The organism is Chromobacterium sp. IRSSSOUMB001 (assembly GCF_023507765.1).
Taxonomy (GTDB): Bacteria; Pseudomonadota; Gammaproteobacteria; order Burkholderiales; family Chromobacteriaceae; genus Chromobacterium; species Chromobacterium haemolyticum.
The window spans coordinates 115195-172027 of the sequence record NZ_JALCYU010000011.1 but is presented as its reverse complement, the minus strand read 5'-3'; the positions used below and the strand labels follow the sequence as shown (position 1 = coordinate 172027).

General features: G+C 64.1%; 54 protein-coding genes and 1 pseudogene (2 of these 55 running past the window's edge). 24 read left to right on the top strand and 31 right to left on the bottom strand.

Going from position 1 to position 56833, the window contains the following annotated elements; translation table 11 throughout:
• Positions 1–1179: the 3' portion of an efflux transporter outer membrane subunit gene (locus MOV80_RS15950; protein WP_249605301.1), read on the top strand. It extends 222 nt beyond the left edge of the window; the window shows 1179 of its 1401 coding nt (coding positions 223–1401); its start codon lies beyond the left edge, outside the window; it ends in the stop codon at positions 1177–1179.
• A 1-nt stretch (position 1180) separates the two neighbouring features.
• Here MOV80_RS15950 and MOV80_RS15945 read toward each other — a convergent pair whose 3' ends face one another.
• The 7 genes from MOV80_RS15945 to MOV80_RS15915 all read right to left on the bottom strand — a co-directional run bounded on the left by MOV80_RS15945 (position 1181) and on the right by MOV80_RS15915 (position 8043).
• Entirely contained in the window at positions 1181–2602 is a 1422-nt protein-coding gene (locus MOV80_RS15945) for an ATP-binding protein (protein WP_043592159.1), read from the bottom strand.
• Positions 2599–3249 (bottom strand): response regulator transcription factor, encoded by a 651-nt coding sequence (locus tag MOV80_RS15940; RefSeq protein ID WP_019103219.1) that lies wholly within the window; start codon positions 3247–3249, stop codon positions 2599–2601. The genes MOV80_RS15945 and MOV80_RS15940 overlap by 4 nt, the downstream gene beginning before the upstream one ends.
• A gap of 72 nt (positions 3250–3321) precedes the next feature.
• Positions 3322–3750, bottom strand: coding sequence for a MarR family transcriptional regulator (locus tag MOV80_RS15935; protein WP_039756027.1), 429 nt, complete (start codon positions 3748–3750; stop codon positions 3322–3324).
• Between the two features lie 19 nt (positions 3751–3769).
• Entirely contained in the window at positions 3770–4189 is a 420-nt protein-coding gene (locus tag MOV80_RS15930; RefSeq protein ID WP_052052093.1) for a DUF488 family protein, read from the bottom strand.
• A 137-nt stretch (positions 4190–4326) separates the two neighbouring features.
• Complete coding sequence (gene yiaY / locus MOV80_RS15925) at positions 4327–5457, bottom strand: L-threonine dehydrogenase (RefSeq protein WP_019103222.1); 1131 nt, start codon at positions 5455–5457, stop codon at positions 4327–4329.
• Positions 5458–5556: 99 nt separating this feature from the next.
• Complete coding sequence (locus MOV80_RS15920; RefSeq protein ID WP_019103223.1) at positions 5557–6258, bottom strand: MarC family protein; 702 nt, start codon at positions 6256–6258, stop codon at positions 5557–5559.
• 258 nt (positions 6259–6516) lie between these two features.
• Positions 6517–8043, bottom strand: coding sequence for an amino acid permease (locus tag MOV80_RS15915; RefSeq protein ID WP_249605300.1), 1527 nt, complete (start codon positions 8041–8043; stop codon positions 6517–6519).
• Positions 8044–8842: 799 nt separating this feature from the next.
• Between MOV80_RS15915 and MOV80_RS15910 the strand changes: the two genes are divergently transcribed.
• The 8 genes from MOV80_RS15910 (at position 8843) to blaCRH (ending at position 23408) form a co-directional block, all read left to right on the top strand.
• Complete coding sequence (locus MOV80_RS15910) at positions 8843–9823, top strand: isocyanide synthase family protein (RefSeq protein WP_052052092.1); 981 nt, start codon at positions 8843–8845, stop codon at positions 9821–9823.
• Between the two features lie 35 nt (positions 9824–9858).
• The gene (locus MOV80_RS15905) at positions 9859–11646 is read left to right on the top strand and encodes an L-tyrosine/L-tryptophan isonitrile synthase family protein (RefSeq protein WP_249605299.1); all 1788 of its coding nucleotides are present in this window, start codon (positions 9859–9861) and stop codon (positions 11644–11646) included.
• Positions 11647–11714: 68 nt separating this feature from the next.
• Positions 11715–12968, top strand: coding sequence for a nucleotide disphospho-sugar-binding domain-containing protein (locus MOV80_RS15900; RefSeq protein WP_118267205.1), 1254 nt, complete (start codon positions 11715–11717; stop codon positions 12966–12968).
• A gap of 115 nt (positions 12969–13083) precedes the next feature.
• A complete protein-coding gene (locus tag MOV80_RS15895) occupies positions 13084–14334 on the top strand; it encodes an MdtA/MuxA family multidrug efflux RND transporter periplasmic adaptor subunit (RefSeq protein ID WP_249605298.1) in 1251 nt (416 codons plus the stop codon).
• A 15-nt stretch (positions 14335–14349) separates the two neighbouring features.
• Positions 14350–17451 carry an MdtB/MuxB family multidrug efflux RND transporter permease subunit gene (locus tag MOV80_RS15890; RefSeq protein WP_249605297.1) on the top strand — a complete coding sequence of 1034 codons (3102 nt, stop codon included), beginning with the start codon at positions 14350–14352 and terminating at the stop codon, positions 17449–17451.
• Positions 17448–20546, top strand: coding sequence for a multidrug efflux RND transporter permease subunit (locus MOV80_RS15885; RefSeq protein WP_019099880.1), 3099 nt, complete (start codon positions 17448–17450; stop codon positions 20544–20546). Before MOV80_RS15890 ends, MOV80_RS15885 begins: the two co-directional genes overlap by 4 nt.
• Positions 20547–20551: 5 nt before the next feature.
• A complete protein-coding gene (locus tag MOV80_RS15880; protein WP_249605296.1) occupies positions 20552–22102 on the top strand; it encodes an efflux transporter outer membrane subunit in 1551 nt (516 codons plus the stop codon).
• Between the two features lie 433 nt (positions 22103–22535).
• The gene (blaCRH, locus tag MOV80_RS15875) at positions 22536–23408 is read left to right on the top strand and encodes a CRH family carbapenem-hydrolyzing class A beta-lactamase (RefSeq protein ID WP_249605295.1); all 873 of its coding nucleotides are present in this window, start codon (positions 22536–22538) and stop codon (positions 23406–23408) included.
• Positions 23409–23440: 32 nt separating this feature from the next.
• Here blaCRH and MOV80_RS15870 read toward each other — a convergent pair whose 3' ends face one another.
• Positions 23441–24301 carry a formyltransferase family protein gene (locus MOV80_RS15870; protein WP_043592264.1) on the bottom strand — a complete coding sequence of 287 codons (861 nt, stop codon included), beginning with the start codon at positions 24299–24301 and terminating at the stop codon, positions 23441–23443.
• Positions 24302–24613: 312 nt separating this feature from the next.
• Between MOV80_RS15870 and MOV80_RS15865 the strand changes: the two genes are divergently transcribed.
• The 5 genes from MOV80_RS15865 (at position 24614) to MOV80_RS15845 (ending at position 28020) form a co-directional block, all read left to right on the top strand.
• Positions 24614–25255: a hypothetical protein gene (locus MOV80_RS15865; protein ID WP_081574044.1), complete on the top strand. Its 642-nt coding sequence runs from the start codon at positions 24614–24616 to the stop codon at positions 25253–25255.
• A gap of 65 nt (positions 25256–25320) precedes the next feature.
• Positions 25321–25755 carry a hypothetical protein gene (locus tag MOV80_RS15860; RefSeq protein ID WP_161523601.1) on the top strand — a complete coding sequence of 145 codons (435 nt, stop codon included), beginning with the start codon at positions 25321–25323 and terminating at the stop codon, positions 25753–25755.
• Between the two features lie 145 nt (positions 25756–25900).
• Positions 25901–26731, top strand: a complete 831-nt coding sequence (gene dapF, locus MOV80_RS15855; protein ID WP_249605294.1) for a diaminopimelate epimerase — start codon at positions 25901–25903, stop codon at positions 26729–26731.
• A gap of 69 nt (positions 26732–26800) precedes the next feature.
• Positions 26801–27454, top strand: coding sequence for a DUF484 family protein (locus tag MOV80_RS15850; protein ID WP_019102582.1), 654 nt, complete (start codon positions 26801–26803; stop codon positions 27452–27454).
• Positions 27451–28020, top strand: a complete 570-nt coding sequence (locus tag MOV80_RS15845; RefSeq protein WP_043592257.1) for a hypothetical protein — start codon at positions 27451–27453, stop codon at positions 28018–28020. Before MOV80_RS15850 ends, MOV80_RS15845 begins: the two co-directional genes overlap by 4 nt.
• 90 nt (positions 28021–28110) lie before the next feature.
• On the opposite strand, the gene MOV80_RS15840 is transcribed toward MOV80_RS15845, so the two are convergent.
• The 7 genes from MOV80_RS15840 to MOV80_RS15810 form a co-directional block, all read right to left on the bottom strand.
• Positions 28111–28680 carry a YceI family protein gene (locus tag MOV80_RS15840; RefSeq protein ID WP_043592255.1) on the bottom strand — a complete coding sequence of 190 codons (570 nt, stop codon included), beginning with the start codon at positions 28678–28680 and terminating at the stop codon, positions 28111–28113.
• Positions 28681–28724: 44 nt separating this feature from the next.
• Entirely contained in the window at positions 28725–29282 is a 558-nt protein-coding gene (locus tag MOV80_RS15835) for a YceI family protein (RefSeq protein WP_249605293.1), read from the bottom strand.
• Entirely contained in the window at positions 29279–29842 is a 564-nt protein-coding gene (locus MOV80_RS15830) for a cytochrome b (RefSeq protein ID WP_019102586.1), read from the bottom strand. The genes MOV80_RS15835 and MOV80_RS15830 overlap by 4 nt, the downstream gene beginning before the upstream one ends.
• A gap of 260 nt (positions 29843–30102) precedes the next feature.
• Entirely contained in the window at positions 30103–31068 is a 966-nt protein-coding gene (locus MOV80_RS15825) for an ABC transporter permease (protein WP_019102587.1), read from the bottom strand.
• Positions 31068–32174 (bottom strand): ABC transporter permease, encoded by a 1107-nt coding sequence (locus MOV80_RS15820; protein ID WP_162897032.1) that lies wholly within the window; start codon positions 32172–32174, stop codon positions 31068–31070. The genes MOV80_RS15825 and MOV80_RS15820 overlap by 1 nt, the downstream gene beginning before the upstream one ends.
• Positions 32171–33700, bottom strand: a complete 1530-nt coding sequence (locus MOV80_RS15815; RefSeq protein WP_019102589.1) for an ABC transporter ATP-binding protein — start codon at positions 33698–33700, stop codon at positions 32171–32173. The genes MOV80_RS15820 and MOV80_RS15815 overlap by 4 nt, the downstream gene beginning before the upstream one ends.
• A 118-nt stretch (positions 33701–33818) precedes the next feature.
• Positions 33819–34802, bottom strand: coding sequence for a BMP family ABC transporter substrate-binding protein (locus MOV80_RS15810; RefSeq protein ID WP_019102590.1), 984 nt, complete (start codon positions 34800–34802; stop codon positions 33819–33821).
• Between the two features lie 480 nt (positions 34803–35282).
• On the opposite strand from MOV80_RS15810, the gene MOV80_RS15805 reads away from it, so the two are divergent.
• The 5 genes from MOV80_RS15805 to MOV80_RS15785 all read left to right on the top strand — a co-directional run bounded on the left by MOV80_RS15805 (position 35283) and on the right by MOV80_RS15785 (position 38384).
• A complete protein-coding gene (locus tag MOV80_RS15805) occupies positions 35283–36050 on the top strand; it encodes a tRNA pseudouridine(65) synthase TruC (protein ID WP_249605308.1) in 768 nt (255 codons plus the stop codon).
• 21 nt (positions 36051–36071) lie between these two features.
• Entirely contained in the window at positions 36072–36920 is an 849-nt protein-coding gene (gene rlmJ, locus MOV80_RS15800; RefSeq protein ID WP_249605292.1) for a 23S rRNA (adenine(2030)-N(6))-methyltransferase RlmJ, read from the top strand.
• 20 nt (positions 36921–36940) lie between these two features.
• Positions 36941–37495, top strand: a complete 555-nt coding sequence (locus MOV80_RS15795) for a thymidine kinase (protein ID WP_043592251.1) — start codon at positions 36941–36943, stop codon at positions 37493–37495.
• A gap of 137 nt (positions 37496–37632) precedes the next feature.
• Positions 37633–38211 carry a translesion error-prone DNA polymerase V autoproteolytic subunit gene (umuD, locus tag MOV80_RS15790; RefSeq protein WP_019102594.1) on the top strand — a complete coding sequence of 193 codons (579 nt, stop codon included), beginning with the start codon at positions 37633–37635 and terminating at the stop codon, positions 38209–38211.
• Between the two features lie 17 nt (positions 38212–38228).
• Positions 38229–38384 carry a hypothetical protein gene (locus tag MOV80_RS15785; RefSeq protein WP_019102595.1) on the top strand — a complete coding sequence of 52 codons (156 nt, stop codon included), beginning with the start codon at positions 38229–38231 and terminating at the stop codon, positions 38382–38384.
• A gap of 75 nt (positions 38385–38459) precedes the next feature.
• Here MOV80_RS15785 and nagZ read toward each other — a convergent pair whose 3' ends face one another.
• The 16 genes from nagZ to rpoE all read right to left on the bottom strand — a co-directional run bounded on the left by nagZ (position 38460) and on the right by rpoE (position 51197).
• The gene (nagZ, locus tag MOV80_RS15780; protein ID WP_043592249.1) at positions 38460–39548 is read right to left on the bottom strand and encodes a beta-N-acetylhexosaminidase; all 1089 of its coding nucleotides are present in this window, start codon (positions 39546–39548) and stop codon (positions 38460–38462) included.
• Positions 39549–39563: 15 nt separating this feature from the next.
• Positions 39564–39953, bottom strand: coding sequence for a holo-ACP synthase (gene acpS, locus MOV80_RS15775; RefSeq protein ID WP_191186588.1), 390 nt, complete (start codon positions 39951–39953; stop codon positions 39564–39566).
• Positions 39950–40513 (bottom strand): metal-dependent hydrolase, encoded by a 564-nt coding sequence (locus MOV80_RS15770; protein WP_249605291.1) that lies wholly within the window; start codon positions 40511–40513, stop codon positions 39950–39952. The genes acpS and MOV80_RS15770 overlap by 4 nt, the downstream gene beginning before the upstream one ends.
• Positions 40514–40518: 5 nt before the next feature.
• Positions 40519–41244 (bottom strand): pyridoxine 5'-phosphate synthase, encoded by a 726-nt coding sequence (gene pdxJ, locus MOV80_RS15765; protein ID WP_019103648.1) that lies wholly within the window; start codon positions 41242–41244, stop codon positions 40519–40521.
• Positions 41245–41267: 23 nt separating this feature from the next.
• Positions 41268–41996 carry a DNA repair protein RecO gene (recO, locus tag MOV80_RS15760; protein ID WP_039756221.1) on the bottom strand — a complete coding sequence of 243 codons (729 nt, stop codon included), beginning with the start codon at positions 41994–41996 and terminating at the stop codon, positions 41268–41270.
• Positions 41996–42316, bottom strand: coding sequence for a hypothetical protein (locus tag MOV80_RS15755; protein WP_019103646.1), 321 nt, complete (start codon positions 42314–42316; stop codon positions 41996–41998). Before MOV80_RS15755 ends, recO begins: the two co-directional genes overlap by 1 nt.
• Before the next feature lie 7 nt (positions 42317–42323).
• Positions 42324–43214, bottom strand: a complete 891-nt coding sequence (gene era / locus MOV80_RS15750; protein WP_019103645.1) for a GTPase Era — start codon at positions 43212–43214, stop codon at positions 42324–42326.
• Positions 43211–43891: a ribonuclease III gene (gene rnc / locus MOV80_RS15745; RefSeq protein WP_231138341.1), complete on the bottom strand. Its 681-nt coding sequence runs from the start codon at positions 43889–43891 to the stop codon at positions 43211–43213. Before rnc ends, era begins: the two co-directional genes overlap by 4 nt.
• A gap of 35 nt (positions 43892–43926) precedes the next feature.
• The gene (locus tag MOV80_RS15740) at positions 43927–44289 is read right to left on the bottom strand and encodes a DUF4845 domain-containing protein (protein WP_019103643.1); all 363 of its coding nucleotides are present in this window, start codon (positions 44287–44289) and stop codon (positions 43927–43929) included.
• A 31-nt stretch (positions 44290–44320) separates the two neighbouring features.
• Entirely contained in the window at positions 44321–45289 is a 969-nt protein-coding gene (lepB, locus tag MOV80_RS15735; protein WP_019103642.1) for a signal peptidase I, read from the bottom strand.
• Positions 45290–47083, bottom strand: a complete 1794-nt coding sequence (lepA, locus tag MOV80_RS15730; RefSeq protein WP_019103641.1) for a translation elongation factor 4 — start codon at positions 47081–47083, stop codon at positions 45290–45292. It lies immediately after the preceding gene.
• 173 nt (positions 47084–47256) lie between these two features.
• Positions 47257–47496, bottom strand: a complete 240-nt coding sequence (locus tag MOV80_RS15725) for a glutaredoxin family protein (protein WP_019103640.1) — start codon at positions 47494–47496, stop codon at positions 47257–47259.
• Positions 47493–48911 carry a DegQ family serine endoprotease gene (locus MOV80_RS15720; RefSeq protein WP_118267174.1) on the bottom strand — a complete coding sequence of 473 codons (1419 nt, stop codon included), beginning with the start codon at positions 48909–48911 and terminating at the stop codon, positions 47493–47495. Before MOV80_RS15720 ends, MOV80_RS15725 begins: the two co-directional genes overlap by 4 nt.
• Positions 48912–49146: 235 nt before the next feature.
• Complete coding sequence (locus MOV80_RS15715; protein ID WP_043592242.1) at positions 49147–50106, bottom strand: MucB/RseB C-terminal domain-containing protein; 960 nt, start codon at positions 50104–50106, stop codon at positions 49147–49149.
• Positions 50107–50595, bottom strand: coding sequence for an RseA family anti-sigma factor (locus MOV80_RS15710; protein ID WP_019103365.1), 489 nt, complete (start codon positions 50593–50595; stop codon positions 50107–50109).
• A gap of 2 nt (positions 50596–50597) precedes the next feature.
• On the bottom strand, positions 50598–51197 hold the full coding sequence (gene rpoE, locus MOV80_RS15705) for an RNA polymerase sigma factor RpoE (RefSeq protein WP_043592241.1): 600 nt from the start codon (positions 51195–51197) through the stop codon (positions 50598–50600).
• A 314-nt stretch (positions 51198–51511) separates the two neighbouring features.
• Here rpoE and prpB point away from each other — a divergent pair, with 314 nt between their 5' ends.
• The 5 genes and pseudogenes from prpB to MOV80_RS15680 all read left to right on the top strand — a co-directional run.
• Complete coding sequence (gene prpB / locus MOV80_RS15700; protein WP_081574041.1) at positions 51512–52399, top strand: methylisocitrate lyase; 888 nt, start codon at positions 51512–51514, stop codon at positions 52397–52399.
• A complete protein-coding gene (locus MOV80_RS15695) occupies positions 52389–52715 on the top strand; it encodes a cupin domain-containing protein (RefSeq protein WP_019101186.1) in 327 nt (108 codons plus the stop codon). Before prpB ends, MOV80_RS15695 begins: the two co-directional genes overlap by 11 nt.
• 32 nt (positions 52716–52747) lie before the next feature.
• Entirely contained in the window at positions 52748–53896 is a 1149-nt protein-coding gene (prpC, locus tag MOV80_RS15690; protein WP_249605290.1) for a 2-methylcitrate synthase, read from the top strand.
• 55 nt (positions 53897–53951) lie between these two features.
• Positions 53952–56558, top strand: a complete 2607-nt coding sequence (gene acnD / locus MOV80_RS15685) for a Fe/S-dependent 2-methylisocitrate dehydratase AcnD (protein ID WP_114153229.1) — start codon at positions 53952–53954, stop codon at positions 56556–56558.
• Positions 56559–56745: 187 nt separating this feature from the next.
• Positions 56746–56833: pseudogene (locus tag MOV80_RS15680) on the top strand (DUF559 domain-containing protein); it runs 252 nt beyond the window's last position.

Below are 56833 nucleotides of genomic sequence, written 5' to 3'. Positions count from 1 at the left end.
CTGGACGCCGCGCGCGCCGAACTGGGCGTGCTCAACGCAGACCGCTACCCCAAGCTGGACTTCGAGCAATCGGTAGAGCGGCGCAAGCTGTCCAAGTTCGATTTGGGCGAAGTCGGCGAAGACACCGCCAACCCCAGCACCCGCTACAGCTCGCGGCTGGCGCTGGGCTATGAGGTGGACTTGCGCGGCCGGGTCAGCGCCGCGGTCCGCGCCGGCCGCGCCGATCTCAAGGCCAGCGGCGGCGACCTCGACGCGCTGGGCCTGAGCCTGGCGCGGCAGACCACGGAACTGTGGCTGACGCGGGCGGAGCTGGCCGCCGACGTCGAACTGCTCAGGGAGGCCGCGCGGCTGCGCCAGCGCCTGCTGGCCGGGGTCGCCGCCAAACGCCGCGTCGGCCTGGCCAGTGGCAAGCAGTTGCTGGAGCCGGATAGCGAGGCCAGCGAAGCCGCCCGCCTGCTTGCCCAGCAAGGCGACGCGCTGAAGCGGGTGGAACGCAGCCTATGCCAGCTGGCCGCCCAAATGCCGAACGCCTGCGGCTTGCCGCCGGCGCGGCCGCTGCGCGAACTCAGGCTGCCGGAAGTGGGCGGCGAAGTGCCGGCCCGGCTGCTGCAACGCAGGCCGGACCTCAGCGCGGCCCAGGCCCGCTACGACGCCGCGCGCGCTCGCATCGACGAGGCGGAGGCGGCTCGCTGGCCGTCGCTGACGCTGAACGGCGGCCTGGGCATCAGCGCCGGCAGCTGGTCCGCATTGCGCGGCAGCAAGGTGCTGAACTGGTCGCTGTTGCCGCAGTTGGACATTCCGCTGTTCGACGCCGGCAAGCGCAAGGCCGAAGCCCAGCGCGCGCGTTCTGCCGCCGCAGAACAATACGCGGCCTGGCGCGGCGCGGTCACCCGCGCGGTGTACGAAGTGGAAGACGCGGCCGCCGCCGCTCACTTCGCCGGCACGGACCAGGAAGCCAAGCAGCGCCAATACGCGGACGCCAGCCGCCGCTTGCGCGCCGAGCGCGACGCTCGCGGCGTGGGCCTCAGCGACGGCCAGGCGGAATGGCGCGCACAGCTGGCGCAGCTTCAGGCGGAACAGGGCGTACAAGGCGCGCGCCGCCAGCAGCTGCTGGCGGCGGCCAATCTGATCGCCGCCTTGGGCGGCGGCTGGGAGGGCTCGGACAAGACCACGCCTTGAGCTATGCCGGCTGCGCCCCGCGCTCCGCGGCCGGGGCCTCCGGCGCGGCGCAGCGCGGCAGGCGGATTTCCACTCCCAGGCCGTTGCCGTGCAGGCCATCGGTCAACAGCAGGCTGCCGCCGTGCAGCTCCACCACCCGCTTGACAATGGCCAGCCCCAGGCCGCTGCCGGTGACGGTGTTGTCGGGCAGGCGCACAAAACGCTTCAACACCTGCTCGCGCCACTGCGGCTCGATGCCCGGACCGTCGTCCAGCACCGCCAGCCGCAGATTGGAGAACCCCTCGCTGACTTCCACATTGATGGACGCGCCGTCCGGGCAGTAACGGATGGCGTTGTCCAGCAAATTATCCAGCAAGCTGTCCATCGCGCTGGCGTCGCCGCAGCAAGCCGCCGTCTGCGCGCCGTCGTAAGCCAAGGTGATGTTGCGCTCCATCGCCCGCGGCACATGCCGCGCCAAGGCCGCGCGCGCTAACGCCCCCAGGTCGAAGGACACCGGCCGCACCCGCGCCGACTCCGCGTCCAGCCGCGACAGCGTCAGCAGCTTGCCCACCAGTTCGCCGCTGCGGCCTATGCTGGCGTCCAGCAAGGCCGCCAGCGCCGCCCTCTCCTGCTCGGACTCCGCCCGCGCCAGCAAATGCACTTGCGCGCCAATCGCCGCCAGCGGCGTGCGCAGTTCGTGCGCGGCGTCGGCGAAGAAGCGCTGCTCTCCTTCGCGAAAGGTGGCCAGCCGCGACAACAGCTCGTTGACGGAATTGAACACCGGCCGCAGTTCCTGGTATTCGGGATCGGCGCAGGCCAGCGGCGCCGTCGATTGCACATCGCGCGAGGTAATGGTGGTGGCCAGCGTCGCCAAGGGCTGCAAGGCGCGGCCGTAGCCGACGCGCAGCAGCAACATGATGATGGGCACAGCAGCGATCAGCGGCATCAGAAAGAAGACCAAGATCTCGGCCTGCACCCGCTGCACGAAGCTGCGCGCCACCGCCAGTTGCACCTGCACCGGCGCATCGGCGGCGTCGACCACCAGGATGCGCCAGCGTCCCTGGTTGGCCGGCGCGTCGGCGCTGACAGGCTGCGCCAGTTCCGGCCAGGTATTGGACACCGCCAGCAAATGCTGGCGCTTGTCGACGATGCGGTAGGCCAGCTCGCTGCGCAGCGGCGGCTTTTCGCTATAGCCATGGCCAAACTGGCCTATCAGTTGATCGACGATGCGCACGCGCTCCCCGGGCTTGACGTCGGCGCTGTAGACGGTAGCCAGCGTGCGCGCCAGTCCGCGCAGATCCCCGTCCAGGTAGCCGGACCCCACACGGGTCACTTCCCAGTAAAACCAGGCGAACAGGACCAGCCATACCGCCAGCAGGGAGCTCAGGCTGGTCCATAAGAGCCGCCGGTAGAGCGAACGCCGCGCCAGCGAGGGAATGATCATGCCGGCTTGGGCAACAGATAGCCGACGCCGCGAATGGTGCGGATCCAGTCCGAACCCAGCTTGCGCCGCAAATTGTGGACATGCACCTCCAGCGCGTTGTCGGATTCGCAGCACAGATGCTCCACCAGGTGCTCGCGGCTAACCACCTTGCCGGCCTTGCGCACCAGTTCGAACATCAGCGCGAATTCCGACGGCGACAAGGCTACCGCCGCGCCGTTCATCGACAGCTCGCGGGTGTCGGCGTTGATGCATAAATCGCCGATCTGCCAATTGGCCGACACGAAGCCGCTGCTGCGCCGGGTCACCGCCTGCAGCCGGGCCAGCAGTTCCGGAATGGCGAAAGGCTTGACCAGATAGTCGTCGGCGCCGTTGTGCAGGCCGGTCAGCCGGCTCTCCAGCGCGTCGCGCGCGGTCAGGATGATCACCGGCAGCGTCGATCCGTTGCCGCGCAACTCCTGCAGCAAATGCAGGCCCTCGCCGTCCGGCAGCCCCAGATCCAGCAGCAAGGCGTCCTGCGGCTCATCGGCCAGAAAAGTGCGCGCTTCTTTCAGCCTCCGCACCCAGACGGTGCGAAAACCGGCCTGGCGCAAGGCCTGCCCCAGCGCCTCGCCCAATGCCAGGTCGTCCTCAACCAACAATATGTTCACGGGATGTCTCCGCACGCCAAAGCAATGTCAAAATCATGCCAGAGCGCCATGGCAAAATCTACCGCGCCGGCGTCAATCCTGAGCTTGCAGCAGGTGGTCCAGGGACAGCACGTCGCCCAGCCGCCGCAGGGCCTGCAACTCCTCGCGGTGCTCGCGCGCCAGGCGTTCCGCCAGCGCCTCGCCCTTGGGCGTCAGCCGCACTTCCACGCAGCGGCGGTCGTCCCGCCCCGGGCTGCGCGCCACCAATTGTTGCTGCTCGCAGCGGCTGATCAGGCCCACCACGCTGTGATGGTGCGACTGCAGCCGCTCGGCCAGCTCGGCCACGGTGGCCCAGTCCCGTCCTGGAAAGCCCTTGATCTGCAACAACAGCAGGTATTGCAGCATGGTGATGCCATGGCGCTGGGCCGCCTCTTCGCTAAAACGCTGGAAACGGCGCAAGCGGTAGCGGAAATCCGCCAGACGTTCGAAATCCTGCTTGGAAAAATTCGGGGGGTCGGACACGCGGGTCACCTCGTTCGGCTCAACCGTCCAGCAAAGCGCGGTAGCACACCGGCGAAGCCAACTCCCCCGCCTCGATGCGTTCTATCTCGTCCAGCTTATCGCCCAGGAACTGCGCCAAGGCCTGCGCCGGCTGCCGCTCGCCGCCGCCTGCGTGCAACAGCACCAGGCCGCCGCCGCGGCTGGCCTTCCAAAGCGGCCACCAGCGCTGCGGATTCGCTGCCAAATCAGCCCAATACACTTCACAGAATGTGGGCCAATGGCGTTCGTCCTGACGCAGCCAGTTAAGCAGGCCGGGCGCCGGCGCCACGCTTTTCAGCCAGTGGGCGGCATCCAACGCCTGCCGAGGCAGACCCTTGGGCCAGGTTTCCTCAATCAGAAAAGCGTTCTCAAGGCCCTGCCGGTATTCGCTCACCGGCAACAGGCGGATTTTTGCGTCCATTGCGTCACTCCTTATTTCATCTGGCGGCGGAGGCGGTGCGGCGTCGTCAGAAATATCGCATTACGATATTTAATGGTCAAAAAAAGGCGGCTGGGCCGCCCGTTTGGCCGCGGTTGTTACACCGCGGCCATCCACTTCTACAGCGCGGCCTTGAAAATCGCGCAGATTTCTTCATGGCTGGCCTGGATCGGATTGGTGAGGCCGCAAGCGTCCTTCAAGGCGTTGGCGGCCAGCTCCGGAATATCCTCTTCCTTGACCCCCAACTGCGTCAATCCTGCCGGAATGCCTACGTCAGCCGCCAATTGGCGTATGGCGGCGATCGCCGCTTCCGCGTTGGCGGCCACGCCCAGCGCCGCGCCGACGTCGGCCAGACGCTGGCCGGCCGCCTTGGCATTAAAAGCCTGCACATGCGGCAGCAGCACCGCGTTGCACACTCCGTGCGGCAGATCGTAGAAGCCGCCCAACTGGTGCGCCATCGCGTGCACATAGCCCAGAGAGGCGTTGTTGAAGGCCATGCCGGCCAGGAACTGCGCGTAAGCCATTTGCTCCCGCGCTTCCATGTCCAGGCCGTGGCGCACCGCGCGGCGCAAGTGGCCGGCAATCAGCGTTACCGCCTTCAAGGCGCAAGCGTCCGTGATGGGCGTGGCGATGGTGGAAACGTAAGCCTCCACCGCGTGGGTCAGCGCGTCCATGCCGGTGGCCGCGGTCAGCGACGCCGGCATGCCGGCCATGGTTTCCGGATCGTTGACCGACAGCACCGGCGTGGTGTGCTTGTCCACGATGGCCATTTTGATGTGGCGGGATTCGTCGGTAATGATGCAGAAGCGGGTCATTTCCGAGGCGGTGCCGGCCGTGGTGTTGATCGCCACCAGCGGCAGTTGCGGCTTGGCGGACTTGTCCACACCCTCGTAATCCTGGATCTTGCCGCCGTTGGCCGCTACCAGGGCTATGCCCTTGGCGCAGTCGTGCGGCGAGCCGCCGCCCAGCGACACCACGGCGTCGCAGCCATGCTCGCGCAACAGCGCGAGGCCGGCGCCGACATTGGCGGTGGTGGGATTGGGGTGCACGCCGTCGAACAGCACGGTGGCGATGCCGACGCCGCCCAGCAATTCCGTGACGCGGCCGGCCAAGCCGGTTTTCACCAGGCCGGTATCCGTCACCATCAATACTTTGCGGTAGCCGTAACCGCGCATGGTCTCAACGGCTTGTTGCAAACAGCCCGCGCCCATCAGGTTGACGCAGGGAATGAAGAAAGCGCTGGTCGCCATGGCAAACTCCTGTTCTTAAGACATTTGTCATAAGCGCAGTATGCTTATTTTGGCCGATACGGTATTTGCCTCACATCAAAAGATGTCCAATCATCCCGCTCACTTGTGCGGCAACACATCCTGCACCAACAGGGCGACCAGGGCGCCGAAGCCGTCCCACATGATCTGCACCCCCAGGCACAGCAGGATGAAGGCGGACAGCCGCAGAAACACCACCGAGCCGGTCTGGCCCAGATAACGCAGTAATTTATCGGCGTGGCGGTAGCACAGATAGACCAGCACGCTGCACACCAGCACCGCGCAGCCGCCGGCCAGCGGCGAGATCGCGTATTTGACGATGCCCTTGCCGGTATCGGTCAGCGAAGCGCCCATGGTGATGGCCACCGAGATGGAGCCCGGCCCCACCGTCAGCGGAAAGGTCAACGGATAGAAGGCGCGTTGCTTCAGCGCGTCGTGGTTTTCCGCCTGAATGGGCTGATCGGTGGAAGTGGGATTGCTCTCCGGCGGCGCGTCGTTGAGCATGCGCCAGGCTGCGAAAGTAATCAGCAGGCCGCCGGACAACTGCACCACCGGCAAGGACACGCCGAAGAAAGACAGCACATAACCGCCGGTGAACATGCTGCCCAACAGCAGCAAGGCGCAATACATGGCGATGCGGCGCGCCAGGTAACGTCGCTGCTGCGGCGTATTGCGCGCCGTCATCGAGATGAAAATGGGCACCAGCCCCGGAGGATTCATGATCGGCAGCAAGGCCGCCATCACAAACAGAAACTTTGTTATGAATATTGTCAGCAACTGCATGGTGGGATGACTCCGAAACCATCGAATTCAGATCGAGAACGGCCGCGGGCGCGGCGCCAGCCGCCATATTACACAATTCATCAATATTGCAACCGGCTCTCGCTCGGACTCCGGCGCCCCTCGCCGGTTTCGGCGCATCGAGAGCGCGCCCCTCGCCGGCGCCAAATCCATAGCAATCAGTCTCTTACGTCAAACAGCCCGGCAATGCCGGGCTGTTTGACTCACTGCCGCCCCAAGGCCGGCAGAATTCACAACGGATCAGCGCGTGGCGGCGGCCAGCTTGCCGTTCTCGTTCTCTTGGCGCAAGGAACGAGCCTTGATCAGCGCCTCGCTGAAAGCAATCTCTTCCAGCGCCACCATCCGGGTTTTGTGCTTGAACTTGTAGCCCAGCCACAGAGCCAGGAACAACGGAATGCCCAGGTAGGTGGCGATCACGGCGCTCCAGTCGATATGTCCGCCGATGAAGGCCTCGTAGTTCTGGCCCAGCATGATCAGAAGGCACAAGGCGAAGGCGAACAGCGGCCCCAGCGGGAACCACTTGGCCTGGTAAGGCAGGTCGGCCAGATCATGGCCCTGCTTCACATAGGCGCGGCGGAAGCGGTAGTGGCTGATGGCCACGCCCAACCAGGCGATGAAGCCGGTCATGCCGGAGGAGTTCAGCAGCCACAGATAGACCGCGTTGGTTTCAAACAGCGAGGTCAAGAAGCACAGCGCGGCGATCACGCTGGTGGCGTACAAGGCATTGCGCGGCACTCCGTTGCTGGACAGCTCGGCAAAGCGCTTGGGCGCCATCTTGTTGCGCGCCATGGTGTACAGCATGCGGGTGGACGCGTACATGCCGGAGTTGCCGGCGGACAGGATGGCGGACAGGATCACCGCGTTCATCAGGCTGGCCGCCATGGCGAAGCCGGCGCGATTGAACACCAGAGTGAACGGGCTGGCGCCCACGTCCTTCATATCGTTCTTCAGCAGCAGCGGATCGTTGTACGGCAGGATCAGGCCGATGATCAGGATGGACAGCATGTAGAACATCAGGATGCGCCAGAAAATCTGCCGCACCGCGCGCGGGATGGTCTTGCCCGGATTGGCGGATTCTCCGGCGGCCACGCCGATCAACTCCGTGCCCTGGAAGGAAAAACCCACGATCATGGCCACGCCCACGAAAGCGGCCAGGCCGCCCACAAACGGGCCTTGTCCCTGCTGCATCACCGACAAACCCGGCGCGATGCGCTGCGGGTTGGGGTCGGTCATGATGCCGAAGATCATCAAAAAGCCAATGATGATGAAGGCGACGATGGTGGCCACCTTGAGCATCGAGCACCAGAACTCGGCCTCACCAAAGCCCTTCACCGAGAAATAGTTGAGCACGAAGATGATCAATAGGAAGCCGGCGCTCCAGACGATGCCGGGCACTGCCGGATACCAGTAATGCATGATGATGGCGGCCGCGGCCAACTCCACCGCCACGGTGATGGCCCAGTTGTACCAGTAGTTCCAACCCTGGGCGAAACCAAAGGCCGGATCGACGAAGCGCGAACCATAAACCTGGAAGGAGCCGGACTCCGGCATGAAGGCGGCCATTTCGCCCAAGCTGGTCATCAGGAAGTAGACCATCAGGCCGATCAGCGCGTAGGCGATCAAGGCGCCGCCGGCGCCGGCCGACGCCACGGTGGCGCCGGAGGCCAGGAACAGGCCGGTGCCAATGGAGCCGCCGATGGCGATCATCGACAGGTGGCGCGCCTGCAAGGTGCGCCTAAGCTCTTGGCTCTCTTGTTTTTTTTCCATCTCTTTGTCTCAAGTGCGCCTGCTCGGCGACATTGCTTTCGGCTCGCTGCGGCCAGCCGGCGGCCTGTTGTCGCAACGACAGGCAGTCGTAATCGAAACCCAAAAGAATGACAGCAACCACGACTGTTGACTAGTCAAACATGGCTTTGGAGCTTAAAAAACGAAAATGTCATGTTCGCAAAGGAATATCGCACCCGGTTGGACTGCGACCAAGAGCCTGTGACAAGGTCCCGCGAGCGCCGCGCGACGGATCTGTCGCATGAATCATACAGTTTTCACCCGTCTACCCCGCTCCAGCACGCGGCTTGAAGCGCGGCGCGACCGAGCCGTCGCACCGTGGTTTCATGGGAAAACTCACAGTCGACCGTCGTCTTGCCCCGTTTACAAACATGAATGAATCTCATTTGCAAAAATGACAAATAAAACCTTGTCATACAAAGAAAATTTTAAATTTAATCCAAATTAAAACAAATTAGGCATCACAAATCGTCACAACCGTATTTACAATTTTCACACTTCCACACTGAACAAAAACTACCCCAATTAAATAAAAAACCACTCGTACCTTATTCGTTCAACCCCTTCCGCATATCAATATAACGATTACTCATAACTCTATAGCGGCTAATTTTTTCGCCCGCTCTCAACATCTGCCATAAAATGGCCGCGCTTACTAAAAGCAAATCGTGTCCTTTCCATTATTTTGGTTACCACATAACGATAAGCAAAACGCTCGCGCATGAACGCGGGCAAGTGGCAATGCCATCGCTTTTGATTCCACAACCAATTGAGATAAACCATGAACGCCATTGTCGACCCTGTTTTTCACCCATTTGGAGTTTCCGCGGCGGATCTGGCCCGGCAAATACTGGGGCTGGTTTTCAAACTGCGCCGCATTCACCCGGAGGATCTAACCGCAACGGAAGATCTGGACGCGGAAATGGCCCCTCACCTTCCCAAGATTCAAGCCGCCGTAACCCGCCGCCAGCCGCTGCAAATGATTCTGCCGGCCTTCCCCGGCAAATCGCCCAATCGCAATAAAACCCTGGGCGCGATGCCCGATTTGGCCGAGCGCCACGCGATGGATAATCTGCATCAGCTTTGCAAAGACATTCAGAGCATCTACCCGCCGGGCGCTCAAGTCGCCATTTGTTCGGACGGATATTGTTTTTCCGACGTGGTGTATATCCCGGACGCGGAAGTCGCCGCCTATATGGACGACTTGATTCGCTATGCGCGGCAGCGCCATGGAGACAGCTTTCGCTTTTACGACTTGAAAGATCACTTCAGCTATATCGGCGACCTGGATTCGCAGCGCGAAGAATTGCTGATTCTTTACAGCGACTCCATCGAGCAGATCAAACGCCAATGCCAGGACGAACCTGCGATGCGCGCGATGTACCAGGGCATTACCCGCTTCCTGTTCGAGGACGCGCAAGGCATGGAGCGCTTTGCCGGCCACAGCAAGACCAGTTTGCAGAAAATGGCGCGCGCCAACGCCTATCGAGTGATTCAGCGCAGCAACGCCTGGAGCCGGCTGCTGGAACGCGCGTTTCCGGACAGCCTGCGCCTGTCCATCCATCCGCAATTTCGCGTGTCGTCCAAGATCGGCGTGCGGCTGGTGGACAGCGTCGATGCCTGGCTGACGCCCTGGCACGCGGCCGCGATCAAGCACGAGCACGGCGTGATGTTGAAAAAGCGCAGCGACATCGACGAAAACCAGTCCGCCTTGGTCTTTGTCGACGGCCGGCCAAGCCACTTCATCGCCACCGCCGCCTGAAGCCCCTCCCCTTATTGTTCATTTCGAGTATCGCCATGCAAAACGAACCCCTTGTCGCTTCCATCGTCTCCATTTTGCTCGACGCCTTCCAGGGCGATCCGGACCACCCGCAGCTTGAGTCCTACCGCCAGGCGCTGAGCGCTCAAGTGGAGCGCTTCGTGCGCCGGCAACAGCCGCTGCAACTGCTGCTGCCGGGCTTTCCGCTGAAATCCCCCAACACCCGCGACAAAACCGCGTCCGACCGCCCCGACTACGCCGAATACGCGGCGCTGGAACGGCTGGACCAACTGTGCCGCGCCGTCGGCCGCGTCTACCCGGCTGGTTGCGCGCTGGAACTGTTCAGCGACGGCCTGAGCTTCCACGACCTGCTGGACATCCCGCGCGACACGGCCAACGACTACCACCGCCGGCTGCGCGCTCTCTACGCCAGCCCGGTGCTGCGCTGGCATGACTACGCCAGCGTCCAGCCCGGCTTCGACCGCCAGCGCGACCGCGCGGAAAGCGTGCTGCGCCGCTACCTGCCCGCCGCGGCCGCGGACTTCTCCCAGCCGCTGCCGGAAAACCAGGCCGGACGCCAGCCGCAATGGCTGGACCTGCTGCGCGAAGACAATGCCGCGCGCGGCATCGCCGAGGCCGAGGACTGGCCGCGGCGCGCGCTGCGTCTGGCCTGGCGCGGCATCGCGCTGGACGCGATGCTGGCCGAACACTTCCCGGAAGCCATCCGGTTGACCATCCACCCATCCGGCTCGCCCGGCGGCAAATTCCCCATCCGCCTGTCTCCGGCCCAGGCCGAGGCGGCCTTGCCCTGGCACCGCGTCTACCTGCTGAACCTGGCCGGCCGCGGCGAGCTGGTCTCCAAGCGCCAGGCGCTGGACGCGCGCCGCGCCAAGGCGGTGAGCTTCGACGGCCAACCCTGGCTCTACCTGGAACAAGCCGGCGCGGAATGGGAAGGTTGCGAACTATCGGTCATGCTGGCCGGCCGCTTCGGCCTGTTGATCGAAAACCGCCGCCCCGGCGCCAACTGCCTGTCGCTGCCGCGCCCGGCCTTGACCCGCTTGGCTCAGCTCTTCGGCTTCGTCGCACTGCGCGGCTTCGCCGTGGAGAACGAGGACAATCTGATCGACTTCAGCGCCCAGTTCGGCACCCCTTACATCTGGCAGTTCGGCGCGGTGCACAAGGTCAAGCCGGAGGAAGACGCCGACGGCTTCGTCCACTCCTTCGAGGAACTGCCGCTGCACTGGGATTTGAGCATGCTGCCGGCCGACAATGAGTTCGTGCGCAAGAACCCGCGCTTCAGCGCCAGCCTGTTCGCGCTGTATTGCAAGACAGCGCCGCAACACGGCGAAGGCCAGACCACGCTGGTGGACGCGCGCAACATCCTGCGCCAAGTGCCGACGGCCACGCTGGCCGAATGGGAGCGGCTGCAAATCCGCTACCACACCAAGTTCACCTATTTCGGCGGCGACGCCCGCGTCTATCCGCTGGTGGAAACCCACCCGGACACCGGCGAAGCGGTGCTGCGTTTCCAGGAGAACAGCAACTCCGAACTGCAAAAGTTCTTTGTCGACGTGGAAGAACGCGCCGACGACTACCCCAACCTGGTCCAAGAATTGCTGGAACGGGCTTACGCGCCGGAAAACCTGATTGAGCACGACTGGCACGACGGCGATCTAGTGCTGATCGACAACTACAACAGCCTGCACGGCCGCCGCGCGATGACACGCGCCTCGCGCGGACGCGAGCTGTGGCGTGTCCAGGTCCACAAAGGCCAAGAACCGGTTCAAAGACTCGCGAGCAAGGGCGCGATCGTAAACACGTTCTAAGGCCCGCCCCGCGCCGTCCGGCCCCGCCGGACGGCCTTGCCTCCCTCTCCCATCTCCCAAGAACCGCCATGAACCCACGCAAGCAGAAAATCCTCTTCGTCGGCGAGGCCGTCACCCTGGCCCATGTCGCCCGCCCCTATACCCTGGCCGCCGCGCTGCCCGCCTCGGACTACGATATCCATCTGGCCGCCGCGCCGCGCTTCGATTACCTCTACCAACGCCAGGACATCCATTACCATCCGCTGCTCACCAAGAGCTGCGAAGATTTTCTTCACGCCGTGGACAACGGCAAGGCCTTGTACCGCCGCGAGGAAATCATCGCCTACGCCGAAGAAGAATTGCGTCTGATCGAACGCCTGGACCCGGACATCATCGTCGGGGACTTCCGCCACTCGCTGGGCATCAGCGCCGCGCTCTCCGGCAAACCGCTGATCAACCTGATCAACGCTTACTGGAGCCCCCACCGCCGGCCGGAGCCGCTGCCGGTGCCGGAGCTGGCCAAGATCAATCTGCACCGCCTGCCCGTGATGACGCCGCTGATGCGCTGGATCACCCCGCTGGCCACCCGCTTGCTGGCGCGCTCGCTCAACCGCGCCCGAGCCCACTACGGCCTGGCCCCCTTCGCCAATTGCTTCGAAGCCTGGAGCCACGGCGATCAAGTGCTGTACTACGATTCGCCGGAGCTGGTGCCGCTGGGCCCGCTGCCCGCCCACCACCACTATCTGGGCCCGGTCACCTGGTCGCCGGGCGGCCCGTTGCCGGACTGGTGGCCTCAACTGCAAGACCGCCCCACCGTCTACCTGTCGCTGGGTTCCTCCGGCAATCTGGCCCTGCTGCCCACCCTGATAGATCAACTGCTGGGCGAAGGGCTGCAAGTCATCGCCAGCACCGGCCGCCGCCAGCGGCTGCCGCAGCGCTCCGGCCTGTTCAGCGCCGACTTCCTGCCCGGCGAGGCCGCCGCCGCCCGCGCGGACCTGGTGATTTGCAATGGCGGCAGCCCCACCAGTTACCAGGCGCTGCAGCAAGGCCGCCCGGTGATCGGCATCCCGTCCAATATGGACCAGCTGCTGGCAATGCGGCATATCGAAGCCTACGGCGCCGGCGTCATGCTGCGCCGCCACCACATCGAAACCGGCCGGCTGCCGCCTCTGTTGCGGCGCATGCTGTCCAAGCCCTCCTATCGCCAGCGCGCGCAGCAACTGGCCTGGCATTTCGCCGCCACCCGCCCGCACCTTACATTTCGACAAGTCTTGCAACAATTCGACATACAATCGCCGACGCAAGCAAAGCCCGGTTCAAACAAGGAGCGCATAATGCCGTAAGCATCGACCCTCGGCCTGCTGCGGCGCCCCTCACCGCCCATCCATGCCGGCGGTCGCCTTTGAACGATCCGGAGCGGCCCTCGCCGCTCCAACGCCGCACTCCTGGAGCCCCGCCGTGATCCAATCCGCCGCGCCTCGCCGCCCGTTTTACCGCTCTCCGCTGTGCTGGGGCCTTATCGTCGCGCTCGCGTTGGGCGGCTGGTGGTGGCGGCAACACACGGCCGCGGACCCCGCGGGCCAACGCCGCGCCGCGCCGCCGGCGGCCGTGGGCGTGGCCGCCGCGCAGCGGCAGAACGTCCCCTTGCAGATCAGCGCGCTGGGCACCGTCAATTCCACTTACACCGTCACCGTGCGCAGCCGCGTGGACGGCCAGCTGGACAAATTGCATTTCGAAGAAGGCCAGCCGGTCAAACAAGGCCAGTTGCTGGCGGAATTGGACCCGAGGCCATTCCAGGCCGCGCTGGCCCAGGCCGAAGGCCAGTTGCTGCGCGACCAGGCGCTGCTGCAAAACGCCCAGTTGGATCTGAACCGCTACCGTCAACTGCTGGAACAGAACTCCATCGCCAAACAGCAAGTGGACACCCAGGCGGCGCTGGTGCGCCAGTACCAGGGCACGGTCAAGCTGGACCAGGGCGCGGTGGACAACGCCCGGCTGCAGCTCAGCTACAGCCGCGTCGCCGCGCCGGTGTCCGGCCGCGCCGGCCTGCGCCAGGTGGACCCGGGCAACATCGTCCACGCCAGCGACGCCAACGGCTTGGTGGTGATTACCCAAACTCAGCCCATCAATGTGCTGTTCTCCGTGCCGGAAGTCAGCCTGGGGCCGGTATTGCGGGCCAGCCGCGCCCAAGCCGGCCTCGCGGTGGAAGCCTGGGACCGCGACAACCGCAACAAGCTGGCCGACGGCAAATTGCTGGCCATAGACAACCAGCTCAACACCAGCACCGGCACCGTCAACCTCAAGGCCCGCTTCGCCAACGCCGACGAGGCCCTGTTCCCCAATCAATTCGTCAATGTGCGCCTGAGCCTGGGCGAACAGGAAAACGCCGTCACCGTGCCCGCCGCCGCAGTGCAGCTGGGCAAGGCGGGCAGCTACGTTTATACCGTCAACGCGGATAGCAGCGTGAGCCTGAACCAGGTGAGCGCCGGCGCGCGCGTCGGCGACATCGTCGTCATCGAACAAGGCCTGAAGCCCGGCCAGCGCGTGGTGGTGGACGGCCTGGACAAACTGCGCGACGGCGCCAAGGTCACGGTGGTGGACCGCGCCGCGCAAAACCTCCAGGCCGCCCAGGCCGCTGGCAAAAACGGACGCCACAAACGCGACGGCAGCGGCGCGGCCGGCAAACGCCGCGCCTCGGCGGCGCAATAAGCGCGGAGAAACGGCATGAATCCCTCGCGCCTGTTCATTTTGCGGCCGGTGGCCACCACCTTGCTGATGGTGGCCATTCTGCTTACCGGCCTCGCCGCCTGGCGCATGTTGGCGGTGTCCGCGCTGCCGGAAGTGGACTACCCCACCATCCAGGTGGTCACCCAATACCCGGGCGCCAGCCCGGAGGTGATCACCTCCTCCATCACCGCGCCCTTGGAGCGCCAGTTCGGCCAGATGCCCGGCCTGTCTCAGATGTCGTCCACCAGCTCCGGCGGCGCCTCGGTGATTACCCTGCAATTCAGCCTGGAATTGAGCCTGGACGTGGCCGAGCAGGAAGTGCAGGCGGCCATCAACGCCGCCGGCAACCTGCTGCCATCCGACCTGCCCAATCCGCCGGTGTACAGCAAGGTCAACCCGGCTGACACCCCGATCATGACCATTGCCGTCACCTCGCCCACGCTGCAACTGACCAAGCTGGAAGACCTGGTCGACACCCGGCTGGCGCAGAAGCTGTCGCAAGTGCCCGGCGTGGGCCTGGTCAGCATCAGCGGCGGCCAGCGCCCGGCGGTGCGCATCCAGACCAATCCGCGCCAGCTGGCCTCGCTGGGCCTGACGCTGGAAGACGTGCGCACGGCCATCGCCAGCGCCAACGTCAACCAGGCCAAGGGCAGCTTCGACGGCCCGCACCAGGCCTCCACCATAGACGGCAACGATCAGCTCAAATCCGCCGATGAATACCGCGGCGTCGTCATCGCCTACCGCAACGGCGCGCCCATCCGCCTGTCCGACGTGGCCCAAGTGGTGGATTCGGCGGAAAACATCCGCCTGGCCGCCTGGGCCGGCGCCACCCCCGCCATCATTCTCAATGTGCAACGCCAGCCCGGCGCCAACGTCATCCAGGTGGCTGACCGCATCAAGCGCCTGCTGCCGCAGCTAAGCGACTCCCTGCCCGGCGCGGTGGACGTCAAGGTGCTGAGCGACCGAACCGTGACCATACGCGCCTCGGTGGCGGACGTGGAGTTCGAACTGATGCTGGCCATCGCCCTGGTGGTGATGGTGATCTTCCTGTTTTTGCGCAATGTGCCGGCCACTGTCATCCCCGCGGTGGCGGTGCCGCTGTCCCTGGTGGGCACCTTCGGCGTGATGTACCTGGCCGGTTTCTCCATCAACAACCTCACCTTGATGGCGCTGACCATCGCCACCGGCTTCGTCGTGGACGACGCCATCGTGATGATAGAAAACATCGCGCGTTACATCGAAGACGGCGAAACGCCGATGGCCGCGGCGCTAAAGGGCTCCAAGCAGATAGGCTTCACCATCATCTCGCTGACCATCTCGCTGATCGCCGTGCTGATTCCGCTCCTGTTCATGGGCGACGTGGTGGGCCGGCTGTTCCGCGAATTCGCCGTCACCCTGGCGGTGTCCATCCTGATCTCGGCTTTCATCTCGCTGACGCTGACGCCGATGATGTGCGCGCGCCTGCTCAAACACGTGCCGGAAGACAAGCAAGGCCGCTTCTACCACGCCAGCGGCCGCTTCTTCGACCGGGTGATCGCCCGCTACGGCCGCATGCTGACCTGGGTGCTGGAGCGGCAGACGCTCACCCTGCTGGTGGCGCTGTCCACCGTGGCGCTGACCGCCGCGCTCTATCTGGCCATGCCCAAAGGCTTCTTTCCGCTGCAAGACACCGGCGCCATCCAGGGCGTCAGCGAGGCCTCGCAGTCCATCTCCTTCAGCGCCATGGCGCGCAAGCAGGAAGCGCTGGCGCAGCAGCTGCTCAAAGACCCGGCGGTGGACAGCCTGTCCTCCTTCATCGGCGTGGACGGCAATAACGCCGCGCTCAACAACGGCCGGCTGCTGATCAACCTCAAACCCAAGGAACAGCGCGACGATATCCGCACCGTGCTGAGCAGGCTGCAGCACCAGGCCGACACGGTGCCGGGCATGGCGCTCTATCTGCAGCCGGTGCAGGATCTGACCATAGATTCCCGCGTCAGCCGCACCCAGTACCAGTTCACGCTGCAAGCCACCAGCGCCGAGGACCTGTCCGCCTGGACGCCCAAACTGGTGGAAAAGCTGCGCCGGCTGCCGCAGCTGGCCGACGTGGCCAGCGACTTGCAAGACAAGGGCCTGCAAGCCTTCGTCAACATCAACCGCGACACCGCCGCGCGGCTGGGCGTCAGCACCGCCGCCATCGACAACGCGCTCTACGACGCCTTCGGCCAGCGGCTGATCTCCACCATTTTCACCCAGACCAACCAATACCGCGTGGTGCTGGAAGTGGACCCTCAGCACCAGCAAGACCCGCTGTCCCTGAAAAGCCTGTACGTGCCCACCGCCAACGGCGGCCCGGTGCCGCTGGACGCGGTGGCCAGCATAGAGGAGCGCCCCGCCGCGCTCGCCATCAACCACCTGGGGCAATTCCCCACCGCCACCGTATCCTTCAACCTGGCCCCCGGGGCCTCGCTGGGCGCGGCGGTGGACGCCATCCGCCAGGCCGAGGCCGAGCTGGGCCTGCCGGCCAGCATAGACACCAAGTTCCAGGACGCGGCACTGGCCTTCCAGGCCTCGCTGTCCAACACTCTGTGGCTGATCCTGGCCGCCATCGTCACCATGTACATCGTGCTGGGCGTGCTGTACGAAAGCTATATTCATCCCATCACGATTCTCTCCACCCTGCCCTCGGCCGGCATCGGCGCGTTGCTGGCTCTGCTCTTGTCCGGCAACGATCTGTCGGTGATCGCCATCATCGGCATCATTCTGTTGATCGGCATCGTCAAGAAAAACGCCATCATGATGATAGATTTCGCGCTGGAAGCCGAACGCGAACACGGCATGAGCCCGCGCGACGCCATCTACCAGGCCTGCCTGCTGCGCTTCCGCCCCATCCTGATGACCACCATGGCCGCGCTGCTGGGCGCGTTGCCGCTGATGCTGGGCGGCGGCATGGGCTCAGAGCTGCGCCAGCCGCTGGGCGTGGCCATGGTGGGCGGCCTGCTGCTCAGCCAAGTGCTCACCCTGTTCACCACCCCGGTGATCTACCTGGCCTTTGACAGGCTGGCGCGCCGCCTCCGCCGCAAGGTCAAGCCGGCACTGAGCGCCGAGGGCGAGGCATGATCCCCTCCGCCCCCTTCATCCGCCGCCCGGTGGCCACCACCCTGCTGACCCTGGCCATCCTGCTGGCCGGCTTGCTGGCTTTCAAGCTGCTGCCGGTGTCGCCGCTGCCGCAAGTGGATTTCCCCACCATCTCCGTCAGCGCGCGCCTGCCCGGCGCCAGCCCGGAAACCATGGCCGCCACCGTGGCCACTCCACTGGAACGAGCGCTGGGCCGCATCGCCGGCGTCACGGAAATGACCTCGTCCAGCTCGCTGGGGTCCACCCGCGTCACCTTGCAGTTTGAGCTGGACCGCGACATCGACGGCGCCGCGCGCGACGTGCAGGCCGCCATCAACGCCGCGCGCTCCCTGCTGCCCACCGGCATGCCGTCCAACCCCACCTACCGCAAGGTCAACCCCGCCGACGCGCCCATCATGATCATCGCGCTGACCTCGGACAGCCTGAGCCGCGGCCAAATGTACGACGCAGCCGACACCATCCTCGGCCAGAAGCTGGCCCAGGTGGAGGGCATAGGCGACGTCAACGTGGGCGGCGGCGCGCAGCCGGCGGTACGGGTGGAACTGAACCCGCGCCAGCTCAATCATTACGGCATCGGCATGGAAACCGTGCGCGCCGCCATCGCCGGCACCAACGCCAACCGGCCCAAGGGCTTTCTGGAAAACGACGAACGACACTGGCAGGTGCAGGCCAACGACCAAGCCACCAAGGCCAGCGACTACCTGCCGTTGATCGTCAGCTACAAAGACGGCGCCGCGGTGCGCATCGCCGACGTGGCCGAGGTCAAGGATTCCGTAGTGGACCTGCGCAACGCCGGCCTCCTGGGCCAGCAGCCGGCGGTGATGCTGATGCTGTTCCGCCAGCCCGGCGCCAACATCATCGAAACCATAGACCGGGTCAAGACGCTGCTGCCGCAGCTGCAAGCCTCCATCCCCGCCGCCATCAAGATGCAAGTGGTGATGGACCGCAGTCCCACCATCCGCGCCTCGCTGCGGGAAGTGGAGCGTTCGCTGCTGATCTCGGTGGCCCTGGTGATCCTGGTGGTCTTCCTGTTCCTGCGCAACGGCCGCGCCACCGCCATTCCCGCCATCACCGTGCCGGTATCGCTAGTGGGCGCCTTCGCCGTGATGTATCTGGCCGGTTTCTCTCTCAACAATCTCAGCCTGATGGCGCTGACCATCGCCACCGGCTTCGTCGTCGACGACACCATCGTGGTGCTGGAAAACATCGCCCGCCACATCGAAGACGGCATGAAACCGATGCAGGCCGCCTTGCGCGGCGCGCGCGAAGTCGGCTTCACCGTGCTGTCCATGAGCGTCTCGCTGATCGCCGTCTTCCTCCCCATCCTGCTGATGGGCGGCGTCATCGGCCGGCTGTTCCGCGAATTCGCCGTCACCCTGTCCGTGGCCATCCTGGTATCCCTGCTGGTCTCGCTGACCACCACGCCCATGCTCTGCGCGCGCTGGCTCAAACCGCGCGAAGAACGGCCGCCCGGTCGGCTGTTTCAATGGAGCGAGCGCGTCTTCGACGCCATGCTGGACGGCTACCGCCGCAGCCTGGATTGGGCCTTGCGCCACGGCCCGCTGATGATGCTGATCCTGGCCGCCACCATAGGCCTCAACGTCTACCTCTACCTGGCGGTGCCCAAGGGCTTCTTCCCGCAACAGGACACCGGGCGGCTCAACGGCATGATACGCGCGGACCAGAACATCTCCTTCCAGGCCATGCAGCAAAAGCTGCAGCGCTTCATCACCGTGGTGAGCCGTGACCCGGCGGTGGACACCGTGCTCGGCTTCACCGGCGGCGGCCAGCGCAACAGCGCCAATATGTTCGTCAGCCTCAAGCCGCTGAGCCAACGCAAGGAAAGCTCGGACCAAGTCATCGCCCGCCTGCGCAAAACCCTGGCGCGCGAACCCGGCGCCCAGCTCTTCCTGCAGGCGGTGCAGGACATCCGCATCGGCGGCCGCGCCAGCAACGCTCAGTACCAATACACCCTGCAAGGCGACGATCTGACCCAATTGCGCGAATGGACGCCCAAAGTCCAGCAAGCGCTGATGAAGCTGCCCATGTTGGCCGACGTCAACACCGACCAGGAAGTCAAAGGCCTGCAAACCACACTGGTCTTCGACCGCGACGCCATGGCGCGGCTGGGCCTGACCCAAGCCCAGGTTGACGCCGCGCTCAACGACGCCTTCGGCCAGCGCCAGGTCTCCACCATCTACAACGCGCTCAACCAATACCGCGTGGTGATGGAAGTGGCTCCGCAATACTGGCAAGGGCCGGACGGGTTGGACAGCATCTTCCTGCAAACGCCGGGAGGCCAGCCCACCCCGCTGTCCGCCGTCGCCCGCTGGGCGCCCGGCAACACCGCGCTGTCGGTCAACCACCAAAGCCAGTTCGCCGCCGCCACCGTCTCCTTCAACTTGCCGCCGGGCGCCGCGCTGTCCGACGCCACCGACGCCATCAACCAGGCGCTGGCCGGCGTCGGCCTGCCCAGCAGCATTCACGGCAGCTTCCAGGGCAGCGCCAAAACCTTCCAGGCCTCGCTGGACAGCCAGCCGCTGCTGATTCTGGCCGCGCTGATCGCCGTCTACATCGTGCTGGGCATGCTGTACGAAAGCGTGGTGCACCCGGTCACCATACTCTCCACCCTGCCCTCGGCCGGCGTCGGCGCCTTGCTCGCCATCATCGCCACCGGCGGCGAATTCAATGTCATCGCGCTGATAGGCGTGCTGCTGCTGATCGGCATCGTCAAAAAGAACGCCATCATGATGATAGACTTCGCGCTCAGCGCCGAGCGCGAAGAGGGACAAACGCCGGAACAGGCGATACGCCAGGCCTGCCTGCTGCGCTTCCGCCCCATCATGATGACCACGCTGGCCGCGCTGTTCGGCGCGCTCCCGCTTGCCCTGGGCCGCGGCGACGGCGCCGAGCTGCGCACCCCGCTGGGCATCTCCATCGTCGGCGGCCTGCTGCTCAGCCAGCTGCTGACCCTGTACACCACCCCCGTCGTTTACCTGTATCTGGACCGCTTCCGGCTGTGGTGCCGCCGCTGGCGGCCCGCGCGCGCCGCGCTGAACCGTGGAGCCGAGGAATGAAACCCATGAAAACACTAAGCCTTACGCTGGCCTGCGCGCTGCTGTTGGCCGGCTGCGCGCTGGGCCCGGACTACGCCAAACCCAAGCTGGACGTGCCGGCGGTCTATAAAGAAGGGGGCTCCGAAGAACCGTCGCGAGCCGATCGAGAGCAAGGCGCCCCCGTTAGACATTGGGGCGCAGCGACCGAGATAGTACAAACAGTACAGCGAGGGAGCGAGCACGGAGCAACGCAGCTATCGGACGGCGCAGCAGGTTTTTCGCGGCCCCCGGAGGATGGCCGCTGGAAAAGCGCCCAACCGCAAGATGCCCTTCCTCGCGGCGACTGGTGGCGCATCTACCAAGACCCGCGGCTGGACCAACTGATGGACACCCTGAACCGGCAAAGCCCCGGCATCGCCCAGGCCGAAGCCCAATACCGCCAGGCCCAGGCGCTCCTGAAACAGGCCGAAGCCGGGCTATTCCCCAGCCTGGGCCTCAACGCCGGCCAAAGCCGCGGCGTCAGTTCCCCCGGCCAAGCCACTTCCACCAGCTACAATCTGAGCGCCAACGCCAGCTGGGAACTAGACCTGTGGGGCGGCCTGCGCCGTTCGGTAGAAGCCGGTTCCGCCAAAGCCCAAGCCAGCGCCGCGCAACTGGCGGCGATACGCCTCAGCACCCAGGCGCAGCTGGCCACCGCCTATCTGCAAATCAGCGTAGCCGACCTGCAACTGCGGCAACTACAGGCCAATGAACAAGCGCTGGCGGAAACGCTGAAGTTGACCCGCAATCAATATCAGGCCGGCATTGTTTCCGACGCCAACGTGGCCCAGGCCGAAAGCCAATGGCAAAGCGCCCAGGCGCAGCGGGCGGACAAGCAACTGACCCGCGCCCAGCTGGAACATGCCATCGCCGCCGCGCTGGGGCAAGCGCCGGCCAGCTTCAGCCTGCCGGCGGCCGGCGCCGAACCGCGCTTGCCCAGCATCCCCGCCGGCCTGCCCTCGCAGTTGCTGGAGCGCCGCCCGGACATCGCCGCCGCGGAACGCGCGGTGGCGCAGGCCAACGCCCAAATCGGCGTGGCCCAGGCCGCCTTCTTCCCCACCCTCACCCTGTCCGCCAGCGGCGGCTACCGCGGCGCCAGCTTCGCGGACTGGGTCAGCCTGCCCAACCGCGTCTGGTCGCTGGGCCCGGCGCTGGCGCTCAGCCTGTTCGACGCCGGCCTGCGCAGCGCCCAGAAAGAACAAGCCATCGCCGCCTACGACGCCAGCGTGGCCGGCTACCGCCTGGCCGTGCTGTCCGCCTTCCAGAGCGTGGAAGACAATCTGGCCGCGCAAAGGCTGCTGGGCGAGGAAGCCGCCTCGCAACAGGCCGCGCTGGATGCCGCCCGGCGCGCGGAAACCATCGCGCTGAACCAGTACCGCGCCGGCACCGTCAGCTATCTCAATGTGCTGAGCGCGCAAAGCGGCCGCATCAACGCGGAAACCACGCTGTGGAACGTGAAGAACCGGCAATACGCCGGCAGCGTGGCGCTGATCGCCGCGCTAGGCGGCGGCTGGCAGGAGACGACGCCGGCCCAGTAGCACGCAGCCACACGCAGGGCGGGAGGAGCCGTAGGCAATACCCCCCAGCGGTTTCTGGGCTTCGCCTGCTCCAGCAGCGCGCCGTTTCACCGTGGGTCGCGAGATTGCAAGATCAGCCCGCGCCCTCCCTCTCACACGGCATGGTTCAAGGCCGTGGCCGCCTCCTCGCAAAGATTGTCCAGCACACCGGGCTAGTCCTCCATCGCCCAACGCGCAAGCGGCTCAAGCCGGCAATGAACTCGCCGCCTCCAAAACCTGTTTACGATCCGTTACGCGTCGCCGATACAGCGTTGAAAACGGGTTCTAACTCCCCCGCCTCAACCCCCGGCCCGCCTCATAAAGTTACACAAGTTACAGTTTGCGCGATTTACAGCCCAAGCCTTCGCCATCAGGATAGCGCCATACTTTCTAACCAGGCAGAAGGACCAAAACCATGTTCAAGCATCTGATTTTATTCGCATCGCTGGCCGCGCCGCTAACCCAGGCCGTCGCAGCCGATCCGCTCGCCGTCGCCGCCGACAAGCTGGCCAAACTGGAACGCGACTTTGGCGGCAGCATCGGCGTCTACGCCATCGACACCGGCTCCGGCGCCACCGTGGCCAACCGTCCCAACGAACGCTTTCCCATGTGCAGCTCTTTCAAAGGCTTTCTGGCGGCGGGAGTGCTGGCGCAAAGCCAAGACAAACCCAGCCTGCTGGACAAACGCATCCGCTACAGCAAGACGGCTCTGCCTAATTGGTCCCCGATTACCACCAAACACCAAGCAAGCGGCATGACCGTGGCCGAACTCAACGCCGCCTCCGTGCAATACAGCGACAACGGCGCGGCCAACCTGCTGCTCAAGGAAATCAACGGCCCCGCCGCGCTGACCGCCTTCATGCGCTCCATCGGCGACGCCAGCTTCCGCCTGGATCGTCGGGAGCCGGAACTGAACTCCGCCATCCCCGGCGACCCGCGCGACACCTCCACCCCCAAAGCGGTGGCGGAAAGCGCGCAAAAACTGGCGCTGGGCAAGGCGCTGCCGGAACCGCAACGCCAACAGCTGGCGGACTGGCTGAAGGGCAACACCACCGGCAACGCCAGAATCCGCGCCGCGGTGCCGGCCGGCTGGGAAGTGGGAGACAAAACCGGCACTTGCGGCGTCTACGGCACCGCCAACGACTTCGCGGTGATCTGGCCGCCCAAGCGCGCGCCCATCGTGCTGGCGGTCTACACCAAGCACGCCAAGAAAGAAGCCAAGCACAGCGACGAAGTGATCGCCGCCGCGGCGCGGGCGGCGCTGGAAGCCTTTAACGTGAAGAAATAAGATGGGAACAGGCGCGGCCGCAGGGCCGCGCCTCACCCGCGCAAACGGCCGCTAACGCCGCCGGGCGGGTTCAAGCTCCATTCGCTGATCAGCACCATGCCGTCGGCGGCGGCCACCAAGAGGCTCAGCGCATTGGACAAAATCAAGGCCCCCGGCGGGTAGGCGTGGCTCTCGCGCCAGGCTTGCGCGCGGTGCACGTGCACGGTGACGCCGTTGACCGTGGCCATGCATTCGAAATCGCCAAAGGCCCGGACGCGGCGCATGATGTCTTCCACCGACAGATTGAAATCCAGCATCCTCTCTTCGTCCCTCCACAGCGGCCAGTAGCTGCTGCCCTCTCCTTGCGGCTGCGCCTGCTCCCACAAAGAAGCGAAGTCGCCGGCCACCCGCCCGGCCAGCCGGTACAGCGCCAGTTGCAGTTTCGCGTCCAGCGATTCATGGGTTTCGTCCGGCCTCAGCGCGAACTGCTCCTGCGCCAGCACATCGCCCGCGTCCATTTCCCGAGTCAATTGGTGGCAGCTGCAGCCCCATTGCCGATGACCGTCCAAAATCGCCCTCACCATGGGGTAAGGCCCGCGGCCGATGGGCAGCGGCGACGGATGGAAGTTGACCGCGTAATTCAGATAAGGCTCCCAGTCCGGCACCCGCCAGTTGTAACTGGCCACCAGCAAGGCTTCGCAGTCCTGCTCGGCCAGCTCCAGCAAATCGCGTTCGCGCATCCGCGACAATTGCACCGGCACGCCCAAGCGCTCCGCCGCCTCCAATGACTCTTTGTGGTGATGCATGCGATGGTCCACCGGGGTGCAGAACAGCTTCAACGGCTGCCAGCCGGCATGCAGGAAGACGTCCAGCACCGGCTTGAAGCGATCGGACAAGGTAATGGCAAAACGCATGGCGGTATCCCGGCGATTTAGAGGGCTGATTTGTTTATATCAAGACCATCCATACCCAGCAGGACACCTAATGGAAATTAACAGAATCTCGCCTGCCCACTGGCACGCCGCTTGCATCTACCCGCTAGCCAAACCCTTGTTTTGACGCGATAACAGGCTAAACCCGCCGCCTTGCGGCAATCCTGTCCGCCACAGCGGCATGGATTGCCGGCCGTGCCGGCAAACATCGAAACCGGGGCGACGAATGGGAGTCGAGCTGCTCCGTGAAGCTCACGACCGACACTCCACCATAGACTTTGCGGGAGATTATCCATGTCAGTCAGCAACACAAGCGGCATCGACGCCAGCGGCAACGCCTGGCAACAACGGCGGGCCGTTCACCAGCAGCGCCACCAAGATTTCCTGGCCATGATCAACGATGTGCGGCAAGGCAATCTCAGCGGCGCGCAGCAGGCGCTCGCCAGCCTGCAGTCCAACTTGCCCAACGCGAGCGCAGCCAGCGGCACCGGCGCGAAGAGCGGCAGCGCCCAGGATTTCGCCAGCCTGATCAATTCCATGCAGACCGACGGCAGCGTCGCCAGCGCCGGCAGCAGTTCAAGCACTAGCTCCGCCAGCGCCGGCAACGATATGACCCTGCTGTTCAACCAGATGCTGAGCCAGTTGCAGATGAGCAGCCTCGGCGGCGCCAGCGACGGCGATACCGACGACGCGCTGAGCGCGCTGACCGGCGCCTCGGCGGCCACTTTGCCCAGCGCGCTGTTCAGCAATCTGGGGCAGGACCTGAGCAGCAGCAACCTCAGCCAGGCGCGACAGGGTTACCAGCAATTGCAGCAGGACTTGCAGGCCAACTCGCAACAGAGCCAGCCCGCTCATCATCGCCACCATCATCATCATGGCGGCGGCCAGGTTCAGGCTGCGCTGAATGCCTACCAGGCTAATAGCAGCGCTTGCTGAGCCCGCCATCGTCCCAGGCCCGGCCCTGCGCCGGGCCTGTTTCATTGACTCTTGCGCACACTGATATGAAAGTTCACTCCACTTCCTTCCAGCCGTCCATCCCCGCTCAAGCGACGACCGCGTCAGCAGATGCCGCCTTCGCCCCCTCCGCGACCGCGCCGGCCACTCCTGAGCCGGCTCAACAGCCGGCGCAGGCTGACCGCCCCCGCCTGGACATGGCCACGCTGGTACGGCTGCTGCTGATGCAAATGCAGCTCAAGCTCAGCCAGCCCGGCGACGCCGCCGAAGACACCCTCAAGCTGGCCACCGGACAAGATGCGCTAGCGTCCTCGTCCGGCTCGCTGATCGACGATATCAGCCAGACCGCCGCCGCCGACGCGCAAGCCGCCGCCGTCCAGACCGGCGACGAGGCCATGCCGCAAACCGCCGCGTCCAGCGCGGCCCTGCAGGCCTACGCCGGTACCGAAGCCGCGCCCGGCAAGCCGCTGGCCAGCGCCTGAGCGCGCGCCTGTACCTCTATCTACGCCACTGTGCTAACCTGCCTTATTGGCGGCGGAGCCCCGTCCGCGCTTTGGCGCGCACGGCTCCCCGCCCGACCGCCGGCCCGGCAACGGGCCGATTGTTCACGCAGAATCTGGCGCGCCAATGAAATTGCACTTCACCAAAATGCACGGCCTCGGCAACGACTTCATGGTTGTCGACGGCGTGAGTCAAACCGTCCCCTTGAACGCGGAACGTATCCGTCAGTTGGGCGATCGCCACTTCGGCATCGGCTTCGATCAGTTATTGCTGGTGGAGCCTCCGCACTCTCCGGACAACGATTTTCGCTACCGCATCTTCAATAACGACGGCGGCGAGGTGGAGCAATGCGGCAACGGCGCGCGCTGCTTCGCCAAGTTCGTGTCCGACCTCGGCCTGACCGCCAAATCACGAATCCGGGTGGAAACCGCCAAGGGCGTGATCGCGCCGGAATACCTGGGAGACGGTCAGGCGCGGGTGGACATGGGCCGGCCGCGATTCGCTCCGGACGAGATTCCGTTCCAGGCCGAGCGCGAGGCGGTGTGCCATGATTTGCAAGTCGAGGATGCGACCTTGTCGGTCAGCGTGGTGTCGATGGGGAACCCCCACGCGGTGCAAGTAGTCGCAGATGTAGCCTTGGCTCCCGTGACACGCCTCGGCGCGGCCATCGAAAACCATCCCCGCTTTCCGGAACGGGTCAACGCCGGCTTCATGCAGGTGGTGGCACGCGATGAAATCCGCCTGCGCGTGTTCGAACGCGGCGCCGGCGAAACGCTGGCCTGCGGCACCGGCGCCTGCGCGGCGGTGGTGGCCGGCATCCGCCGCGGGCTGCTGGACCGGCGTGTGCGGGTGCACACCCGCGGCGGTGAACTGACGGTGGAATGGCCGGCCGACGCCGCCGCGGTGACCATGACCGGCCCCGCCGTCACCGTATTCCAGGGCGAAATCGAGATTTAACGGCCCGCCGTCGGCGCAAGACGGCAGCGGGCGCGCAACAACAACACAGCCGTAAGGGGGTTATGAATTATGCAGACAGATGATGTGCTGGCGTTTTTGGACCAACACCCGGACTTTCTCGCTCATCACGCCGAAAGGCTTGGCCTGAAGCCGAGCGGCGCGCCGCAGGACCGCGTGGTGGTTTCGTTGGCGGAACGCCAAATGCTGGACTTGAAGGACCGCAACCGGCAGTTGGAGTCCCGCTTGCAGCAATTGATCCGCCACAGCGAAGCCAACGACCGCATCATCGCCAGCGCTCATCAACTGGGGCTGACGCTGCAGGCCTGCCTGAGTCTGCAAGACGTGCTGAACGCGCTGCCCGCCTGCTTCGCCGAGCATTTCAAGCTGAAGCGCGTAGCCTTGCGGCTGTGGCATCCGGCGGCGGAATCCGCCGGCCCAGCCTACGACGCCCGCAGCGAGGTGGCCGCGTTGGCGCGCAATCTCTCCGCGCCCTATTGCGGCCCCTACGTCAACGACGATGTGCTGGCCTGGTTCCCCGCCGCACCCGTGCTGCAGTCCTTCGCCCAACTGGCGCTGCGCGATGGCAAGGGCCAGGCCTTTGGCCTGCTGGCCCTGGCGTCGGACGATCCGCAACGCTTCACCTTCGACATGCACACCCACTACCTGGCCCAGATAGGCGAGCAAGTGTCCGCCGCGCTGACTCGCGTGCTGGAGGCTCAATGACGGCGACGCCCACTGGTTGGTTCCTGCTCGCCTTGGTCGCGCTGTTCTATCTGCACATTCTGTGGCGGCTGATCGCCAGCCGCGACGGCATCGCTCAGCTGTGCTTCGCGTCGTCTTTCTTCATCCTGGCGCTGATCTTCCGCGCGGACCCTTTCCTCACCGCGCTGTCGCCGGTGCTGCTCCCCTTCTGTTACGCCTACGCCTGGCTGGGCATCGCGGCCGTGCTATGGTCCGCCAGCAGCCTGAAAGTCAGCCGGCTTGGCCTGGCCTTCCCCGAACGCCAGCCGCAGCTGGCGGCGCTGATGGCCAGCCAGCTCAGCCTGCATCTTGGCATCGTCGCGTTTTCGCGGCTGCTGGATTGGCGGCCGCTGCTGTCCTACCTGATGGCCCCGCCGCTGATCATGGTCGTCAGCTACGCCGGTTACCGCGCGCTGTTGTTCGTGATGCGCCGTCAGCCGGAAGCGCGCCTGCCCTGGACGGTGTTCGGCGGCATGACCGTGATCAGCCCCTTGTTGGTGATGTGGCTGTCCGACTGGCTGGCCCCCATCGTCCTGGGCCTGACCTGAACGGTGCCGCCGGCATGAAAAAACCCGAGTCCTTCGACTCGGGTTTTTTTTTGACGCCGGACACGGGTTCCGGCGCTTTATCGAATCCGCTTACTTCTTGCCGGCTTCGATGGCAATGGTCAATTGCAGATCGTCGCCCACCGCCGGCGCGTAAGCGCCAACGCCGAACTCGCTGCGCTTGATGGTGGCGGTAGCGTCAGCGCCGCACCACGGCTTCTTGGCCATCGGATGGGAATCCACGCACTTGAAGTTGGTCACGGTCAGCGTCACCGGCTTGGTCACGCCGTGCAGGCTCAGTTGGCCGTCCACCGCCGCCAGCTTGTCGCCGTTGAAGGTGAACTTGTCGGATTTGAACGTGATGGTGGGGTACTTTTCAACGTCCAGGAAATCCGGGCTGGCGATGTGCTTGTCGCGCGCCGCCCAGCCGCTGTCGTGGCTGGCGGTCTTGATCACGATGTCCACCGAGCCGGTTTTCTTGGCCTGGTCCAGCACCACGGTGCCCTTGGTGTCGTTGAAGCGGCCGCTCAGCGTAGAAAAGCCCAGGTGGCTCAGCGAGTAGCCGGCATGGGTGTGCGAGCTGTCCACTTCGTAAGTGACCGGGGCGGCTTGCGCGCTGCCCAGCACACCCAACGTCATCACGGCGGCAAACAGAGTTTTCATTTTGGTCGTCACGTCGGTTTTCTCCAGGGTAAGGAAAGGCAAGATCACTTGCCGGTCAGAACGAATTTGTATTTGACGGTCACCAGGTCGGCGATCGCTTCGGTGTCGTCCCAAGCGCCGTCGCCCACTTTGAATTGCAGACGGTTCAGCGGGAAGCTGCCTTGCAGCGTGGTCTCATTCCCTGCGCTGGCGGCGGTGAAGGTGGACACCACCTCGCGGCCAATGCCCTTCAGGTTCAAGGTGCCTCGGGTTTCGAACTTGCCGCCGCCCAAGGCCTTGACTGATTTTGCGGTGAAAGTCGCCTTGGGCAGGCTGGCGATATTGAAGAAGGACGCGCCGCGCACAGTGGTATTGCCGTCGGCGCTGCCCACGTCCACGCTGCCCAGATCCACGGTGAACACCGCCTTGGTGGCTTCCGGCTTGGCCGCGTCAAAGCTGACGTTGGCGGCGAAACTCTTGAAGCGGCCTTCGGTCGGCACGTTCATTTGCTTGAAGGTAAAGCCCAACGTGCTCTTGGCCGCGTTCAGGGTTTGCGCGGCCTGAGCCGGCGCCATGGCCAGCGCCACGGCGGCGCTCAGGGTGAGAGAAGTCAGAAATTTCATGCTTGAGGATCTCCTTTGCGACAGGACGGCAGCATCCGCGCCAGCGTGGCGTCGCGATCGATAAAGTGATGTTTCAAGGCCGCCAGCGCGTGCAGGCCGACGATGGCGACGATGGCGTACGCCATCAGCGCGTGGCTCCAGCCCAGCACATGGCCCAGCGCCTCGTTCTTTTCCACCAGGTCCGGCAATTGCACCAGGTTGAACCACACAACCGGGTAGCCTTTGGCGGAGCTCATCAGCCAGCCCACCAGCGGCATCGCCAGCATCAAGGCGTACAACAACAAATGAATCAGCCCGGCGGCTTTAAGCTGCCAGGCCGGCTGCCCCGGCAAAGGCGCCGGCGCGCCGCGGCGGGCGCGCCAGATCAGGCGCAGCACGGCCAGCGCCAGCACGCTGATGCCCACCCATTTGTGCCAGGCGATCAAAGAGGCTTTCAGTTTGAAGCTGGCCGGCGATGTGATCTGCATGCTGTTGAAGTACCAGCCCATGATCAGGGCGGCAATGATCAACAGCGCAATCAGCCAGTGCAAAGCAATCTGTGTGGGACTGTAGCGTTGCATCGAATTCCTTATTACAAATGAGCGGCAAATTAAAACCTGTCATGCCTGTTAATCATAAAAGCGCGGCCATTGCCGTCATAGCGAAATTATTAGCGCAAAAGATTCAAATTTTCTGAACAACCGCCAGGCAACGCAATGGCAGTTGATATTGGGAATCACTATGAATAACAAACGACGGCAAGGTTCCCGTATGCGATATAAAACAAAAAACCGCCAGGGGCAAAGCCCGCCGGCGGTTTCTAGCCTGTCTCAAACGCCGGTTAACGGCTCTTGACGAAAGGTATGCCTATCGCTTTGGGCGCCACCGCCCGGCCAACGAAGCCCGCCAGCAGCAACACAGTCAACACATAGGGGATGACCGCGATCGCTTGCGACGGGATCTGGCCGATGCCTGGCAGCGCCACGCCTTCCAGGCGGATCTGGATGGCGTCGGCAAAAGCGAACACCAGGCAGCCCAGCACCGCCGGCAGCGGTTTCCACTTGCCGAAGATCAGCGCGGCCAGCGCCAGGAAGCCCTTGCCCGCGGTCATTTCCTTGATGAAGCTGCCGGTCTGGTACACGGACAGGTAGGTGCCGGCGATGCCGCACAGCACGCCGCCCCAGAACAAGGCGGTGTAGCGCACCTTGGCCACGGAGATGCCGGCGGTGTCCGCCGCGTGCGGGTTTTCCCCCACCGCGCGCAGACGCAGACCAAAGCGGCTCTTGTACAGCACCCAGGTCACCAGCGGCACAATCAAGAACAAGGTCAGATACACCAGGATGCTATGGCCGGACAGCAGCTTGCTGTACAGCTGGCCCAGCAGCGGCACGTCGCGCAGCTCATGGGCGAACGGCAGCGCGATCTCGTGGAAACGCCCCTCGTCCGGCAGCTGCGGGGTATTGCCGCCCTGCTGGAACCAGGCCAGGCCCAACACCGGGGTGATGCCGGAGGCGACGGTGTTGAGCGCCATGCCGGAAATCAGCTGGTTGCCGTTGTAGGTGACGGATACGAAGGCGTGGATCATCGCCATCGCCACCGAGGCGGCAATGCCGCAGGCCATGCCTATCCACGGGTTCTGGGTGGCAAAAGCCGCCGCCGCGGCGGCGAAAGCCGCCACCAGCATCTTGCCTTCCAGGCTGATATCCACCACGCCGGAGCGCTCGGAGAACATGCCGGCCATCGCGGCCAGGATCAACGGTGTGGCCACGCGCAGCGTGGAATCGAGCAGACTGAAGAAGATTTCCATTATTTGTCGTCCTTGCGCTTGAACAGGCCGGCGATGAACGGCTCGAACAGGTTTTCCAGCGCGCCGCAGAACAGGATGATCAGGCCCTGAATGAAGATGATCATCTCGCGGGTGATCATCGGCTTCTCGAAGGACAGATCGGAGCCGCCCTGGGTCAAGGCGCCAAACAACAGCGCGGACAAGATAATGCCCACTGGGTGGTTTCGGCCCATCAGCGCCACGGCGATGCCGACGAAACCGACGCCGTTGGTGAACATCACATTCATCCGGTGGGCGGAGCCCATCAGCTCGTTGACCGCGGCCAGACCGGACAGCGCGCCGGACACGCACATGGCGATGATGATGACGCGGCTGACGCTCATGCCGGCGTAGCGGGCGGCCGGTTCGCTGGTGCCCACGGTGCGCAGTTCGAAGCCCCAGCGGCTATGCCACACCACCAGGTAGAACAGCGCGGCGGCCAGCAAGGACATCACGAAAGTCAGGTTCAGCGGCGAGGTGGGAATCTCCACGCCAAAGCGCGCCACCAGCTCATGGATGGCGGGAATCCAGGCCGCCTGGCCGAATTCGCGCGTGGTCGGGTTCTGGGAACCGGCTTCGATCAAATGATGGCTGATCAGGTACAACATCAAGGAGTAAGCAATGAAGTTGAACATGATGGTGGTCACCACGATGTGGCTGCCCCGCTTGGCCTGCAGCCAGCCCGGCACAAATGCCCAGGCCGCGCCGAAGCCCATCGCCGCCAGAATGGCCAGCGGCACCAGCACCGCCGGCGGCAGGCTGTGGTCGAAGCCCAGCACCACCAGAGTGACGCCCAGGCCGGCCAGGTAGGTCTGGCCCTCGCCGCCGATGTTGAACAGACCGGCGTGGAAGGCGGTGGCCACCGCCAGGCCGGTGAAGATGAAGCCGGTGGTGTAGAACAGGGTGTAGCCTATGCCCTCGCCGTAGCCGAAAGCGCCGTTGATCAGCAGCTTCAGGCATTCCCAAGGGTCTTCGCCTATCAACCAGGTGACCAGGCCCGTTACCAGCAAGGCCGCCAATAGATTAAGCGCCGGCAGCACCGTTAGCTGCGCCCAGCGCGGCAAGGTGGAAGGTTGTCCGAATTTCAATGCTTGTGCCCCCCCATCAGCAGGCCCAGCGAAATGGTGTCGGCGTCCTTGGCCGCCACTTCGCCGGTGATCTGTCCGCCGGCCATGACCAGGATGCGGTCGGCCAGCGCCAGGATTTCTTCTAGTTCAACCGAGACCAGCAAAATGGCCTTGCCCTCGTCGCGCAGTTCCACCAGCCGCTTGTGAATGAATTCAATCGCGCCGATGTCCACGCCGCGCGTCGGCTGGCCGATCAGCAGCAGGTCGGGGTTGGCGTGGATTTCACGCGCCAGCACCACTTTCTGCTGGTTGCCGCCGGAAAGCAGGCCCACGCGCAGCAGCGGGTTGCCCGGACGAATATCGAATTGCTGGATGAAGTCCCGAGTGCGCGCCAACAGCCGCTTGCGCGAATACCACGGGCCGCGGCCCAGGCCGGTTTCGCCGTGATAGCCGAGGATGGCGTTTTCATAGCTGGAGAAAGCCTTGACCAGGCCTTCGCGCGAGCGGTCTTCCGGTACGTGGGCAATGCCCAGCCTGCGGTAAAGCGCGGCGCGCGGCTGAGCCCCGCAACGGCGGCGCAGCAAATCCTCGCCCTTGTAGGCCATCTCGCCGGCGCTAGGCTCTTGCATGCCGGCCAGCACTTCCAATAGCTCGGATTGGCCGTTGCCGGACACGCCGGCAATGCCCACGATCTCTCCGGCCCGCACTTCAAAATTCAGTTGATCCAGCAGCTTGACCCCGCGCGCGTCGGTCAGGCACAGATTCTTGACGCTGAGCACCGCCGCGCCCGGCTCGCGCTCGGCCTTGTCCACTTTCAGGCTGACCTTGCGGCCCACCATCAGGTCCGCCAGCTTTTCCTTGTCCACGTCGCAGGTGGCGACGTTGGCCACCACGGTGCCGGCGCGCATCACGCTGACGCCGTCGGTGATGTCCATCACCTCCCGCAGCTTGTGGGTGATCAGGATCACGGTCTTGCCCTGCGCCTTCAGCGAACGCAGGATGTGGAACAGATGGTCCGCCTCCTGCGGCGTCAGCACCGCGGTGGGCTCGTCCAGGATCAGCACGTCGGCGCCGCGGTACAAAGCCTTGAGGATTTCCACCCTTTGCTGCAGGCCCACGCCCAGATCGCCCACCAGCGCGTCCGGATCCACCTCCAGCGAGTAATTGCGGTTGAGCTCTTTCAGATGCTCGCGGGCCTCGTCCAGCCCTTTTTTCAGCACCAGGCCGCCTTCGGCGCCCAGTACGATGTTCTCCAGCACGGTAAAGGTGTCCACCAGCATGAAATGCTGATGCACCATGCCGATTCCCAGCTCAATGGCTTCCTGGCTGTTGCGGATCGGCGCTTCCTTGCCGTTCACCCGGATGGCGCCGCTGTCGGCCTGGTAATAGCCGTACAGAATGCTCATCAACGTGGATTTACCGGCCCCGTTTTCGCCGATGACGCCATGGACAGTGCCCTTGGCGATTTTCATCGAGACGTCGCGGTTGGCTTTGACGGCACCAAAACTCTTGTTGATGCCCGCCAGCTCAATGGCAAACTCGGTCATGCTTATTCATATTCCCTGGTTAGGGTCAGTCTGATTCCGCTCCGGCATGAACAAACAGGCACGATGAAGTTCATCGTGCCTGCGTCCCCGAAACGGATCAGGGAAAACTCAACTCAGCTTATTGCACCGGGCAGCTGTTGTTGGCGCGGTAATCCACCACCTTGATCTTGCCGCCGATGATGTCCGCCTTGGCGGCGTTGATCTTCTTCTCCATCGCCGGAGTGATCACTTTGCGGTTGTTGGCGTCCAGCGCCCAATCCACGCCGGCTTCCTTCAGGCCCAGAATCTTGACTTCCGGCTTCCAGGAGCCGTTCTTGGCGTCCTTGAAGGTGTTGAACACCGCCACATCCACGCGCTTGACCATGGAAGTCAGCACCGAACCCGGGTACAGGTGGTTCTGGTTGCTGTCCACGCCGATGGAGTACTTGCCGGCGGCCTTGGCGGCTTGCAGCACGCCCAGGCCGGTGCCGCCGGCCGCGGCGAACACCACGTCCACGCCGCGGTCGAACTGGCTCTTGGCCAGCTCAGTGCCGCGCGCCGGGTCGTTAAAGGCCTGCGGAGTGGTGCCGGTCATGTTCTGGATCACGCTGGCGTTCTTGTTGGTGAACTTGACGCCCTGCACATAGCCACAGCCGAAGGCGCGGATCAGCGGCACGTCCATGCCGCCGACAAAGCCCACCTTGCCGCTCTTGGACGCCATCGCCGCGGCCACGCCGGTCAGGAAGGCGCCTTCCTGTTCCTTGAACACAATGCTCTGCACATTGGAACCTTTGGCCACCGCGTCGATCAGAGTGAACTTGACCTTGGGGAATTCCTTGGCAACGGTTTCCACCGCCTGGGTGAAGGAGAAGCCGATCGCCACCACGATGTCGGCGTCGCGGCGCGCCATATTGCGCAGCAGCTGCTCTTTCTGGGCTTCGGACGCGATCTGACCGTCGCGGTAGTTGATCTTGAATTCCTTCTTGAAACGCTCGGCGCCGTTGTACGCGGATTCGTTGAAGCTCTTGTCAAACTTGCCTGCCATGTCGTAAACCACGGCGGGCGAGAACTCTTTGGCGAAGGCGGAGGTGGACAGCACCGCTGCCGCTACGGCAAAGCTCATTCGTTTCAGCTGGATTTTCATCTCTATGACTCTATGGAGTTTGTTGGTCAACCCGCACGCCGATCACCCCCTGTGGTTCCCGTGCCGTGCAGCGAAGCAAAGCGTCCGCCAGCCCCTCGTCATGTAGCGTCGCAACTACACGCCAGGTTGCGCGGATGCGGTCCTGCCGCAATCCCGTGGCAAACGGGATAGCAATCGGCACAGACGCCGCCCTGTCATTCTTGTTTGAGCGCGCCGAATTGTAATGACGCACCCATGGACTGTAAACAACTTCCTCTCTACTTTGAAATATCATGTCGCAACGAAAGCCGGCAAAGCCCGAGCCCGCGCACAAAAACGCCAACAGCATGCCAAAACCTTGTTGTTTTCGCGTAATCGAAGCGTAAGACATAAAACTACAGCACAGCGGCATCGCCCGCCTTCCAAAGCGGCCCGCCAGCGCCTACAATGCCGGCCTCCCCACCCGTTTCCACCCGCTCCATGCTGCCCATTCTCTACCGCGACGACCGCCTGATCGCCATCCATAAGCCCTCCGGCCTGCTGGTGCACCGCACCGCGCTGGACCGCAACGAAACCCGCTTCGCCGTACAGCTGCTGCGCGACCAGATCGGCCAGCGGGTCTACCCAGTACACAGGCTGGACAAGGGCACCTCCGGCGCGCTGCTGTTCGCGCTGGACAAGGACATGTGCCGGGAAATGAGCTGGCAGTTCGAACGCCAGCAGGTGGACAAGCGCTATATCGCCGTGGTCCGCGGCCACACCGACGACGCCGGCCATATCGACTACCCGCTCAGCCGGCGCCCGGACGACCTGGAATGGATAGGTGAGACCGTGGACACCGCGCCGCAAGCCGCCGTCACCGACTACCGCACGCTGGCGCGCATCGAGCTGCCGATCGAGGTGGAACGCTACCCCAGCAGCCGCTACAGCCTGCTGGAGCTGACGCCTCACACCGGCCGCCGCCACCAGCTGCGCCGTCATCTGAAGCACATCGCCCACCCCATCATCGGCGACGCCACCCACGGCAAGGGCCGGCACAACCGCATGTTCGCCGAGCATTTCGGCAGCCGGCGCCTGCTGCTGGCCTGCGTCGCCATGCAACTGAGCCACCCGGACAGCGGCCAGCCGCTCTTGCTGCAAGCGCCGCCGGCGGACGACTTCATGCAGCTGGCGGAACAGCTGGGCTGGCGCGCCGCGCTGGAGGACGCGCTGCGCGGCCACGCCGAATCCGGTACAATCCGCGGCTGACAAACGCCATATCCCGCCGCCATGCTCAGTTACCGCCACGCCTTTCACGCCGGCAACCACGCCGATGTGCTCAAGCATCTGATCCAGATCGAACTCCTGAACTACCTGGGCCAGAAAGCCAAGCCCTATTGGTATATCGACACCCATGCCGGCGCCGGCGCTTACTCGCTGGTGGAAGGCTACGCCACCAAGAACGCCGAATTCGAATCCGGCATCGCCCGGCTGTGGCGGCGCGACGATCTGCCGGAAGCGGTCGCCAACTACGTCGAGGTAGTGCGCAGCCTGAACGCCGACGGCGAACTCAAGCTCTACCCCGGCTCGCCCTGGTGCGCGGCGGAAGTGATGCCGGCCAGCGACAAGCTGCGCCTGTTCGAGCTGCACCCCACCGACCACCAGTTGCTGGCCGACACCTTTTCCGACGCCGGCCGCCGCGTGCAAATCCAGCAGGCCAACGGCTTCGAGGCGATCAAGGCGATTCTGCCGCCACCGCCGCGCCGCGCGCTGGTGCTGATCGACCCGCCCTACGAGGACAAACGCGACTACCAGCACGTGATCACCGCTCTGAAAGAAAGCCTCAAGCGCTTCGCCACCGGGGTCTACGCCGTCTGGTATCCCTGCCTGCAGCGCGCGGAGATGAAGGAACTGCCCAAGGAAATGAAGAAGCTGGGCGCCAAGAACTGGCTGCGCGCCGAATTGCATGTGCAAAAGCCGTCCAGCGACGGCTTCGGCATGCACGGCAGCGGCATGTTCATCCTCAACGCGCCGTGGACGCTGCCGCAGACGCTGCGCGAAGTGCTGCCCTACCTCGCCCAGCATCTGGCGCAAGACGCCGGCGCCAGCTATGTGCTGGAAACCGGCGGCGACCTTTAAGCCCCACCGAGAATCCATCGATGGCAAAACTCTTTTTCCGCTACGCCGCGATGAACAGCGGCAAAAGCACCCAGTTGCTGCAAATCGCCAACAACTACGAATCCATGGGCAAGACCGTGGCTCTGTTCACCAGCGCCATGGACGACCGTTACGGCTTCGGCAAAATCACCTCGCGCCTTAATCTGCAGCGCGACGCCCGCACCTTCTCGCCGGAACTGAACTTCCTGGCCGAGGACTTCGGACAGACCGCCTGCATCTTGATAGACGAAGCCCAGTTCATAACGCCGGAACAAGTGCATCAGCTGCACGAGCTGGCTCACACTCGCAACATTCCGGTGATCTGCTTTGGCCTGCGCACCGACTTCCGCGGCGAACCCTTCCCCGGCTCCGGCATGCTGCTGGCCCTGGCCGACGAAATCGAAGAGATCAAGACCATTTGCGAATGTGGCAAAAAAGCCACCATGCACATCCGCATCGACGCCGACGGCCGCCGCGTCAAGGAAGGCCCGCAGGTGGAAATCGGCGGCAACGCCCGCTACCGCGCGGTTTGCGCTCGCTGCTTCTACCGGCTCTGACACTGCGTCCCACCCGCCGAAACCCGCCCGCACCTGCGGGCTTTTTTTGCGCTCGCCGCCGCCACTCGCAAAAAAAACTTGCCCTGTCGTTTGATAATGTACACAATCAAATCTGCTTGCATTACAGAGGATTAGCCATGAGCCACGGGGGCAAACGCAGCGGCGCCGGCCGCAAGTCCAGTTACGGCGGCGACAAGACCGTAGCCATCCGCGTGCCGGAACCGCTAAAGCCGGTGCTGGAAGACTGGCTGCACGATTACCGCAGCTGGCGCACCGCCCACAACGCCCAAGCCGACGACGTGCGCACGCTGGCGCGCCACCTCAGCGAACTATCGCTGCCGCTGTTCGCCAACAGCGTGCCGGCCGGTTCGCCGGTGGCGGCGGACGACCTCAAGGAAGACGACGTGGACCTCAACGCCCGGCTGGCGCCGCGGCCGGGCAGCACCTTCCTCGTCACGGTCAAGGGGGAGTCCATGCTGGGCGCCGGCATTCACGACGGCGACCTGCTGGTGGTGGACCGCGCTGCGGAAGCGCGCAACGGCAAAGTTGTCGTAGCGGCGCTCAACGGCGAACTCACGGTGAAGCGGCTGGAAAAAACCGCCAAGGGCATCCGCCTGTTGCCGGAAAACCCGGAATTTCAGCCGATTCCGGTGCCGGAAGACGCCGCCTTCCATATCTGGGGCGTCGTCACCAACGTCATCCACAAAGTGGACTGAACCTTCGGGAGAACACCATGGGACACACTCAAGCGCAATACGACAGCATCAAGATGAAGTTCATGGATTGGCGCCGGCTGCCGCGCGCCTTCCGCGCGGTGATCCAGGGCCAGCCGCAAGTGCTGGTCAGCCGTCCGGGACGCGACTTCTACGTGCCTGTGCAGTTTGTTTAAACGCCCTTTCCAAACGACAACGGCCCGGGCGTCCATGCGTCCGGGCCGTCTTTCCGCCGATCATTGTCGACGGCTCTAATTCGCCTCGCCCACATCCGGCCCGCGCATCGCGTCCGCCGGCATGTTCAAACGCTCCACCTGGGCGCGCGCCGCGGCGAAAGCCGGGCCGGCCAGTTCCCCCGCCCAATCCGCCGCCTTGCCGGCCATGCGCTCCAGCCGCCGCGCCAAGTCCGGCTGCGCCGGCGCCCGCAGATTGGCCAGAATCAGATCGGTCTGCCGGGGATCATTGCAAACCAACACCATATCGCAACCGGCGGCCAGCGCCGCGTCGGCGCGCTGCACGAAGCCGCCGGCGCCGGCCGCCCCCTCCATGTCCAAAGCGTCGGAGAAGATCACGCCGTCGAAACCCAGCCGGCCGCGCAGCACATCCTGCAGCCAGACCCGCGAGAAACCGGCTGGCTGCGCATCCACCGCAGGGTACAACACATGGGCGGGCATCACCGAACCCATGCCCGCCGCCGCCAAGCGGCCAAAAGGCACCAAGTCGTCCGCTTCCAGTTCGGCCAGGCTGCGGCCGTCTTCCGGCATCACGTGGTGGCTGTCTCCCTCGACAAAGCCATGGCCGGGGAAATGCTTGCCGCAGGTGGACATGCCCCCGCGCGCCAGACCACGCTGCAGCGCTTCGGCCAGCTCCGCCACGATGGCCGGATCACGGTGGAAGCTGCGGTTGCCAATCACCGCGCAACGCCCCCAATCCAGGTCTAGCACCGGAGTGAAGGACAAGTCGACGCCGCAGGCGGACAACTCGGCCGCCAGCACGTAGCCGACATTTTCCGCCTGCGCCAGCGCTGCCGGACGGTCTTGCTCCCACATCCGGCCCAAGACTTGCATCGGCGGCAAGCGGGTGAAACCGTCGAGGAAGCGCTGCACCCGGCCGCCTTCGTGATCCACCGCGATCAGCAGGTGCGGGCTGCGCAGCGCGCGGATTTCCGCGGTCAACGCCTTCAGTTGTTCAATGTCCTGGAAATTGCGGCGGAACAGAATCACCCCGCCCACCAGCGGATGCGATAAGCGCCGCTTCTCTTCGTCCGTCAGCCGCAGGCCGGCCACGCCCGCCATCACCGGCCCGCGCGGCAAGGCCGCGCTCTGTTGAGTCTGCTGCATCGGTTTGCTTTCTATCTAGCCGGGCGCGGAGCGCTCCAGCACCACAAAAGCCAGCGCGTGACCACGCTCGTCGCTGATAGACAGATGACGCGCGCCCACGCCGCGCTGACTTAAAAAATCTTCCAATTCGGGGCTAAGCGCCAACAGCGGCTTACCCCATTCATCATGCTCGACCCAGATCGCCGTCAGCAGCGCCGGCTCGCGCACGCCGGTGCCAAGCGCCTTGGCCAGCGCTTCCTTGACCGCGAAGCGCTTGGCCAGGAATCGCGCCGGATCGGCGCTGTCGACGAAGGCCTGCTGCTCGGCCGGCGCCAACATGCGCCGGCCCAGCTTGAAACCCCAGCGCTGGAACATCGCGTGCATGCGTTCGATTTCCACCAGATCAGTGCCAATGCCGTAAATCATCGCCCGCCCTCCCCGCGTCCGCGCAACCAAGCCGCGCGGGCCATCCAAAGCAGCAGACAAGGCAGCCAGACGTACAGCAACTCCGAGCTCAACACCCGAAGACCCTTAGCGCCCAGCCAACGGCTGGGCGTCAACGGCGAGCCCTCGATCGGCCGCCAGTCGAACAAGAAACGCCCCTGGTGCCAGGGCATCGCCAGCGCCGGGCCATGGGTGGCGTCGGTCCACATGTCCAACAGCGCGTGGGAAGCCACCGCCAGGCTGAGCACCGCGAAGGCGCGCATGGGCCCCAGGCTCAGCCCCCGCCACCAGCGCCGCCCGAACACGGCCAGCAGGCCGCCGGCGATCAAGGCCAGCGTCAGCGAATGAGAGATGCCTCGATGCCCCCAGGGGCTGGCGTAGGGAATGCCCAGCTTGAAAGTGATCACGTCCAGGTCCGGCAGCATCGCCGCCGCGCCGCACAGCAACAGCCACCCGGCCATGCCGGGCGCGCTCAGCGGCCGCGGCGCGCACAGACCGGCCAGCGTGGCGCCGGCCAAGGCGTGGGTAACGACGGTGGGCACAGCGCTTAACCGCGAGCGGCCGCCATCAGCGCCTTCATCTCCTTCACCGCCTCGGCGAAGCCGACAAACAGCGCCTGGGCGACGATGGCGTGGCCGATGTTCAATTCGGCGATCTGCGGAATCGCGGCGATCGGCTGCACATTATGGTAGTTGAGACCGTGCCCGGCGTTGACCACCATGCCCAGCTCGGCGGCGAAAACGGCGGCATCGCGGATGCGCGCCAGTTCGGCGTCGCGCGCCGCGGCGTCATGGGCGTCGGCGTAAGCGCCGGTGTGCAACTCCACCACGCGCGCGCCGGCGTCCCAGGCGCGTTGAATCTGCGCGCGGTCCGGGTCGATGAAGATGGACACGCGAATGCCGGCTTCCTGCAAGCTGCGGGTATAACGACTCACATCGGCAAAGTGGCCGATGGCATCCAGGCCACCCTCAGTAGTGACTTCCTCGCGCTTTTCCGGCACCAGGCACACGTCCTCCGGTTTCACCGCCAACGCATTGGCCAGCATTTCCTCGGTCATCGCCATTTCCAAGTTGACCCGGGTCTTGACCGTCTGGCGCATCGCCACTACGTCGGCGTCCTGGATGTGGCGGCGATCTTCGCGCAGATGCAAGGTGATCAGGTCGGCGCCGGCGGTTTCCGCCACCAGCGCGGCCTCCACCGGGCTGGGATAACGGGTGCCGCGCGCCTGGCGCAAGGTGGCGACGTGATCGATGTTTACGCCCAACAGAATCATATTCACTCCCGATTAGGTTCGCCTCAATCCGACAAGGAATTGACGGCTTGCAATAGCTCGCGCGAAGCCAGCGGCTCCTCGCCCAATAAAGCGGTCAACCATACCCGCATCAGCGCCCGCGCTTCAAGCCGGGTGGAGGCCTCCGCGTAGTCGTCGGCCTCTATCGCCAACAGGCTGGCGCCGCTGAGCCGCAGCCCGCGCTCCAGGCTCTGGCCGGCGTCGCGCTCCGGCGCGGCGTTGCTCTGACACCAGTAGCTGACGCTCGCGTCCACCTCCGCGCCGTCGCCGTCGCGCAGCAGGCTGGGCGCGTAGCCCAACACCTGGGTCAGCCTCAGCTCATAACGGCGCAGCACCGCCGCCAGGCCGCTTTGGCGCGCCAGGCCGCGCACCGCGGCGTCGTAGACGGCGAAGGCGCGCGGTTCGGGGTCGTCCCGCGCGGTCAGCTTCATCATCAATTCGTTCAGGTAAAAACCGCAGATCAGCGGCAGGCCGGAGAGCTGCGGCACGCCGCCGTCCCAGTCCGCGCTGTGCAGGGTGCGCAGCTCGCCCTTGCCGAACCAAGACAGGGTCAGGGGCTGGAACGGGAGCAGCAGGCCGCGCAGATCAGCCCGAGGTCGCCGCGCCCCGCGCGCCACCACCGAGAAACGGCCATGGTCGCGGCTGAGGACCTCCACCAGCAAGCTGGTTTCCCGGTAGGGCTGCGCGTGCAGCACATAGGCCGGCTGGCGGTCCACCCTGCCCGGCTGACTCATCAGGCGCCCCCGGTCGACGGCCGCGGACATGCGGCAGCCGCACTCACGTTGAAGGCGAACACCCGATACCAGGCTTCCGGCCCGTAACGCTGCGCAATCAGGCGCTCTGCGCACTGACGCCAGGCGGCGATGGCCTCGACACTGTCCCAGTAGGACACGGTGTCCCGCCCCGGCTCGCCGCGTTCCAGTCCAAGAAAGCCGGCCTGGCAAGCCGCCAGTCGGGCGATGCGTTCCAGCAGCTCGCGGCTGCCGGGCATCTCCTGGCCTTGCTGCAGAGAAAAAATCACCGTCCAACAGGACGGCGCCAAATGATAGTGCATGAGAGCTTCAGTCCAGGCCGAATTCCCGCAGGAAACGAACGTCGTCGGCCCAGCCGGACTTGACCTTGACCCAGACTTGCAGGAAAACCTTGCCGTCGAACAGCTTTTCCATGTCCATCCGCGCCTCGGTGGAGATCTTCTTCAGTTTCTCTCCGCCGCGGCCGATAACGATGGGCTTCTGGTTCTCCTTGTCCACCAGCACGCCGATATGGATGCGGCGCAAGTCGCCATCCATCTCGAACATCTCCACTTCCACGTTCATTTCATAGGGCAGCTCTTCACCCAGATAGCGGAACAGCTTCTCGCGCACTATCTCGGCGGCCAAGAAGCGTTCGCTCTTGTCGGTAACCATGTCCTCCGGATACAGCGGCATCGATTCCGGCAGGTGCGGACGCACCTGTTCCAGCAGCTCGCTCAAACGCTGGCCGTGTTTGGCGCTGACCACCTCAACGCCGGCAAAGGCGAATTCCGCCTGTACCTCGGCGATGAAGGCCTGCAACGCGTCGCGGTCCTTGGCCTTGTCCAGCTTGTTCACCACCAGGATCACCGGCTTGCGCTTTGGCAGCAAAGCCATCACTTCGCGGTCGGCGCCGGTGAAGCGCATCGCCTCCAGCACAAACAGCACGCAATCGACGTTGCCCAGAGAATCCTTGACGCTCTTGTTCAAGGTCTCGTTGAGCGCGCCCTTGTGAAAGGTCTGGAAGCCTGGGGTATCTACGAAGATGAACTGAGCATTGTTCTCGGTGTGGATACCGGTGACGCGGTGGCGCGTGGTTTGCGCCTTTTTCGAGGTAATGCTGACTTTCTGACCGATCAGATGGTTCATCAGCGTGGATTTACCGACGTTGGGACGGCCGACGATGGCGACAAAGCCGCAGTGGTATTGGATCTCAGTCATATACGTTTCTTACTCGCAGCGAGTTTTTGTTCCAGCAGGATCAGCGCCGCTTCGGCGGCCTGCTGTTCGGCGGCGCGGCGGCTGCCGCCTTCGCCTGTGGAGCCTATCGCCAGTTCGCCCAAGTCGCACTCCACGCGAAACCATTGCTCATGGGCTTCGCCGCTTTGCAACAGTATCCGGTATTTGGGCAAGGCCAGCTTGCGCGCCTGCAGCGCTTCCTGCAAGCGGGTCTTGGCGTCCTTGGCCTGACGGGTGGTGTCGATGGACGACACGCGTTCAGCGTAGAGCCGGCGCACGACCTGCTCCGCTCGCAGGAAATCGGAGTCGAAGCTGACCGCGGCGAAGGTGGCTTCCAGCGCGTCGGCGAGAATGGATGGCCGGTTGAAACCGCCGCTCTTCAGCTCGCCCTCGCCCAAGTAAAGGTAATCGCCCAGCTTGAGCTCGTGGGCGATCTCGGCCAGGGTGTTCTGGTTGACCAGATTGGCGCGCAGCCGCGACAGCTCGCCCTCGGTCAGTTTGGGAAATTGATCAAACAGCATGCGGGCGACCGTGTAGTTGAGGATGCTGTCGCCCACAAATTCAAAACGCTCATTGTTGCCGGCGCCGTAGCTGCGGTGCGTCAAGGCTTGACGCAGCAACTCCGGCTTCTGAAATGCGTAATCCAGCGCCTGACACAGGCGCCGGAATCTATTGTCGGTTGGTATCACTTGGCTTATTGCGGGGGCTGGCCCGCTTGGGTGTCGAATTTGAACAGCAGACTGATATTGGAGAACAAAGGCACTTCGCGCTGATAAGCGGCGCGGATGTACACAAAATTACCGCCGGCCACCACCACCAGGTTTTCACCCTTGATCGAGGCGATGCCGGCCACGCCGGCCCGCTGGTTGAAATCCCGGCGAATCGAAGACTCGCCGACATTGCTCTGTGCGGACAAGGCGGTGATAGCCTGGCGCACCTCGGCATACTCCGAGTACACCGGCATCACCTTCATGCCCAGTACGAGGACCGCGCCCAGCACGATCATCACCAGCAACACGGAAAACAGCGACAGGCCCTTCTCACGGCTGAAATGCATAATGCGCTCCGAGCTTGCGATCTTGCGTTTATCAGTGAATGGTTTTGCCAATGCGCGACAGGTCGCCAAAGTTCATCCAGATCATGAAGGCCTTGCCCACCATCAGCTTGTCGTCGACAAAGCCCCAGTAGCGGCCGTCCAGGCTGTTGTCGCGGTTGTCGCCCAGCATGAAGTAATGGCCGGCCGGCACCTTGCAGACAAAACCATTGTCATCATAGCGGCAGTTGTCGCGGAACGGGAAGTCCTGCACTTGGCTCAAGGCTACCGTAGGCGAACCTTCGTTGTTCAGCACCGAGTAAGTGCGCTGACCCATGCTTTCCTTGTAGCGCTTGGCGTTGACCATCATCAGGCCCTGCTCCAGATACTCGTAGTTGCCGTCGTCTGCGTCCGGCAGCGGCTTGCCGTTGACGGTCAGACGCTTGTCGCGATACTCGACCACGTCGCCCGGCAGGCCAATGGCGCGCTTGATGTAGTTGACCTTGGGGTTGGGCGGGAAATTGAACACGACCACGTCGCCGCGCTCCACCTTGTTTACCGAGGCGAACACCGTGTTCAACACCGGCACGCGCAGGCCGTAGGTGAATTTGTTCACCAGAATGAAATCGCCCACCACCAGGCCCGGACGCATCGAACTACTAGGAATCTGGAACGGCTCGGCAATGAAAGAGCGCAGCAGGAACACCACCAGAATCACGGGAAAGAAACCGCGCGAATAATCGACGAAATGACCGGCCGGGGTCTCGGCGGCGCGGCGCTTGGCCAACACCAGCTTGTCCGCCAGCCATACCGCGCCGGTGATCAGCACAAAGACCAGCATCACCGCGGTGAAGCTCATGTAGTTGGACAGCAGGCCAAAACCACCGATCAGCACCGCCAGGTAGCCCCACTGCACCGCCTGCGGCCAATCCTTGGCTCCCTCTTGCTTCTTGCCGCCAAAAGCGATCAGCATGCCGCCGATCGCCACCGCCACGACAAACACCCAGAACAGATTTCCGCCCACTTATTTGTCCCCTACTTGAAGAATTGCCAGGAATGCTTCCTGCGGAATTTCCACGTTGCCCACCTGCTTCATGCGCTTCTTGCCCGCTTTCTGCTTCTCCAGCAGCTTTTTCTTACGGGTGATGTCGCCGCCGTAGCACTTGGCCAACACGTTCTTGCGCAAGGCCTTGACCGTCTCGCGGGCGATGATGTGGCCGCCGATGGCCGCCTGCACCGCGATGTCGAACATCTGGCGCGGAATCAGTTCGCGCATCTTGGACACCAGTTCGCGGCCGCGGTAAACGCTGGAGGCGCGGTGCACGATCAGCGACAGCGCGTCGACCTTCTCGCCATTGACCAGCACGTCCAGCTTGACCAGATCAGCGCTCTGGAATTCCTTGAACTCGTAATCCAGCGAGGCGTAGCCGCGGCTGGTGGACTTCAGTTTGTCGAAGAAGTCCATCACCACTTCGTTCATCGGCAGATCGTAGGTGAGCATCACCTGGCGGCCCATGTACTGCATATTACGCTGCACGCCGCGCTTCTGGTTGCACAGCGTCATCACCGCGCCGACATAATCTTGAGGCACCAGGATGGTGGAGGTGATGATGGGTTCGCGCAACTCGTCGTACTTGCCGGCTTCCGGCATCCGCGACGGGTTGGACACCACTTCCACCGTGCCGTCCTTCATCACCACTTCGTAGTTCACCGTGGGCGCGGTGGTGATCAGGTCCATGTCGAACTCGCGCTCCAGGCGCTCCTGCACAATCTCCAGATGCAGGAGACCGAGGAAGCCGCAGCGGAAGCCAAAGCCCAACGCCTGCGACACTTCCGGCTCATACTTCAACGAAGCATCGTTCAGTTGCAGCTTTTCCAGCGCGTCGCGCAGCGATTCGTAGTCATGACTTTCCACCGGATACAGCCCGGCGAACACCTGGGACTGCACTTCCTTGAAGCCCGGCAGCGCCTCGGTGGCCGGCTTGGACACCAGGGTGATGGTGTCGCCGACCTTGGCCGATTTCAATTCCTTGATACCGGCAATGACGAAGCCCACCTCACCCGCGTTCAGACTCTGACGCTGGACGGATTTAGGCGTGAACACACCCACCTGCTCGCACAAATGTTCAGCGCCGGTGGCCATGAACTTGATCTTGTCCTTGGGCTTCAGCGAGCCGTCGATCACGCGCACCAGCATCACCACGCCGACGTAGTTGTCGAACCAGGAGTCGATGATCAGCGCCTTGAGCGGACCTTCGGCCTTGCCCACCGGGGGCGGCACCTTGGTCACGATGGTTTCCAGAATGTCCTCGATGCCGATGCCGGACTTGGCCGAAGCGCGCACCGCGTCCGCCGCCTCGATGCCGATAATGTCTTCGATTTCCTGGCTGACGCGCTCCGGCTCAGCCGCCGGCAGGTCGATCTTGTTCAGCACCGGCACCACTTCCACGCCCAGATCAATGGCGGTGTAGCAGTTGGCCACGGTTTGGGCCTCCACGCCTTGCGAGGCGTCCACCACCAACAGAGCGCCCTCGCAGGCGGACAACGAGCGCGACACTTCATAGGAAAAGTCCACGTGCCCCGGGGTGTCGATCAGGTTCAGGTTATAGATCTGGCCGTCGCGAGCCTTATAGCTCAAGGCCGCGGTCTGCGCCTTGATGGTGATGCCGCGCTCTTTCTCGATGTCCATCGAGTCCAGCACCTGGGCGCTCATTTCGCGCATTTCCAGGCCGCCACAGAATTGAATGAAGCGGTCGGCCAGGGTCGATTTGCCATGGTCGATATGGGCAATGATCGAGAAATTTCGAATGTTTTTCATGATATCCAGCAAAAGATAAGGGCACGCTAGCGTGCCCGGAACTGCCGATGGAAGCCGCGGGCCTGATGAAAGCGGCCCATCATCAGGATTGCGACCTCTAAAGCCGTTAACAGCCCATCCAGCAAGCGGGGGCACCCAAGTGCCCCCGACATAAACTCACACTGGCGCGGATTTTAGCCGATTTCGCCCAAATGTGCAGCCAATGCGGCTTGATCCAGACGCCAATGGCAGATTTCGGTCTCATCCTCCATCAGCACAGGCACCAGCTCGTTAAAGCGCCGCTCAAGCTCCGGGTCGGCGTCGACATCGACCACATCCAGCTCAAAGCCGTAATGTTCGCGCCAAGGCTGCAGCTCGGCCAGCATCTGATGGCACAAGCTGCAGTACTCGCGAAAATACAGCGTCAGCTTCACTTACCGTCGCCCACCGGCAACGGGATGAACTGGGTAACCCCCTGACGCAGCACTTGCAACGCGATCGACGACCCCTTCTTGGCCGCGGACAACGCGGACTTCAGCTGCTCGACATTGGCCAGCGGTTCGCTGCCGATGCCCACGATCACGTCGCCTGGTTGAATGCCGGCGCGCATCGCGACATTATTGGCGCCGCGCACCAGCAAGCCGTACTTGATGCCGGCGCGCTGCAACTGAGCCGGGTTCAACACCTGCAGCCGCAGGCCGATCTGGGAGAAGCTCTGCTCGGCCGGCCGCTCCTGCTGCGAACCGCGGTATTCACGCTGCGCTAGCCTCGGATCCTGGTCCTGCTGCTCCACCGGCACCACCTTGACGGAGATGGCGGCACGAGTGCGCCACAGACCCAAGGTCACCGGCTTGCCGGGCGGAATGCTGCCGATCAGCCGCTGCAGATCAGAACCGGACTCTACCGGCTTGCCGTCCACCTGCTGGATGATGTCGCCGGGCTTGACACCGGCCTTGGCCGCAGGGCCGTTCGGCTCCACCGCGTTGATCAGCGCGCCGGCCGGCTTGGCCAGACCGAAGGAGGCGGCCAGATCCTGGCTCAACTCCTGGATCACCACGCCGATCTTGCCGCGGCTGACATGGCCCTTGGCCTTTAGCTGAGCCACCACGTCCATCGCCACGTCGATGGGGATGGCGAAGGAAATGCCCATGAAACCGCCGGAACGGCTGAAGATCTGGGAGTTGACGCCCACCACTTCGCCCCGGGCGTTGAACAGCGGGCCGCCAGAGTTGCCGGGGTTGATCGCGGCGTCGGTCTGAATGAAGGGCACGAAGGTTTCATCCGGCAGCATGCGGTTCTTGCCGGAGACGATGCCGGACGTGGCGGTGTTCTCGAAACCGAACGGCGAGCCGATGGCCAACACCCCTTCGCCCACTCTCAAGGCATTGGCGTCGCCGCGGCGCACCACCGGCAGCTTGTCGGCTTCTATCTTCAATAGCGCCACGTCGGTGCGAGCGTCGGAGCCTATCACCTTGGCCTTGTACTCGCGTTTGTCCGTCAGCTTGACGGTGATCTCGTCGGCGCGGGCCACCACGTGGGCATTGGTCAATATATAACCGTCGGCGGAAATGATGAAGCCGGAACCCAGCGACGATTCCTGTCGCTCCTGGGCGCGCGGCGGCGCGAAACGGCGGAAGAATTCAAAGAAGGGGTCGCCGCTCATGCCCTCGGGCAGATCATTGCTGACCTCGCGCACCGTGGACTTGGTGCTGATGTTGACGACGGCCTTGCCCTCGTTAGAGACGATCTGGCTGAAGTCCGGCAGTTCCGCGGCCATTGCAGCGGGCGCTGAGCCCGCCATAATAGAGGCCGCCAGCATGGCGGAAACAATCAGTTTTTTAACCGGCATGAGCGCTCCATCTTGATATGTTGTGGTTAAGACGCGCCGGCGGGAGCCGGCTGAGGGATTGCGGCGGCGAAGCGGCCGCGCGCCAGGCGCTCAGCCGCAAGATTCGCCGCCAGAAAAAACAGGCGAGCCAGCGACAAGACGCCGGCTCGAGCCCCATCCGGCCCGCTCCGCGCAAGCGCGCCGCCGGAGATCAGGCCTCCGGACGGGCTCGCGGAAACGTCGACGGGGTTGGCCATCATGGCTTAAGGCTGACTTTCAACCCTTTCAACAGCCCCATCATCGCCGGCTCGGGCATGTCGCCCACCGCGGTCAGCTGGTAGCTGCCCTGCGGACCGGTGGCCATATTGATAGCGCCGTGCAGATTGCTGCTGCGCTCCAGACGCGCGCCTTCCGGCTGCGTCTCGACGAACAGCGACAACATCACCAGACCGTCCGAATACACCATGTGGCGCACCGACTTGCCCGCCTGGCCCGGCAGGCTGCGCTGCACCGAGCGCAGCAGATGGAAGCCGTTGGGCAGACCGGACACGTCGTTGTCCACCTGCGCGCCGGCCGGCGGCATCGACGCGCCGCCCGAGCGCAGCAGGAATTTCTGCGCGAACTTGGGCCGATAGGCGCGCTTGTCCTTGGGGCCGGTCAGGTCGATGTCGGTGAAAGTAAACTGCTCCACCGCTTCGCCCTTGGGCGACAAGGTGACCATTTTCAAAGGCAGGGAGGTCAGCGGCTCCACGCACATGCGCAGGCTATAACGCTGCCTGTCCTTGGGCCGCAGTTCCAGCAGATTGCAATCGCGTTGTGCCACCCTGTCGCTGCCGACGTGTTTGAGCGAATACGACTGATTGATCTCGCTCATATCTTCCGGCAACAAGGCGGGAAACAAACGCATCGCGCTGATCTTGGCCGCGTTCAAGGCCTTCTTGTCCGGCGCGAAACAGGCCAACTCATTGCCTTTGCGGACAATTTCGCGAGAAGGCCCGTCCAACGACGTCCGCTTCTCCCGCATGGCGTCGCCTTGGCCTTCCCTGACGATGTGGAAGGTTTCCAGCGTGCCGTTCATCTGGTGCAGATAGGTGCCGTTCAGCGCCTGCTGGCGTCCGGCAGCCGCCACATTGCGCAGCAGCTGCCAGTCATCCTCTGCATGGGCGGCAGGCGCCGCCGCCACAACCATCAAGCTGATCAGAGGAATTACACGCATTTAACGGCGAGCTCCGTTTCCGTAGGATACTTTCATATTGCCTTGTTCGGAGGTCACTTCCTGATGAGCCAGCAGATAGGGGTCGTCGCGCTCGGGCTGGCTGGCTTGCGCCGGCTGGACCACTTGCACCGGAACGCCCTTGTCCGCCACCAACGAGGCCGGCTCGCCGCGGTGCGTCAGCTGCTGCCAGCCCACCACGGCTGCAAAGCTGACGCTGGCGGCCAGCGCCACCGCGCCGGCGGTGCGGGCGCGAGCCGGACGCAACCAGCGCCGCGGCGCAAGCACCGTGGGCTCGTCCGCCAGCCGGCTGGCGACCTGCTCTCGCACATTGAGCGCAACCATGCGGTTGGCGCGCATCGCGTCGCCAATCAAGTGATACTCGCCCCAGGCGGCATCCAGTTGCTTGTCAGATGAAATGGAAGCGATGGCTCTGGCTATGTCAGTGTCGTCCAGTTCGCCATCCATCATCGCGGATATCGTTTCTTTCATACCTACCACCTTCTGTTCTTGGCCGTATCCAGCAAAGGCCTGAGCTCGGCAGCAATCGCCTCGCGCGCCCGGAAAATCCGCGAGCGCACGGTGCCTATAGGGCAATCCATCACCTTGGCGATTTCATCGTAGGATAGACCGTCCATTTCCCTGAGCGAAATTGCGGTTCTTAGTTCCTCCGGCAAAGCCTCCACGGCGGCATTGACCGTTGCCAGAATCTCCTTGTTCATCAGCTCGGTTTCGGGCGTGTTCAGGTCAGGCAGCTGCGACGCCATGTCGAAGCTTTCACCGTCCTCGTCCTCTATCTCGCTGTTGACCACCGGACGACGTCCGGAGGCGCTAAGGAAATTCTTGGCAGTATTGATGCCGATTCTGTACAGCCATGTGTAAAACGCGCTCTCGCCACGAAACGACGGCAAGGCACGATACGCTTTGATAAACGCTTCTTGCGTCACATCCTCGATGTCAGCGCCGTCGCGGATAAACCGCGACAACAACCTGGCGAGACGTCGCTGATACTTGGCAACAAGCAGATCGAAAGCTCTTTTTTCACCTCGCTGGGCACGCTCCACCAACTGTTGATCGAGATCCCGATCACTCATGTCGTTGTTATGCTCCCTGATTTGCCCACTGTCGTGTTTGTGGTCGTTTATGTGGACTGTGACTAGACCACCGCGCTTGCGATGAGTTCCCCCACGCGATTCAGCTGCGAAACATAACAGACCTCGGACAAAACTTGAACATTTGTTTTAACCGTATTGCCAGCGCGCAAACCAGCCCTTACACTCCTACCAAGCACTTGCTTGAATGACATAGAGATAACAATCAAAGCCAAGAGTTCCCGGAATCGCCTTCTCGCTTCCGGCTCAAGTCCTTCCTGGCCTTGGCTTTGTCCGCAATTAAGGAATCCAACGCGATGAGCACTCCCGGCCAACGCTTCCGTCAGGCGGTAGCACAAGAACAGCCCTTGCAGGTGGTGGGCGCGGTCAACGCCTACGCCGCCCGGCTGGCCGAACACTCCGGCTTCAAAGCCCTGTATCTGTCCGGCGGAGGCGTGGCCGCCTGCTCCTGCGGCATTCCAGACCTTGGCATCACCACGCTGGAAGACGTGCTGATCGACGTGCGCCGCATCACCGATGTAACCGAGCTGCCGCTCTTGGTGGACATCGACACCGGCTGGGGCGGCGCCTTCAACATCGCCCGCGCTGTCCGCAGCCTGGAAAAAGCCGGCGCCGCCGCGGTGCACATAGAGGACCAGGTACAGCAGAAGCGCTGCGGCCACCGCCCCAACAAAGCCATCGTCAGCCAAGAGGAGATGGTGGACCGCGTCAAGGCGGCGGTGGATGCGCGCCGCGACGACGACTTTGTGATCATGGCACGCACCGACGCGCTGGCGGTGGAGGGCCTGGACGCCGCCATCGAGCGCGCCGTCGCCTGCGTCGAGGCCGGCGCCGACATGATCTTTCCGGAAGCGATGACCGAACTGGCGATGTACCGCCGCTTCGCCGAGGCGGTGAAAGTGCCGGTGCTGGCCAATATCACCGAATTCGGCGCCACGCCGCTGTTCAACACCCGAGAGCTGGGCGAACACGGCGTCGGCCTGGTGCTCTATCCCTTGTCCGCCTTCCGCGCGATGAGCCAGGCCGCGCTCGGCGTCTACGGCGCGATCCGCCGCGACGGCGGCCAGCAGGCGGTGCTGGACGCCATGCAGACGCGCGCCGAGCTGTACGAGCATCTGGACTACCACGCCTACGAACAAAAACTGGACGCCTTGTTCCGCCAGGAGGGCGGCGGTGCCGAATAATCTGTTCGGCGACATCCCGGCGCAACTGCCGGAAGAGTTGCTGCAGACCTTGTTCAGCGGCGAGAAAGGCTTCCGCGTCGAACGCATCGTGTCGCGCGGCCATTCTTCGCCGGACGGCTTCTGGTATGAACAGGATGAAGAAGAATGGGTGCTGTTGCTGTCCGGCGCGGCCGAACTGGAATGCCAGGACCCGCCCCAGCGTCTCAGGCTGACGCCAGGCGATTGCGTGGCCATCGCGGCGCGCCGCCGCCACCGCGTGGCCTGGACCGCGCCGGGGCAGGACAGCGTCTGGCTGGCTGTTTTCTACGAAAAATAATCATTCCGCAGGTCTGCGATCAGGAGAAAACCATGAGCGAAACCGTTGTTGGCATCAAACCCAAGAAATCCGTAGCCCTGTCCGGCGTCGCCGCCGGCAACACCGCGCTGTGCACCGTAGGCCGCAGCGGCAACGACCTGCACTATCGCGGCTACGATATCCTCGACCTCGCCGGCCGCTGCGAGTTCGAGGAAGTAGCCTATTTGCTGGTGCACGGCAAGCTGCCGAACAAGGCCGAGCTGGTTGGCTACAAGAAAAAGCTGAAATCGCTGCGCGGTCTGCCCGCCGCAGTGAAGGCCGCGCTGGAAGCGCTGCCGGCCAGCGCCCACCCGATGGACGTGATGCGCAGCGGCGTGTCCGCGCTGGGCTGCGCCTTGCCGGAGAAGGACGATCACAACCTGGCCGGCGCCCGAGACATCGCCGACCGGCTGATGGCCAGCCTGGGTTCGATGCTGCTGTACTGGCATCATTTCAGCCACAACGGCAAGCGCATCGAGGTGGAAACCGACGACGACAGCATAGGCGGCCATTTCCTGCATCTGCTGCATGGCGAAAAACCGTCGCCGGAATGGGTGCGCGCGATGCACACCTCGCTCAATCTGTACGCCGAGCATGAGTTCAACGCCTCCACTTTCGCCGCCCGCGTCATCGCCGGCACCGGCTCGGACCTGTACAGCGCCGTCACCGGCGCCATCGGCGCGCTGCGCGGCCCCAAGCACGGCGGCGCCAATGAAGTGGCCTTCGACATCCAGCAGCGCTACGAAAGCCCGGCCGAGGCCGAGACCGACATCCGCGAGCGCGTGGAACGCAAGGAAGTGGTGATCGGCTTCGGCCACCCGGTCTACACCATTTCCGACCCGCGCAACAAGGTGATCAAGGAAGTGGCGCGCGAGTTGTCCAAGTCCGCCGGCAACAGCAAGATGTTCGACATCGCCGAACGCCTGGAAACCGTGATGTGGGACATTAAGAAAATGTTCCCCAATCTGGACTGGTTTTCCGCGGTCAGCTACCACATGATGGGCGTGCCCACCGCCATGTTCACCCCCTTGTTCGTGATCGCCCGCACCAGCGGCTGGAGCGCACACGTGATCGAGCAACGTCAGGACGGCAAGATCATCCGCCCCAGCGCCAATTACATCGGCCCGGAAGACCAAGTCTTCGTGCCGCTGGAACAGCGCTGACCGGACCGGGGGCCACCGCGCCCCCGCCCCTGATTTTCAAATTGGCCAAGACATGATGAATACCGCTTACCGCATTCCCCTGCCCGGCACCGGACTCGACTACTTCGACGCCCGCGCCGCCGTTAACGCCATCCTCCCCGGCGCGTGGGAGCAATTGCCCTATACCGGCCGCATCCACGCCGAAAACCTGGTGCGCCGCTGCGAACCGGCGCTGCTGGGCGAATGCCTGGAACAGATCGCCCATCGCAAGCGCGAGCGCGACTTTCCCTGGTTTCCGGCGCGCGTGGTCTGCCACGACATCCTGGGCCAGACCGCGCTGGTGGATCTTGCCGGCCTGCGCGACGCCATCGCCGACCAGGGCGGCGATCCGGCCCAGGTCAACCCGGTGGTTCCGGTGCAATTGATCGTCGACCACTCGCTGGCGGTGGAATGCGGCGGCTTCGACCCGCAGGCTTTCGAAAAAAACCGAGCGATCGAAGACCGGCGCAACGAGGACCGCTTCCATTTCATTGAATGGACCAAGAACGCATTCGACAATGTCGACGTGATCCCGGCCGGCAATGGCATCATGCATCAGATCAATCTGGAGAAGATGTCGCCGGTCATCCACGCCGACAACGGCGTGGCCTACCCGGACACTTGCGTCGGCACCGACAGCCACACCCCCCACGTGGATGCGCTGGGTGTGATCGCCGTCGGCGTCGGCGGTCTGGAAGCCGAAAACGTGATGCTGGGGCGCGCATCGTGGATGCGGCTGCCGGACATCGTCGGCGTGGAACTGTCCGGCAAACCCGGCCCCGGCATCACCGCCACCGACGTGGTGCTGGCGCTGACCGAATTTCTGCGCCAGCAAAAGGTGGTGGGCGCATACCTGGAGTTCTACGGCGCGGGCGCGGCGGCGCTGACCTTGGGCGACCGCGCCACCATTTCCAATATGGCCCCGGAGTACGGCGCCACCGCGGCGCTATTCTTTATCGACGAACAGACCATCGCCTATCTGAAGCTGACTGGCCGCAGCGACGAGCAGGTGCGCTTAGTGGAAACCTACGCCAAGACCGCCGGCCTGTGGGCCGACACGCTGCAAAACGTCGCGTATGAACGGGTGCTGCGCTTCGACCTGTCCAGCGTGAGCCGCAATCTGGCCGGCCCGTCCAATCCACACAAGCGGCTGCCGGTGTCGGCTCTCGCCGAACGCGGCATCGCCGTGAACCTGGCGCAAGCGCGCGCAGAAGAGGCCCAGGGCCTGATGCCGGACGGCGCGGTGATCATCGCCGCCATCACCAGCTGCACGAATACCTCCAACCCCCGCAATGTGATCGCCGCCGGCCTGCTGGCGCGCAATGCCAACCGCCTGGGCCTGATTCGCAAGCCGTGGGTGAAGTCCTCGCTGGCCCCGGGTTCCAAGGCGGTCGAACTCTATTTGAAGGAAGCCGGCCTGCTGTCCGAGCTGGAGCAATTGGGCTTCGGCATCGTCGCCTTCGCCTGCACCACCTGCAACGGCATGTCCGGCGCGCTGGAACCCAAGATCCAGCAGGAGATCGTGGAGCGCGACCTGTACACGACGGCGGTACTGTCTGGCAACCGCAACTTCGACGGCCGCATCCACCCCTACGCCAAGCAAGCCTTCCTGGCTTCGCCGCCGCTGGTGATCGCCTACGCCATCGCCGGCACCATGCGCTTCGACATCGAAAAAGACGTGCTCGGCGTCGCCGACGGCAAGGAGATCCGGCTCAAGGACATCTGGCCGGACGACGCGGAGATAGACGCGGTGCTGCGCCAGGCGGTCAAGCCCGAGCATTTCCGACAGGTATACGAACCGATGTTCGCCATCCGCCGCGACACCGCCGCCAAGGCCAGCCCGCTGTACGCCTGGCGGCCGCAGTCCACCTATATCCGTCGCCCGCCTTACTGGGAGGGCGCGCTGGCCGGCGAGCGCACGCTGCGCGGCATGCGCCCTCTGGCCCTGCTGCCCGACAACATCACCACCGACCACTTGTCACCGTCCAACGCCATCCTGCCGGACTCTGCCGCCGGCGAATATCTGGCGAAGATGGGCCTGCCGGAGGAAGACTTCAATTCCTACGCCACCCACCGCGGCGACCACCTGACCGCGCAGCGCGCCACCTTCGCCAACCCCAAGCTGTTCAATGAAATGGTGTTGAACGAAGACGGCTCGGTGAGACAGGGCTCGCTGGCCCGCGTCGAGCCGGAAGGCAAGACCATGCGGATGTGGGAGGCGATAGAAACCTATATGGAGCGCAAGCAGCCGCTGATCATCGTCGCCGGCGCCGACTACGGCCAGGGCAGCTCGCGCGACTGGGCGGCCAAGGGCGTGCGGCTGGCCGGCGTCGAGGCCATCGTCGCAGAGGGCTTCGAGCGCATCCACCGCACCAACCTGATCGGCATGGGCGTGCTGCCGCTGGAATTCAAGCCCGGCGTCAACCGCAAGACGCTCGCGCTGGACGGCACCGAGACCTACGACGTGGTAGGCCGACGCCAGCCGCTCGCCGAACTGACGCTGCTGATCCACCGCCGGAACGGCGACACCGCGCAAGTACCGGTGACCTGTAGGCTGGACACCGCGGAAGAAGTGTCGATCTACGAAGCCGGCGGCGTGTTGCAGCGTTTCGCCCAGGACTTTTTGGAGGGGGCGGGAGGCTGAACCCCTCTCCCCCAGCCCCTCTCCCTCAAGGGGGGAGGGGTGATTGTTAAATTTTGTTTTATTCCTGACATTGGCAGGCAATCTCACTACTTGAGTTTGCCAATAAGGAAACTCAAGGTAGGCAGGCCAAGCGTCAACGACTCAGCAAGCCCCTCTCCCCCGCGGGAGAGGGGTTGGGGAGAGGGAGATGCGCCAGCTCGATTTCGCCAAATCCTTGCGCCGCAATATGACCGATGCCGAACAAGCTGCTCTGGAAACAACTCCACGCCCACCGG

Bases quoted from the DNA above. Each gene is read 5' to 3' on its own strand.
- MOV80_RS15805 (WP_249605308.1), top strand. From the start codon at position 35,283: ATGCTGCCCATTCTCTACCGCGACGACCGCCTGATCGCCATCCATAAG.
- MOV80_RS15905 (WP_249605299.1), top strand. From the start codon at position 9,859: ATGCAAAACGAACCCCTTGTCGCTTCCATCGTCTCCATTTTGCTCGAC.
- MOV80_RS15900 (WP_118267205.1), top strand. From the start codon at position 11,715: ATGAACCCACGCAAGCAGAAAATCCTCTTCGTCGGCGAGGCCGTCACC.
- MOV80_RS15850 (WP_019102582.1), top strand. From the start codon at position 26,801: ATGCAGACAGATGATGTGCTGGCGTTTTTGGACCAACACCCGGACTTT.
- rlmJ (WP_249605292.1), top strand. From the start codon at position 36,072: ATGCTCAGTTACCGCCACGCCTTTCACGCCGGCAACCACGCCGATGTG.
- MOV80_RS15785 (WP_019102595.1), top strand. From the start codon at position 38,229: ATGGGACACACTCAAGCGCAATACGACAGCATCAAGATGAAGTTCATG.
- MOV80_RS15815 (WP_019102589.1), bottom strand. From the start codon at position 33,700: ATGACCGAGTTTGCCATTGAGCTGGCGGGCATCAACAAGAGTTTTGGT.
- MOV80_RS15795 (WP_043592251.1), top strand. From the start codon at position 36,941: ATGGCAAAACTCTTTTTCCGCTACGCCGCGATGAACAGCGGCAAAAGC.
- MOV80_RS15720 (WP_118267174.1), bottom strand. From the start codon at position 48,911: ATGCCGGTTAAAAAACTGATTGTTTCCGCCATGCTGGCGGCCTCTATT.
- MOV80_RS15715 (WP_043592242.1), bottom strand. From the start codon at position 50,106: ATGCGTGTAATTCCTCTGATCAGCTTGATGGTTGTGGCGGCGGCGCCT.
- MOV80_RS15810 (WP_019102590.1), bottom strand. From the start codon at position 34,802: ATGAGCTTTGCCGTAGCGGCAGCGGTGCTGTCCACCTCCGCCTTCGCC.
- MOV80_RS15920 (WP_019103223.1), bottom strand. From the start codon at position 6,258: ATGCAGTTGCTGACAATATTCATAACAAAGTTTCTGTTTGTGATGGCG.
- MOV80_RS15890 (WP_249605297.1), top strand. From the start codon at position 14,350: ATGAATCCCTCGCGCCTGTTCATTTTGCGGCCGGTGGCCACCACCTTG.
- MOV80_RS15710 (WP_019103365.1), bottom strand. From the start codon at position 50,595: ATGAAAGAAACGATATCCGCGATGATGGATGGCGAACTGGACGACACT.
- MOV80_RS15840 (WP_043592255.1), bottom strand. From the start codon at position 28,680: ATGAAAACTCTGTTTGCCGCCGTGATGACGTTGGGTGTGCTGGGCAGC.
- prpB (WP_081574041.1), top strand. From the start codon at position 51,512: ATGAGCACTCCCGGCCAACGCTTCCGTCAGGCGGTAGCACAAGAACAG.
- MOV80_RS15865 (WP_081574044.1), top strand. From the start codon at position 24,614: ATGTCAGTCAGCAACACAAGCGGCATCGACGCCAGCGGCAACGCCTGG.
- MOV80_RS15740 (WP_019103643.1), bottom strand. From the start codon at position 44,289: ATGCATTTCAGCCGTGAGAAGGGCCTGTCGCTGTTTTCCGTGTTGCTG.
- nagZ (WP_043592249.1), bottom strand. From the start codon at position 39,548: ATGCAGCAGACTCAACAGAGCGCGGCCTTGCCGCGCGGGCCGGTGATG.
- MOV80_RS15930 (WP_052052093.1), bottom strand. From the start codon at position 4,189: ATGGACGCAAAAATCCGCCTGTTGCCGGTGAGCGAATACCGGCAGGGC.
- MOV80_RS15870 (WP_043592264.1), bottom strand. From the start codon at position 24,301: ATGCGTTTTGCCATTACCTTGTCCGATCGCTTCAAGCCGGTGCTGGAC.
- lepA (WP_019103641.1), bottom strand. From the start codon at position 47,083: ATGAAAAACATTCGAAATTTCTCGATCATTGCCCATATCGACCATGGC.
- prpC (WP_249605290.1), top strand. From the start codon at position 52,748: ATGAGCGAAACCGTTGTTGGCATCAAACCCAAGAAATCCGTAGCCCTG.
- rpoE (WP_043592241.1), bottom strand. From the start codon at position 51,197: ATGAGTGATCGGGATCTCGATCAACAGTTGGTGGAGCGTGCCCAGCGA.
- era (WP_019103645.1), bottom strand. From the start codon at position 43,214: ATGACTGAGATCCAATACCACTGCGGCTTTGTCGCCATCGTCGGCCGT.
- umuD (WP_019102594.1), top strand. From the start codon at position 37,633: ATGAGCCACGGGGGCAAACGCAGCGGCGCCGGCCGCAAGTCCAGTTAC.
- MOV80_RS15825 (WP_019102587.1), bottom strand. From the start codon at position 31,068: ATGGAAATCTTCTTCAGTCTGCTCGATTCCACGCTGCGCGTGGCCACA.
- acnD (WP_114153229.1), top strand. From the start codon at position 53,952: ATGAATACCGCTTACCGCATTCCCCTGCCCGGCACCGGACTCGACTAC.
- MOV80_RS15910 (WP_052052092.1), top strand. From the start codon at position 8,843: ATGAACGCCATTGTCGACCCTGTTTTTCACCCATTTGGAGTTTCCGCG.
- MOV80_RS15835 (WP_249605293.1), bottom strand. From the start codon at position 29,282: ATGAAATTTCTGACTTCTCTCACCCTGAGCGCCGCCGTGGCGCTGGCC.
- yiaY (WP_019103222.1), bottom strand. From the start codon at position 5,457: ATGGCGACCAGCGCTTTCTTCATTCCCTGCGTCAACCTGATGGGCGCG.
- MOV80_RS15945 (WP_043592159.1), bottom strand. From the start codon at position 2,602: ATGATCATTCCCTCGCTGGCGCGGCGTTCGCTCTACCGGCGGCTCTTA.
- recO (WP_039756221.1), bottom strand. From the start codon at position 41,996: ATGAGTCAGCCGGGCAGGGTGGACCGCCAGCCGGCCTATGTGCTGCAC.
- acpS (WP_191186588.1), bottom strand. From the start codon at position 39,953: ATGATTTACGGCATTGGCACTGATCTGGTGGAAATCGAACGCATGCAC.
- MOV80_RS15860 (WP_161523601.1), top strand. From the start codon at position 25,321: ATGAAAGTTCACTCCACTTCCTTCCAGCCGTCCATCCCCGCTCAAGCG.
- MOV80_RS15830 (WP_019102586.1), bottom strand. From the start codon at position 29,842: ATGCAACGCTACAGTCCCACACAGATTGCTTTGCACTGGCTGATTGCG.
- MOV80_RS15880 (WP_249605296.1), top strand. From the start codon at position 20,552: ATGAAAACACTAAGCCTTACGCTGGCCTGCGCGCTGCTGTTGGCCGGC.
- MOV80_RS15845 (WP_043592257.1), top strand. From the start codon at position 27,451: ATGACGGCGACGCCCACTGGTTGGTTCCTGCTCGCCTTGGTCGCGCTG.
- MOV80_RS15755 (WP_019103646.1), bottom strand. From the start codon at position 42,316: ATGCACTATCATTTGGCGCCGTCCTGTTGGACGGTGATTTTTTCTCTG.
- MOV80_RS15885 (WP_019099880.1), top strand. From the start codon at position 17,448: ATGATCCCCTCCGCCCCCTTCATCCGCCGCCCGGTGGCCACCACCCTG.
- blaCRH (WP_249605295.1), top strand. From the start codon at position 22,536: ATGTTCAAGCATCTGATTTTATTCGCATCGCTGGCCGCGCCGCTAACC.
- MOV80_RS15915 (WP_249605300.1), bottom strand. From the start codon at position 8,043: ATGGAAAAAAAACAAGAGAGCCAAGAGCTTAGGCGCACCTTGCAGGCG.
- pdxJ (WP_019103648.1), bottom strand. From the start codon at position 41,244: ATGATTCTGTTGGGCGTAAACATCGATCACGTCGCCACCTTGCGCCAG.
- dapF (WP_249605294.1), top strand. From the start codon at position 25,901: ATGAAATTGCACTTCACCAAAATGCACGGCCTCGGCAACGACTTCATG.